Annotated in this window: 44 protein-coding genes, 1 tRNA gene and 2 pseudogenes (1 of these 47 running past the window's edge); 12 read left to right on the top strand and 35 right to left on the bottom strand. The window is 65.8% G+C overall.

Going from position 1 to position 57,671, the window contains the following annotated elements; genetic code table 11:
* The 23 genes from ASD82_RS07245 to uvrB all read right to left on the bottom strand — a co-directional run.
* Positions 1–2,083 carry the beginning of a bifunctional serine/threonine-protein kinase/formylglycine-generating enzyme family protein gene (locus ASD82_RS07245; RefSeq protein ID WP_056717163.1) on the bottom strand. The gene continues 2,348 nt to the left of window position 1, outside the view, so only the first 2,083 of its 4,431 coding nucleotides appear in the window; its start codon is at positions 2,081–2,083; its stop codon lies off the left edge, out of view.
* 16 nt (positions 2,084–2,099) lie between these two features.
* A complete protein-coding gene (locus ASD82_RS07240; protein ID WP_056717162.1) occupies positions 2,100–2,819 on the bottom strand; it encodes a PP2C family serine/threonine-protein phosphatase in 720 nt (239 codons plus the stop codon).
* The gene (gene tagF / locus ASD82_RS07235; protein ID WP_056717161.1) at positions 2,816–4,468 is read right to left on the bottom strand and encodes a type VI secretion system-associated protein TagF; all 1,653 of its coding nucleotides are present in this window, start codon (positions 4,466–4,468) and stop codon (positions 2,816–2,818) included. The genes ASD82_RS07240 and tagF overlap by 4 nt, the downstream gene beginning before the upstream one ends.
* 4 nt (positions 4,469–4,472) lie before the next feature.
* Positions 4,473–8,006 (bottom strand): type VI secretion system membrane subunit TssM, encoded by a 3,534-nt coding sequence (gene tssM / locus ASD82_RS07230; RefSeq protein ID WP_056717160.1) that lies wholly within the window; start codon positions 8,004–8,006, stop codon positions 4,473–4,475.
* Positions 8,007–8,011: 5 nt separating this feature from the next.
* A complete protein-coding gene (gene icmH / locus ASD82_RS07225; RefSeq protein WP_235580660.1) occupies positions 8,012–9,217 on the bottom strand; it encodes a type IVB secretion system protein IcmH/DotU in 1,206 nt (401 codons plus the stop codon).
* Between the two features lie 160 nt (positions 9,218–9,377).
* Positions 9,378–10,715, bottom strand: a complete 1,338-nt coding sequence (gene tssK / locus ASD82_RS07220; protein WP_056717159.1) for a type VI secretion system baseplate subunit TssK — start codon at positions 10,713–10,715, stop codon at positions 9,378–9,380.
* Positions 10,716–10,840: 125 nt separating this feature from the next.
* Entirely contained in the window at positions 10,841–12,229 is a 1,389-nt protein-coding gene (gene tagH / locus ASD82_RS07215; protein WP_056717158.1) for a type VI secretion system-associated FHA domain protein TagH, read from the bottom strand.
* A 392-nt stretch (positions 12,230–12,621) separates the two neighbouring features.
* Positions 12,622–13,161, bottom strand: coding sequence for a hypothetical protein (locus tag ASD82_RS07210; RefSeq protein WP_056717173.1), 540 nt, complete (start codon positions 13,159–13,161; stop codon positions 12,622–12,624).
* Between the two features lie 16 nt (positions 13,162–13,177).
* Positions 13,178–15,154 (bottom strand): type VI secretion system tip protein TssI/VgrG, encoded by a 1,977-nt coding sequence (gene tssI, locus ASD82_RS07205; protein ID WP_235577852.1) that lies wholly within the window; start codon positions 15,152–15,154, stop codon positions 13,178–13,180.
* Between the two features lie 149 nt (positions 15,155–15,303).
* A complete protein-coding gene (locus ASD82_RS07200) occupies positions 15,304–16,749 on the bottom strand; it encodes a tetratricopeptide repeat protein (protein WP_235577853.1) in 1,446 nt (481 codons plus the stop codon).
* A gap of 53 nt (positions 16,750–16,802) precedes the next feature.
* On the bottom strand, positions 16,803–17,090 hold the full coding sequence (locus ASD82_RS07195) for a PAAR domain-containing protein (protein ID WP_056717155.1): 288 nt from the start codon (positions 17,088–17,090) through the stop codon (positions 16,803–16,805).
* Positions 17,091–17,419: 329 nt separating this feature from the next.
* The gene (locus ASD82_RS07190; protein ID WP_056717154.1) at positions 17,420–18,529 is read right to left on the bottom strand and encodes a hypothetical protein; all 1,110 of its coding nucleotides are present in this window, start codon (positions 18,527–18,529) and stop codon (positions 17,420–17,422) included.
* A 116-nt stretch (positions 18,530–18,645) separates the two neighbouring features.
* Positions 18,646–19,938, bottom strand: a complete 1,293-nt coding sequence (locus tag ASD82_RS07185) for a hypothetical protein (protein ID WP_157599213.1) — start codon at positions 19,936–19,938, stop codon at positions 18,646–18,648.
* Between the two features lie 286 nt (positions 19,939–20,224).
* On the bottom strand, positions 20,225–22,969 hold the full coding sequence (gene tssH / locus ASD82_RS07180) for a type VI secretion system ATPase TssH (RefSeq protein ID WP_056717172.1): 2,745 nt from the start codon (positions 22,967–22,969) through the stop codon (positions 20,225–20,227).
* Between the two features lie 118 nt (positions 22,970–23,087).
* Complete coding sequence (gene tssG, locus ASD82_RS07175) at positions 23,088–24,110, bottom strand: type VI secretion system baseplate subunit TssG (protein WP_056717152.1); 1,023 nt, start codon at positions 24,108–24,110, stop codon at positions 23,088–23,090.
* Positions 24,074–25,957 (bottom strand): type VI secretion system baseplate subunit TssF, encoded by a 1,884-nt coding sequence (gene tssF / locus ASD82_RS07170; RefSeq protein WP_056717171.1) that lies wholly within the window; start codon positions 25,955–25,957, stop codon positions 24,074–24,076. Before tssF ends, tssG begins: the two co-directional genes overlap by 37 nt.
* Positions 25,958–25,963: 6 nt before the next feature.
* Positions 25,964–26,467, bottom strand: coding sequence for a type VI secretion system baseplate subunit TssE (gene tssE / locus ASD82_RS07165; protein ID WP_056717151.1), 504 nt, complete (start codon positions 26,465–26,467; stop codon positions 25,964–25,966).
* A gap of 16 nt (positions 26,468–26,483) precedes the next feature.
* Positions 26,484–27,275: a type VI secretion system accessory protein TagJ gene (locus ASD82_RS07160; RefSeq protein ID WP_056717150.1), complete on the bottom strand. Its 792-nt coding sequence runs from the start codon at positions 27,273–27,275 to the stop codon at positions 26,484–26,486.
* 206 nt (positions 27,276–27,481) lie between these two features.
* Positions 27,482–27,970, bottom strand: coding sequence for a type VI secretion system tube protein Hcp (locus ASD82_RS07155; RefSeq protein ID WP_040673222.1), 489 nt, complete (start codon positions 27,968–27,970; stop codon positions 27,482–27,484).
* A 127-nt stretch (positions 27,971–28,097) separates the two neighbouring features.
* On the bottom strand, positions 28,098–29,591 hold the full coding sequence (tssC, locus tag ASD82_RS07150) for a type VI secretion system contractile sheath large subunit (protein WP_007807833.1): 1,494 nt from the start codon (positions 29,589–29,591) through the stop codon (positions 28,098–28,100).
* Positions 29,592–29,597: 6 nt separating this feature from the next.
* Complete coding sequence (gene tssB, locus ASD82_RS07145; protein WP_056717149.1) at positions 29,598–30,119, bottom strand: type VI secretion system contractile sheath small subunit; 522 nt, start codon at positions 30,117–30,119, stop codon at positions 29,598–29,600.
* A gap of 1,067 nt (positions 30,120–31,186) precedes the next feature.
* A tRNA-Val gene (locus tag ASD82_RS07140) sits at positions 31,187–31,261 on the bottom strand.
* Positions 31,262–31,350: 89 nt separating this feature from the next.
* Complete coding sequence (uvrB, locus tag ASD82_RS07135) at positions 31,351–33,375, bottom strand: excinuclease ABC subunit UvrB (protein ID WP_056717148.1); 2,025 nt, start codon at positions 33,373–33,375, stop codon at positions 31,351–31,353.
* Positions 33,376–33,527: 152 nt separating this feature from the next.
* Here uvrB and ASD82_RS07130 point away from each other — a divergent pair, with 152 nt between their 5' ends.
* From ASD82_RS07130 to ASD82_RS07090, 9 genes and pseudogenes are all read left to right on the top strand, one after another.
* Positions 33,528–34,088, top strand: coding sequence for a GspH/FimT family pseudopilin (locus tag ASD82_RS07130; protein ID WP_082585271.1), 561 nt, complete (start codon positions 33,528–33,530; stop codon positions 34,086–34,088).
* A gap of 193 nt (positions 34,089–34,281) precedes the next feature.
* A complete protein-coding gene (locus ASD82_RS07125) occupies positions 34,282–34,719 on the top strand; it encodes a universal stress protein (RefSeq protein ID WP_056717146.1) in 438 nt (145 codons plus the stop codon).
* Positions 34,720–34,878: 159 nt separating this feature from the next.
* Positions 34,879–35,640, top strand: a complete 762-nt coding sequence (locus tag ASD82_RS07120) for a cyclic nucleotide-binding domain-containing protein (RefSeq protein ID WP_056717145.1) — start codon at positions 34,879–34,881, stop codon at positions 35,638–35,640.
* A gap of 217 nt (positions 35,641–35,857) precedes the next feature.
* Positions 35,858–38,140 carry a nitric-oxide reductase large subunit gene (locus ASD82_RS07115; protein WP_056717144.1) on the top strand — a complete coding sequence of 761 codons (2,283 nt, stop codon included), beginning with the start codon at positions 35,858–35,860 and terminating at the stop codon, positions 38,138–38,140.
* Positions 38,141–38,205: 65 nt separating this feature from the next.
* Complete coding sequence (locus ASD82_RS07110) at positions 38,206–38,610, top strand: SirB2 family protein (protein ID WP_056717143.1); 405 nt, start codon at positions 38,206–38,208, stop codon at positions 38,608–38,610.
* Positions 38,607–40,559, top strand: coding sequence for a pyridoxal-dependent decarboxylase (locus tag ASD82_RS07105; RefSeq protein ID WP_056717170.1), 1,953 nt, complete (start codon positions 38,607–38,609; stop codon positions 40,557–40,559). The genes ASD82_RS07110 and ASD82_RS07105 overlap by 4 nt, the downstream gene beginning before the upstream one ends.
* 14 nt (positions 40,560–40,573) lie before the next feature.
* Entirely contained in the window at positions 40,574–41,680 is a 1,107-nt protein-coding gene (locus ASD82_RS07100) for a PLP-dependent cysteine synthase family protein (protein ID WP_056717142.1), read from the top strand.
* A complete protein-coding gene (locus tag ASD82_RS07095; protein WP_056717141.1) occupies positions 41,677–42,483 on the top strand; it encodes a prephenate dehydrogenase/arogenate dehydrogenase family protein in 807 nt (268 codons plus the stop codon). The genes ASD82_RS07100 and ASD82_RS07095 overlap by 4 nt, the downstream gene beginning before the upstream one ends.
* Positions 42,480–43,928, top strand: a pseudogene (locus ASD82_RS07090) (UbiD family decarboxylase); the annotation flags it as partial. The gene ASD82_RS07095 and the pseudogene ASD82_RS07090, both read left to right, overlap by 4 nt.
* A gap of 37 nt (positions 43,929–43,965) precedes the next feature.
* Here ASD82_RS07090 and ASD82_RS07085 read toward each other — a convergent pair.
* Positions 43,966–44,460 carry a hypothetical protein gene (locus ASD82_RS07085; RefSeq protein ID WP_056717140.1) on the bottom strand — a complete coding sequence of 165 codons (495 nt, stop codon included), beginning with the start codon at positions 44,458–44,460 and terminating at the stop codon, positions 43,966–43,968.
* A 122-nt stretch (positions 44,461–44,582) separates the two neighbouring features.
* Complete coding sequence (locus ASD82_RS07080; RefSeq protein ID WP_056717139.1) at positions 44,583–45,140, bottom strand: cytochrome b; 558 nt, start codon at positions 45,138–45,140, stop codon at positions 44,583–44,585.
* 183 nt (positions 45,141–45,323) lie between these two features.
* Here ASD82_RS07080 and ASD82_RS07075 point away from each other — a divergent pair, with 183 nt between their 5' ends.
* From ASD82_RS07075 to ASD82_RS17685, 3 genes are all read left to right on the top strand, one after another.
* The gene (locus ASD82_RS07075; RefSeq protein WP_235580658.1) at positions 45,324–46,388 is read left to right on the top strand and encodes a peptidase U32 family protein; all 1,065 of its coding nucleotides are present in this window, start codon (positions 45,324–45,326) and stop codon (positions 46,386–46,388) included.
* A 4-nt stretch (positions 46,389–46,392) separates the two neighbouring features.
* Positions 46,393–47,280, top strand: a complete 888-nt coding sequence (locus ASD82_RS07070) for a U32 family peptidase (RefSeq protein ID WP_082585270.1) — start codon at positions 46,393–46,395, stop codon at positions 47,278–47,280.
* A 584-nt stretch (positions 47,281–47,864) separates the two neighbouring features.
* Positions 47,865–48,203 (top strand): hypothetical protein, encoded by a 339-nt coding sequence (locus tag ASD82_RS17685; RefSeq protein WP_157599212.1) that lies wholly within the window; start codon positions 47,865–47,867, stop codon positions 48,201–48,203.
* Between the two features lie 228 nt (positions 48,204–48,431).
* Here the strand turns inward: ASD82_RS17685 and ASD82_RS07065 are convergent, their stop codons facing one another.
* The 10 genes and pseudogenes from ASD82_RS07065 to ASD82_RS07020 all read right to left on the bottom strand — a co-directional run.
* Entirely contained in the window at positions 48,432–49,091 is a 660-nt protein-coding gene (locus ASD82_RS07065; protein WP_056717138.1) for a hemolysin III family protein, read from the bottom strand.
* 62 nt (positions 49,092–49,153) lie between these two features.
* Entirely contained in the window at positions 49,154–50,362 is a 1,209-nt protein-coding gene (fabB, locus tag ASD82_RS07060; protein ID WP_056717137.1) for a beta-ketoacyl-ACP synthase I, read from the bottom strand.
* Position 50,363: 1 nt separating this feature from the next.
* On the bottom strand, positions 50,364–50,879 hold the full coding sequence (gene fabA, locus ASD82_RS07055; protein WP_007807788.1) for a 3-hydroxyacyl-[acyl-carrier-protein] dehydratase FabA: 516 nt from the start codon (positions 50,877–50,879) through the stop codon (positions 50,364–50,366).
* 121 nt (positions 50,880–51,000) lie between these two features.
* Positions 51,001–52,446, bottom strand: coding sequence for an FAD-binding protein (locus tag ASD82_RS07050; protein ID WP_056717136.1), 1,446 nt, complete (start codon positions 52,444–52,446; stop codon positions 51,001–51,003).
* Positions 52,443–53,468: a quinolinate synthase NadA gene (nadA, locus tag ASD82_RS07045; RefSeq protein ID WP_056717167.1), complete on the bottom strand. Its 1,026-nt coding sequence runs from the start codon at positions 53,466–53,468 to the stop codon at positions 52,443–52,445. The genes ASD82_RS07050 and nadA overlap by 4 nt, the downstream gene beginning before the upstream one ends.
* Before the next feature lie 31 nt (positions 53,469–53,499).
* A complete protein-coding gene (locus tag ASD82_RS07040) occupies positions 53,500–54,384 on the bottom strand; it encodes a chorismate mutase (RefSeq protein WP_235580657.1) in 885 nt (294 codons plus the stop codon).
* Complete coding sequence (locus tag ASD82_RS07035; protein ID WP_056717134.1) at positions 54,381–55,619, bottom strand: hypothetical protein; 1,239 nt, start codon at positions 55,617–55,619, stop codon at positions 54,381–54,383. Before ASD82_RS07035 ends, ASD82_RS07040 begins: the two co-directional genes overlap by 4 nt.
* Positions 55,600–55,881, bottom strand: a complete 282-nt coding sequence (locus ASD82_RS07030; protein ID WP_056717133.1) for a DUF2249 domain-containing protein — start codon at positions 55,879–55,881, stop codon at positions 55,600–55,602. Before ASD82_RS07030 ends, ASD82_RS07035 begins: the two co-directional genes overlap by 20 nt.
* A 75-nt stretch (positions 55,882–55,956) precedes the next feature.
* Complete coding sequence (locus tag ASD82_RS07025; protein ID WP_056717132.1) at positions 55,957–57,216, bottom strand: alginate export family protein; 1,260 nt, start codon at positions 57,214–57,216, stop codon at positions 55,957–55,959.
* A 208-nt stretch (positions 57,217–57,424) separates the two neighbouring features.
* Positions 57,425–57,671: pseudogene (locus ASD82_RS07020) on the bottom strand (cytochrome c); the annotation flags it as partial.

Below are 57,671 nucleotides of genomic sequence, written 5' to 3'. Positions count from 1 at the left end.
TCGCCGAATCGGGGAACAGGCTGCTTGCCAGCTTGAGTTCGACGGTTGCCTCGTCGACACGCCCTGCGTCGATCGACTTGCCGATGGCGGTGTCGTACTTCAACTCCAGTTCGGCGTTCTTCAGCAGGGCACTGTTCGGATCGATCGCGCGGATGCGGGTCAGCGTGGTGACGACGTTGTCCGGCTGGTTCTCGAAAATCGCGTCGGCGCTGATCTGGTCGGTCAGTTTGGTATCGAGCGAGTTGAGCAGGTCGTTGCGCTGCTTCTCCACCTCGGTGCGCTTGATATCCAGCGCTGGCGAGTAAAGCTTGAGGTCGTCGCGCAGCTTGAACACCTTCTGGGTGCCGGCATAGTCGTAACGGTCCCTGGCCGGATTCCAGTAGGCGTCGATGCGGCCGAGCAGGTAGCTCTGGATCAATTCGCCCTGATCGATGATCGTACGCTTGCGGTCGTCGTCGTTCAGGGTGTCGAGGGCCTGCAGGGCCTGGCCTTCATCCGCGTAGTGGTCGGCACGCGTCATGGTGAAACGGGCGATCACCTCGGCCAGATGATGATTGCGCTGGTAGGTCGTCCATGCCCAGGCGCCGCCGGCAATGATCAGAATGGCCGGCACGCCGTACAGCAGGTACGGCAGTGCGCGTTCGCGCGCGCCCACGTCGCGCAGGCCTTCGATCAGCTCGTTGGCGCTCTTCAGGCGCTGCGCCTTGGTGAAGGCCACGCTGGCGCAGAGCGTCTTGTACTGATGCTTGGTCAGCCCCTTCACCGGTGGCGGCTTGCGGCCTTCCTTCATCGCCACTTCGGCGCTGGCCTTGTCGTACGGATGCTTGCCGGTGAGCAGTTCGAACGTCACGCAACCCAGTGCGTAGACGTCATCGCCGGGCACCGGGTCTTCACCCCGGATCATCTCCAGGCTGGCGTAGGCCGGGGTAAGCGCGCCCAGCGTACCGGCGTCGAACACGGTCTGTTCGCCGACGGCATCGCCCATGTGCTTGCCGGCGCGGGCAATGCCGAAGTCGAATACCTTCGGCACGCCTTCGCGGGTGACCATGACGTTGGCCGGCTTGAAGTCCGAATGGACCACGCCGGCCGAGTGGGCGCGCGTGAGCGCCCGCGCCATGCCTTCGATCAGCGGCCGGGCTTGCGCCAGCGGCATGCCGTTGTAGGCCTTCTCGCGAATCAGCTGCTTGAGATCGGAGCCGTCGACGTACTCCATCGTCATGAAGACGATGGTGCGGTCCTTGTCGAAGTCGTAGACGCGCACGATGTTGTCGTGCGCCAGCTGTTGCGAGCGGCGCGACTCGCGCTGCAACGAGATCAGCGAGTCGGGATGGCGGCGAAATTCGTCGTTCAGGATCTTGACGGCGACGTAGGGGTCACGGTCACGGGCTTCCACCTTGCGCTCGTCGCGGGCCTTGAACACCACGCCCATGCCGCCGCGGCCGATCTCCTTCTCGAGGTAGAAACGTCCCTTCAGCAGCGAACCGACGGTGACGAAGTCGGACGCATCGCCTTCGGCGATGTGGTTCCAGCTGGAGCTGCTCATGCTGGAACTGGTGCCGGTCATCCCCTGCCGGGTGCCCTGCGTGCCGGTCGCGCCGACAGTCTGCCCTTCGGTCGGTTCCCGTGGCGCGGCCGAGGCCGGTTTCACCATGGTGGCTTCGTCGTCTGCCGCCGGCGACTGGACCGGACGCGAGGTGGGCTTGACCACGGTGACATCATCCAGCGGCGGGGCTGGCGGACGGGAAGCGAGCTGCACCCGGGTCGCGTCATCACTGCCGGCTCCGGTCGGCGGAGCCGCCGGAGCGACCGGCGCAGGACGCTGCGTGGCGGGCTTTACCTGGGTAACGTCTTCGTCATGCGACGCGTCTGCCGGGGAAGCCTGTACGGACGCCAGCTTGGCCAACAGGGCCTTGGCCACCATCGAATCGAGCGCACCGGCATCACGCTGCTGTTCGAGCCACTCCTGTTCAGCATGGTATTGCGCCTCGGACACGGCTCCGCGCGCACCGAGTGCGTCGAACAGGGCGGCGAGCTTGAGCTTGTCGGCCTGGTAGGCGGAAACCAGTTCGGCTATGGAATTCATGAGTGGGAGGTTTTCTTCATTCTTGGATGCGAACGACGACGGCCGAGATGTTGTCCCGTCCGGCGCGGCTCATCGCCAGGTCGAACAGGCTGGCGACGAGATCCTGCGGTTGTGGGTGGCGACGGCATTCGTCGTCGAGTTCGGCATCGGACATTTCCTTGTTGATGCCGTCAGAGCAAAGCACGAAGCCCATGCCGGGCCGATTGCCCGCGACAACCCAGTCGACGAACAAGTGTTCCTCCGCACCCACCGCACGCGTGAGGACGCCCGAGCCCGCCTGAGCCGGCGCCGCCGGGGCGCCAAAATGGGTGACATCATCATCGCCGCCATGCACGTGATCGCGGGTGATCTGACGCAGCTGGCCATCCTCGAAACAGTAGACGCGGCTGTCTCCCACCCATCCGCACAGCATGTAGTCGCCGTCATGCACCAGCACCACGACGGTGGATCCGATCAGGTCAACCCCTCGCGTGGCGGCGGTCTGCAACAGTTCGGCATTGACCTGGGAGAGCGTGTCCTCGATCGCTTCGATGAAGTCCAGGGCGCTGCCGGAACGGGGCAAGGCACCGAGGCGCTCGACGATCATCGAGCTGGCGTAGTCGCCTGCCGAATGGCCGCCCAGTCCGTCGGCGACAACCCACAGGCCGACTTCGTCGCGCACGAGAATGGAGTCTTCGTTGTGCTTGCGCACCTTTCCGGTCACCGTGCGTCCGGCCGAAACATAGCGGGTCATCATGCACCAACCTCGATGATCGTCAGCGGCCACCTTGCCGCATCCACGCCCAGTCCCGCGGCATTCGCCAGCCGCAGGCGTGCTTCGTCGACGGGCAGCGCGAGATGGCTGGCCACGACGTCCGGTGACAGGTGCAACAAGGACTCGCCCGCCATCAGCAACAGGCGATCACCCGCGACGAGCTCGCAGCGAACCTCTCCGCACAGTGGCTGCTCCGACGCGCCCAGCCCGGGAGCACCGGGCACCACGCTGCTGAACAACAGGTCGTCGAACTCACCGTCGTCCGCGCCACCGGGCAGGGGATCGTCGGCTTGCGCGAACAGGGGCTGCGCGCGTCCATGGCGCCAGTGCCAGGCGCCCGCGGCGCCAATCCGCAGCAAGCCGGCCTGACCCGCGACGACGTGGGCGGCGATCACCGCGCAGTCCTCCAGCACCGGGTCGATCAGGTCCTCGCTGGCCCGACGCAACGGCGGATTGAGCATCAGCAACTGCCTGCGCAGCGAATGCATGCCGCCGATCAGGTCGCTGCACGACATCGTGCGGATGATTCCGGACACCTCGCCGACCGCACGCTGGCGAGGATCGGCCATGCCGACCTCGGCCGACAGCACGGTCAGCCCGCAGTCCGTTCGTTCCACCACGGTGACGGCCGCGACGATGTCCCTCTCCCCGGCTGACGTTGCCTGAGCCACCGGGGCAACCAACGGAACTGGCGGGACCGGCGGTGCCAAGCTCGCCACTTCGGACGTCCCGACGAGATCGGCCAGCAGATCCGGATCATCAGGCAGCCATGCACCGGAAGGTGTCGATGGTGGTGGCGGCGGCATGGCCGACACCGGGGCGGCCGGCGCTGCCGCCATGAGGTCGTCGAGCAGGCTGTCCGCGCGTTCCGGCATCGGTACCGCGCGCGGCGCCGATCGTTCGAAAGCCATCGGCGATTGCCACGCCGCGGTGCCGTGTTGCGCATCCAGGAAGGTCACGTAGGCGGATGCCGCCGGCAATCCGCGGGTGGCCAGCACACATGCCGGAACACGTTCGCTACCTGCCGTCCACCACAAGCACCACGGACCCGGGACGGCGGCCAGACGCTCCCACGCTTCGCCCAGGAACGGCTCCGGCGAGGAGGCCCCGCCGAGGGGCAGGCGCCAGTGTGTCGCGCGATTCCAGTCGACGTCGCGCAGCGACGTAGAGGCCGGCGACGACGCCCTCGCCAGCGGGTCACCCAAGGCAGCCACCTGCTCGTCGAACGCCTCCACGCTGATGCGGGCGTCGCACTGCGCCGTGGCGTGCACCTGCTCGGCCGCGTCGGACCAGGCTTTCGCCTCGGTCAGCGCGCGGGTGCCGGATGCGATGTCCGCGCCGAGCGGGGCGGCGATGACCATCGGGAAGCAGCGCCCCACCCGGTCCACGCCAGGCCCCATGATCCCGAACCAGGCGGAATCACCGCACACTCCCGGGGCGAAAAGAAAGCGCCACACCGGACTGGCGTGGTAAGCGTCATGCCAGCCGCCGCCCAGTTCGGCACGGCTGGCCGCCACCGCCTCTTCGAAATGCCTGTCCCAGACATCGACGAAAGCCGATGGCAGCCGGCGCTGCACGAAGTCTCCCGCGCAAGGCAGCTTTCCGAAAAAGCCCGCGACGGAAGTCGGCATGCGTCTAGCCCCCGCACCGGAAACTGGACAGCGCGTTGCTCAGGAAGGGGTTTTTCAGATTGTTGGCCTGGACCGTCACCTTGGCGACATGGCCACCGAAGTTGAAACTGGCCACGAAACGCAGATCGGACTGCTTCTGCAGGTTCGCCGCCTGCAGCGCCCGGAAGAACGCCCAGTCGCCGCGATAGTCGAAGGTGGTCAGCAGGGTCCCCGCGGTGTCGTAGGCGGAGATCGAGACATGACCCGGCGTGGGTCCCGGCCACTTCATGGTGGCCATGGTCGAGCCACCGGACTGGTATTCGTATTTCTGGCCATCGACCTCGATCACCAGCTTGCCGATGCCGGCGTCGAGCACCGGCGCGAGCAGCGTGAAGTCGACCTCGGGCATGTTGCCGCTGCGGAAGAACATCTGCTTGATCCGGTCGGCACCCTGCAGCTGCGCCAGCATGCCGGCCGAACCGCTGATCGCGCCCGGGCCGGTCTTCCACTGCCAGTTGCGGCCGCTGGCATCGATCAGCTTGCCCACGGTCTGGTTGTAGAAACCGTCGAAGCGCCCGCCATAGCCGAACATCTCGCCGAAGTTCTGCAGCGGGATATCGTTGTTGCTGGACGGCGAGAACGGGTAGCGCCCGCGGGTGTAGTCGGCGCAGTCCTTGGCCACCATCTGCTGGTACTGATCGTCGAGAGCGCCCTTGGTGCCGCTGGCCACCAGCGCCTGGCTCTTGCCGGTCAGCGCCGCAAACCAGCCCGAAGCGGGTGCCGGCAGCTGGCCGGCCGCCTGCTGCGCCATCAGCAGTTGCGGATTGGGCTGGCCCGCGGCCGAGCTGAAATCGCCCATGGTCAGCAAGGTCTTGCTGAGATCGTCGAGCACCTTGAGCGTCTGATCGATCGGCGCGGCGCCCGGGCCACCTTCGCTCAACTTGTTGATCTGCTCGAAGTGGTCGCTGATCACCTGCCCCGGCTTGGCGGCTGCCGCATCGTCACCCGGCGCGGCGGTCCCGGCGCCGGCCTGGGCGAGCGCGCGCGCCAGGGCGGACTGGGTCGCCTTCTTCTGGGCCAGCTTCTTGGCCACGTCCTCGGCCTTGTCCTTCGCATCGGCGGGCGGTGCGCGCATCAGGTCGTGGGTGTTGTCGCTCACCACCTTCAGCAGCAGCTTCATCGGCGAGTTGGGGCCGGCCAGCTTGGCCGCGATGGTGCTGGCATCCTGGATGTTGCCGATCGGCTGCAGCTCCAGATCCGCCAGGATGTCATCCCAGGCCTTGATGTAGTCCTGCTCGTAGAGTGCCAGCACATGCTGGGCGAGCCGGGCCTTCTGCAACGAATCGATCTTGGTGGCGCCGAATACCCAGTCATCGGCGGCGAACTGCGTGACCGCCTGATCGATGCCCTTGTCGACTTCATCCTTGAATACCGGTTGCGTGAACAGCGCCGGCAACGGTTCCGAAAGCGGCGCACCGCTCTTGCGCCGGTAGACGTTGCCGAGCAGCCCCAGCTCCTTGTCCAGTCGCAGCGGCGGATACGCACCGCTGTCCGCATTCAACTTGATGTTGCCGTAGATCAGCGTGGCCAGATCCGCGGTGCGCAGCGTGTTGCGCGCCTGTTCCACCAGGCTGGCATCCAGGTTCAGCGCGCGCAGCCGCCCTTCGTGTCCGACCAGCGCATCGAAATGCTTGGTCAGCGCCTTCTGCAGCACGGGATCGGACGGGAACAGTCGCCGCCATTCGATCGCCGCCAGCGCCACGATCTGGTCGTGATCCAGATGCTCGGGCTGGCCCAGCATCAGGTAGCCCTTGAGGTAGTAGTAGAGCATCTGCGGATCGCCCGCATTCGCGGCCAGACCGGCCCGGAACTGCGAGGCCACGCCAGGCAGCAGCAGCGCGTTCAGCTCGCGATAGTACGCGTCACGCACTTCGTCGCCGACCGCATTGCCCTGATACAGGCCGAAACGCATCGACAGCGGCACGTCGCCCTTGTGCTGCTCGGCGACATCCACCGCACTGGACAGCGCCTCCAGCCGCTCCAGCACCATCGCGAAATAGGCCTGCTGGTTCGGTGCCAGCGACGCGTCGCTCTGCGCCGGATACTTCTGCAATGCCGCCTGCACCTGGCCCAGGTAGGCGCCGTTGCGCCGGTAGCTGCTGGCCAGGCCGAGGATCAGCAGGCCGCAGGCCAGCAGCACGCCCATGTACGCGGCCGCCTGCAGCAGGGTCTTCTGGCGCTCCAGCTTCGGATTGGTGCCGGCAAAGCCGGATTCCTTGAACAGCACGTCCCGAAGCAGGCGCTCGACGAAGAAGGTGCGGCTCTGGGCGCCAGGCACGTGCAGGCGCGAGGCGTCCAGCCCGAAGGTGCGTGCCACCGCGCCCATCATGCGGTCGATCGGCGTGCCTTCCTGCGTGCCCGAAGTGAAGTAGGCACCACGCAGCAGCAACGGCGCGTCGTACTGATGGCCGGTGAACACGCCTTCGACGAACTGCCGCGTGATGTCGCGCAGAGCGCCGAGCTGCTGCGGGAACGACAGGATGGCCGCGCGCCGGGTGCGATCGCGTTCGCCGTGGAGCCGATCGAGGATGCGCGTGTTGAGCCGATCCAGCAGCAGGTTGAATTCTTCGAGGAACTGCTTCGCCGCGCTGCCGTCCATGGTCTTGTCGACCGCGAACGACATGCCCCAGACCTGGCTGCGCAACTCGGGATTGAGGTCGTCGAAGAACTCGGTGAAGCCGGCGACCAGGTCGCACTTGGTGAACACCAGATAGGCCGGCACGCCGATGCGCAGGTGCTTGGCCAGTTCGTCCAGGCGCTGGCGAACCGCCTGGATGTGCTGCTGGCGGCCATTCGCATCCAGGGTCAGCAGGTCGGACAGGCTCATCGCCACGATCACGCCGTTGATCGGGCGGCGCTTGCGGTACTTGCGCAACAGGTTGAGGAACTCGGTCCAGGCCGAAGCATCGGCGCCGCGGTCGGAGTCCTGGGTGGTATAGCGACCGGCGGTGTCGAGGAATACCGCCTCGTCGGTGAACCACCAGTCGCAGTTGCGCGTACCGCCGACGCCGCGGATCGCTTCCTTGCCGAACTTGTTCGACAGCGGAAAGTTGAGGCCCGAGTTCTGCAGCAGCGTGCTCTTGCCGGACCCCGGCGGCCCGATCACCACATACCAGGGCAACGCGTAGAGATTGGTTCCGCCGCTGCGATTCTTGCGCAGGGTTTCTACCGCCTCCTGGAAGCGGTTCTGCAATTGCGCCCGCTCGTTGGCGGAGCGGTCGTCACGCTCGCCGCCGGCCTGGGCGGTGCCCTGATCGCTCAGGTCGCTGGCCATCTGCTTGGCCTTGCCGCGCACCCGCATCTGTTGCAGCTGCAACCAGACCGCCCAGATCACCACGATCACGATGATCACCAGCAAGCGGACCACCGGGCTGGCCAGCGGCTGTGACTCGCCGAAGCCGAGGTAGGGGCCGCCGAACCAGATCAGCAACGACAGCAACAGCAAGCCGACGAGGGTGATGAACAGGCGGGATTTGAACAACGCAAGAAGCTTGCCCACGATGTTCAGTCCTCCGGGCTGTAGAGAATTTCGACGCGCCGATTGCGCGCACGATTGGCCGGCAGGTCGGGCGGCAATGCGATCGGTTGCGAGGAACCCGCGCCGCTGGATTCCAGCCGCCCGCTGTTGTCGATACCCTCGCCGAGTATCTGCAGCACCGACCTTGCGCGTTCGGCGGACAACGCGTAGTTGTCCTTGAAACGCAGCGAGTGCACCGGCTGGTCATCGGTGTGGCCCACCACCACGACCCGCCCGGGAACCTGGTTCAGCGCGGCGGTGATCGCATGCAGCATCGGAACCTGCTTGTCGGCCACCTCGGTGCCGCCGGAGGCGAACATGGCGGCGGCATTGAGGCGGACCAGCGCCGAACCGTCCGGCTTCTCGTCCACCGTCAGGGCGCCAGCCTGCTCCTCCGGCGCCAGCAGCTGCTTCAGGCTCTTGCGCTCGACCTTAGGCTGGGCCTGGCGACGCTGCGCGTCGTCCGGCGGCACCGCGGTTTTCAGGCCGATCTGCACTACCTGCGCGCTGACCGGTGACGACAATTCGTTCAACCGCGTGAAGAAATACAGGAAGGCGCCCAGCAGCAGGCAGGCGCCTGCGGCCAGGATCACCCAAAGCGGAACGTGGCGCACCAGCGGATTACGCCGATCCTCGATGCCCTTCCAGTGCGGCGCCAGTTCCTCTGCCGCGGGCGGGCGCTGTGCCTTGATCCGGCGGTACAGCTCTTCCTGGATGTCGGCCAGCTTGGCGCGACCATCGGCTTCGATCTGGTAGCGCCCGCCGAAGCCGAGCGCCAGGCAGATGTACATCAGTTCGATCAGGTCGATGTGTTTCGAGAAATCGGCACACAGCCGGTCGAGGATGATGAAGAATTTCTCGCCACCGTACGACTCGCCATGGAAGACCACCAGCAGCGTCTTCGCCGCCCAACCGCTCTGCTGCCCCCACGGCGTGTTCATCACCGATTCGTCCAGCGTCGAGCACAGCACGTAGCGCGCCGCGGTGATGGTCTGGGCGACGATGCCGGCGGCCTGCGCGTTGCTTTCGAACTGACGGACCTGGGCAATCACCTGCTCGCGCAGATGAGCCGCATCGGGTTGTGACACGCTGTTGCGCAACTGTACGGCCAGCAGCAGCAGCGGGCTGGCGGCCTGCACCAGGGCGTTGAGACCGCCGCCCAGAAAGTCGCTGATCGCGGCCGGAGGGGCCATCTCGGCGCGCGACACCGGGCCGCGTGCAGCTGCCGCGGGTGCGACGGGCGCTGCAGTCGGTGGCGGGGCGGGCATGGGCGCCGGCGGTGCTCCGCGCGGACGGACCACCGTCGCATCGCGCATGGGATCGTCGTCATGGGGACCGTTGCTGTTCATGCGCTCAACCTCTGATCGCCCACAGTTGCAAGTCGAGACCGGCGAACTCGCCACCGAAGTGGAAGGCGATGCCGCCCGACGTCTTCAAGGCCCGCCACATCGGCGAATTCTTGTCGAACTCGAAATACAGGTAGCCGGAGTTGTAGGGAATCTGGCGCGGCGCGACCGGCATCGGCGCCACCGGGATGCCGGGGAGCTGCAGGTTCACCAGGTCGCGGATCTTTTCCACCGGACCGATCTTCGACTGCGCGGGCAACTGCCGGCGCAGGTCTTCGGACTTCATGTCCGCCTTGGCCGCCAGCACGAACGCGGCGCTGTCGACCAGGCTGAGATCGGGCACCACGGCCACCCACACGCCGAACTTGCGCTGCTGCAGCGGAATCGGAATCGCCGTCTGCTCCATCACCGCGCTCAGGCTGCTGCGCAGGGCCTGGATCAGCGGCTCGAAACTCTCGTACAGCGCCTCGTGCCGATACGGCGGAAATGCCGGCGGCCGCTTGCCCGGCGCGGTGAACGTGCACAACTCGCCGGCCATCTCGGTCAGCACCCGGTAGAAGTCCTCCGGGTGCAGGATCGGCGCGGCGGCAAGATGGGCGATCAGTGGCTGGTAGCGGTTGACCACCTGCAGCAACAGGAAGTCGGCGATCTCGGCGGCGCCGCCGCGGTCGGTCACCGCCACGCGGCTGGCCAGCGCCTCGCCACGCTGGTGCAGCAGGCCAAGCAGCTCGGTGAGGAAGGTGGTGAGCTTCGGTGCGGCATGACAGCTCAGCGCCGTCGGCATGAACGCCTCTTCGAGGATCACCCGCCGGTCGGAACGACACTCCACGATCCGCGCCACGGGAATCTGGGCCAGGCCCTCCAGCGGTTGCGATTGCGGCAACAGCCGGCTGTTGAGACCGCCCACCTCCAACGCCGTCATCCCGTCGACGCTGCCCGAGGCGTCACGCACCTCGGTTTCGCGTACGCGGAAACGGAACAGCTTTTCGGCAGGTGCCTCGGGGCGCCCGCTGTCCGGTTGTGCCGGCGAGCGCAACGGCAAGGTCAGGAACACCGTCTGGTCGCGCCAGTTGCCATCGACCTCCAGCGCCAACGGCAGCGGGTCGTCCGCGGGCATGCAGAACGGCGTGCCATCGGGGAACACGCCGCGGGCGCGCTTGATCCCGAGCTTGCCGATCGCCAGCAGATCGGTCTCCAGTTCCAGTTCCGAAAAGCCCCAGGTGTAAGGGCGCAGACTGCCGGCGCGCAGTTCCACGAAGCGCTCGAGATAGCGTTCCTGCTGCTGCAGATGCTGGGGCCGAAGGAAGAGTCCCTCGCTCCAGACGACCTTGTTCATATCCGTCATGCGTCGCACCTGCCCCTGTGAGTCCCCGACAGCATTGCCGGGTGTGTCGGTGCCGGCCATCAGCGTGCCGGCACGTCCCCTGAATCCGTCCTTCGATCTGCGACCTGCAATGCCCCCCGGCGCCGCTAGTGATGTGCCTTCTGCATTCTCCGCGCCGACTTCAGGCGTGACAACTGTTCTTCATAAGCCCGTGCGAACTCGTCGCCGAACAGGCGCCGGAAGCATTCGTCGGGATCACGCGAGAGACCTTCGAAGTGTTCGCGGTACTTTTCCCAGTACTTGCCCTTGCCGGCGAATGCCGACCGCTTCGCGCCATCGGTTTCCTGTTCGAAGCGGTCCGGGTTGAAATGCACCAGCAGGGATTCGAACGCGGCGCGGACGCCGGCGAGCATGGCCATCTGGTGGCAACGAATGTCGTCGAAGGCATCCTCGAAGGCCGCTGTCCCCGACATGAAGGCGCCGTTCGAGGGCGCCATGATCTTGGCCAGCGCATCCTCCGGATTGGGCGCGAACTTCAGCGGGTTGTTTTCGGAACGCTGGATGATCGTGACCGGCAGGCGGAACGTGTTCTTGATCTCCGCCCTCGCGCGCAGCACGTCCATCACGCCATCGACGACGACCCGGAAGATCTGGTCGACATCCGTGGGCAAGGCCGTCGAAGCCGCCGGAGGCGGCATGTACGCGGCCACCGGCGGCGCATGGGTCGGCGGCGCGACCACCGGAGGCGGCGCCACGGCTGCGGGTGGCGGCATGACCGGCGCCGGCGCCGGACTTGGCGGCGACGAAAAGTCGCCCATGGTCAGGTCCCAGTTCTCCGGCAGCGCGTTCGCGGTGGACTGCCGTTGCTCGGTCGTCATCGGCGGATGGAAGAAATCTTCCGTGCTGGACGAGTGGTTCCAGCTCGAACTGGCATTGCCGGTGGTGGCGCCGGAAAGCAGTCCGGAGGTGCTCTCCGAAGAGCCCAGAAAACTCAACGGATCAAGCTCGCCGCCCGACGCGGGTGACACGGCGCCGGGAATCAGGTCGGCGTCGAGCGGAATGCCGCCGCCCATCGCCGGCGGATATGCAGGCGCCTGGGGAGCGATATCGAGCAAGCCGAAATCCAGCGGGTCGAGCGCCCCCGCAGGGATGGACCCCGCCGGAATGGATGGCGCCGAAGGCGGCGGGGACAAATCAGGCAACGCGGTCGAGCTGCCCGCGTCCTGCAGGCGCACTTCGACCTCGAAGGTATCGATCAGCAGGCGATCGCCGTTCTTCAACGCCGAGGGATCGCCCTTGATCAGCGGCGCATCATTGAGCAGCATGCCGTTGGTGCTGCGATCCTCGATGAAATACATGCCGTTGAGGAAGCGGATCATCGCGTGGACACGCGACACGCCAGATGCACTGAGCACCCAATCGCAATCCTCGGAACGTCCGATGCTTCCACCCGCCCCCTCGAACGCCTTGCTGCTTCGGCTGCCGAACTGGGCAGCCTGACGGCCAGCGACTGCAAGGATCAGGCTCTGCGACATCGGCACGCGTATTTCCCCAGCAACTGTCAGATCGGCACGGCGGTGACGAACGCATCATCACGGCTCATGCAGTGAACCAGGTTTCGAACCCACATGAAGACCAGCGACTGATCGCGGCAAGGCCGTGAACCGGGTTCACAACCATATTTGGCACTGGGACTTCCACATCCACGACCGAGCATCCTGCCCCTCCAACCTTCCATTCCCGCCCCGAGCCGAGCACTACCGTAGTGCCCGAAACTGCGAACCACCTACCGGGAAACCGACGCGCGACCGGCCACTACAGCCGGCAACTCACAAAAAATCTGCCGTCCACAATCGTATCGCCCCACGCCACGCCGGGCAAGGTCATGTCGGCTCGACCCCCTTTCCTTGGCTCGCCCCGCGGCAACTCAGGTGGCGCCGGCGACCCCGTTCAACAGGTTCATCGCCGGCTCGATGAAGGCGGCACGACGGCTTTCGAATTTCTCGTTCACCAAGGCAGCCAGCATGTTGATCGCCGCCACGACGGCGCAGGCCGTGAGATGGTCGGCCGGGGGCACCGGGGTTTCCTGCGAAGCCGGCGCCAGACTGCCGCCCGACCAGCCCGCCGCCGCCGCCACCCAGGCGCCAGCCGACTTGTAACCACCCGCGTTGGCGAACTCGAAGGCGGCGCGCCGATTGCTTTCGTTCGGCTCGCGCACCCACTTCTCGGCCAGCGAGGCACCGGCCTTGTCTTCCGGGTCCAGTACCTGGTCGCGTGCGCATTGGCACAGCCAGGCCACGGCGTATCGCTTGGGCAGCATCCGGGCCAGCAGTTTCAACGCATCCTGCACCTGCCCGGCCGCCACCAGCGCCTGCACGGCGGCCTGCGCGGTCATGTCGGGGGTGAGCAGCGCACTGGCCGGCTCGGACAATTCCATCTGGACGGATGCTTGCATGACAGATGACATCGACGTGCTCTCCAACCTAGCCAATCATGATGATGCCGCCGGATATCTGCGTCATCGCCTCGCCCTTGAGCATCAGCATCGGGCCCTTGACCGTCGTCATGGCGCCGCCGGCCACTTCGACCTGCGCGTCGGAATGGGCCTTCAGCGATACGCCTGCACCGAGGTCCATGTTGACGCCAGCCTTGGCGGCGATCTTCATGCTGCCGTCGATCGTGATGTTGACGCCCTTGATCGTGATCGAGCCATCGCTTTTCATGACGATGCTCGAAGCACCCGTGACCAGCTCGATCTCCGTGCCCGCATCGAGCTTGAACTTCTGGCCGATCGTGGTGGTGCCGTTCTGCTTGACGTCCAGCTTGTCGTCCTTGCCCACCGTCGCCGTGCGAATGCCGGTGATGTCCTCGGTCTGGTCGTTCTTGATGGTGATCTTCTCGTCGTGGTCGATCTGCACGAAATGATCGTTCTCCACTTCCTCGCGCATGTCCTTCTGCGCGTGCAGGAACAGCTCCTCGCTGCCCTTCTTGTCCTCGAAGCGGATTTCGTTGAAGTCGTCCGCGCCACCGCCTTCATGGCTGCGGCTCTTGACGCCGCTCTGGGTCTTGTTGTCGGGCAGCGCGTAAGGCGGCAGGTTGTCGGCGTTGTAGACGCTGCCGATCACCAGCGGGCGATCCGGGTCGCCTTCGAGGAAGCTGACCACCACTTCCTGCCCGACCCGGGGAATGTGCACGGCGCCCCAGTTCTTGCCGGCCCAGGACGATGCCACCCTGACCGGGCAGGAAATGTGGGCATTCTTCTTGTCCGACTTGTTCCAGTGGAACGTCACCTGGATGCGGCCGTACTTGTCCACCGAGATGTCTTCGGCCTTGTCGCTTCCCGACACCACGGCGGTCTGCAGGCCGACGACCATCGGCTTGATCGCCGTCTGCATGGTGCGGAACGGCTGGCGGCTGCTGATCACCGAGAAGTTGCAGAAGAACAGCTCGCCATCCGACCCACCGGAGGTGCGCGCGGCGTTCTCGATGTGCACGGTCGATCCGGTGACCAGGTACTCCTGGTTCAGTTCGGCGCGGGGGAACTTGGTCAGCTTGAACAGCGCGCCAGTCAACAGTCCCGGCGCGTTGGTCGAGCCCGAGCACAGCGACTGCGCCACGTTGATCGATTCGAGACGTACCTGGGCGTAGTGCTTGCCCGCGTCGCTGGTCTCGTGATCGCCGGGGAAGTCGAACGACTCCAGTCCGTTGACGGCGTGGTTTTCGTCGGCGTTGCTGATCGTTTCCTCCCCCAGCAGCGAAGTTTTCGGCTTCATCGGGTCGTAATCGGTCAGCGAATACTTGGTCGTCTGCACCGATCGGGCCGATGAAAAGTCGGTGATCGAGACCTCCAGCGCCGCGCGGCTTCCGCCGGCCTGCGGACGATACGGAAGTTGTGCGTACCCGCTGGTGGTGGCATGCGCCCCCAGCGAGTCGGCGAGCACCATGGTGTGCACGCCATCGGTGTGCTGAAAGAAGTAGTAGATGCCTTCCTGCTCCATCAGCCGACTGATGAAGTTGAAGTAATCCTCGCGGTACTGCACGCAATAGTCGCGGGCCGGATAGTTGCCGCTCAGGCTCAGCTTCACGTCGCCATAGCCGAATTCGGCCAACACCGCCTTGACGATGTCGGGCACCGATTGCTTGAGGTAGATGCGGCAATCGACCTTGTGCATCAGCAGCCAGGCCTTCGGCACCAGCGTCACCGCGTACTCGGCAAATCGCTCTTCCTTGAAGCTTTCGAACCCGGTCTGCGAAATTTCCGAGACCATGCCGCTGAAATAGCGCTTGTAACCCTCGGACTCGAAGGTGACCGTCATCGAGCTGCCGAGCAGAGGCAGCAGCTTCACTTCGCTGTCCGTGCTGATCAGCTTCAACTGGTAGGAAAACAGCCTCCCCAGCTGCTCGCCACCAGACAGACTGGCAGGCAGCAGCTTGTCACCGAGGTCTGACTTCAGTGTCATCCGATTCGTCATTTCCCATCTCCCCCAGCGAGCACGCGATTGCGTTCTTGCGAATCCCCAATGTTTATCATATTCCCGTCCAGCCCGGGAGAGGCGAATATCCCGTCAGCGCCCGTCCTGCGGCGCACAGTCTGGCAGGCCCTTTGCTTTCAGTTGCCGCGACGAGCCAGAACCACCCAGCCGGACACGGGCCGGCCAAGCTCCTTGCGCAGCGGGTGCGCCGCCATCTGCACTTCGCCGAACCCCGCTGCCTCCAGCGCCTGCAGCACGTGACGCCGGCTGTGCTGATAGCGGCCACTGGGATGCAACTCGACGCGATCGTCGTCACCCTCCAGCACTTCGAGCGTGAAGGCCAGTACCCCGCCGGGCCGCAGCGATGCATGGGTGCCCTGCACGACTTCATGCAGATCACCGAAATAGATCAGGGTGTCCGCCGACAGCACGAGATCCCAGCACCCGCTGCCGCTGCCCAGGAACTGGCCCAGTTCGGCGACCTCCAGCGCGTCATAGCCGCCGCGGCTGCGCGCCTTGTCGATCATCTTGCCGGACAGGTCGACACCATGAAGCCGCCGCGCGTACGGGCGAACCAGCGGCGCGCACAACCCGGTGCCACAACCGGCATCGAGCACATCCAGGCGGGCGGCGGGCGGGCCCAGCATGCCGACCAGGTGCTCCATCAATACCTGCGGCGCACGATAGTCGAGGCGGTCCAGCAGCTGCTCGTCGAAACTGTCCGCAAACCCGTCGAAGATCTCCCGTACGTAGGCGTCATCCGCGCGGGCAGGCATCGTGCCGCCACCACAGGACGCCAGCATGTGGCGCGGCACGGGATGGTTCGGCTCGCGCGACAACCAGTCGCGGTAGACGTCAACCGCCTCCTCGCACCGGCCCAGCACGTACAGCGACACCCCCAGCTCCTGCAAGGCACGTGTATCGGTCTGGTCGCAGTGCCAGGCCTCCCGAAAACAGTCCACGGCGTCGGCCAGGTCCTCGATCACGTCCAGATGACTGCTCTTGAACAAGCCCATCAGCATGTGGGCGCGGCCAAGACGGGGTGCCTGTTGCAGCAACTCTTCATAGAACCGGAGGGCTTCCGTGGGCCGCCGCTGGGCCTCCAGTACGATGGCAAGATTGCCCAGCGCATCGAGATGATGAGGGACGCAAGCCAGCGCCCGGCGGTAGCAGGCTTCTGCTTCGGCGAGATGTCCCGACTCCTTCTGGATGTTGCCGAGGTTGTTGTGGGCTTCCGCGTGACCAGGCACCGCGCGCAGCGCCATCCTGATCAATCGGGTGCCGTCATCGCTGTCGCCGCGCTGGTGACGCAGGACTCCCAGGAAATGCAAGGCGTCGGGTTGGCCCGCCTTCATCTGCAGGGCATGTCGATAGCCGGCCTCGGCTTCGTCGAGACGGCCTGCCTGATGCGCTTCGATTGCCTGCCGCATCGTCTTCATCACGCGATGCGACAGATCCGGGCCGCGGCGACCGCTTCCGACCCGACCAGCGGATGACCGGCTCACCCGCCGAGCTCCGGCATCCCAGGCAAATGCCTGGCGCCCGGCTCGCGGGATGGCGATCCGCCCTCTGGCGCCCGCCAACGATCAAGGCCGGTGATCACTGCAGCACGCGGCGTCTCCATGACTTTCCCCGGTCAGTTGATGATCACCGTGAAACAACCGAGCACGATGGTTCCGCCATGCGCCATCATGTCACCCATGCGGGCCGCCGGCATGTTGGCGATGAGCACCTTGAACGAGCCCATGGCGATCATGTCGGGTGGCCCGGCGCAGACGGCCATGTCGGTCACCCGAGCAGCGGGCAATCCCCCAATGAGCACCGTGGGCGCACCCGGGCCGGAAATGGGACCGCCCACGTGTGGCACCGGTCCGGTAAACATCGGGCAGACATGCATGTCGGTAAGTCGCGCTGCTGGAGGCATGAGCTTCCCTCTCCCTCAATGATTGGATGAATTATGCGCCGTACCGGGCGTCCTTAGTCGTTTGACAGTAATTCCTTCGCCACCGACAACTTGCTCCTGGTACCGAATTTCAGTCCGGTGCCGCCGAACATGTTGGCGACTAGCCGCTGGCGGGCACGCGCCAGCTCACCCATGGCTCTGAACTCGCCCATGCTCAATGGCTTCGATGGCATGTCCCATGGCCCCAAGATGGAAGGCAAACCCTCGCGGTTCTGCTTTCCGATATCCCTGCGCGTCCGATGAGGAATCAAGCTGACTCACCCAGACGCGGAAAGCGCCCCTGAATTGATTTACACGTTGAACTGGACGGAATTGCCCGGCTTGTCGATACCGTTGTTCAACTGAATGATGTCGGCCCGACTCAGCCGATTCAGATCGTAGATCGTCTGTCCTTTGTTCTCGTCGGCAAAATCGACCATGATGAAATTCGGCAGGTATATCTGGAAATTCGTGGCGTGCGAATCCAGGGGAAAGGCCTCCGGAACGCTGTTGCTCATGTAGTTGTAGCCACCTTCCGTCCACAACTGCTTCAGTTGCTGCTTTCCATTCGTGGTCCAGGCTTTCTTGTCCCTGCCCTTGATGCTTCGCACCATGCCGGTCTGCGTCCAATACATCATCCGGAGCACGTCACGCGAGTAATGCGCCGTATTGGCGTCGCCAAGAATGCGCCTCTGCTTGTCGATGTTCTGGAGGAACTTCCCCTTCACCGGAGAGCTGAATGCATAGTCCAGAGGCTGCACGATATCCGTTCCACCCTTCCCGTAATAGACGAGGCCGTTGATATGGTCGGGCATCACGCCATGGGGATAGAGGCTGACAACTTGTGCCGCACCGTCCGCAATCGTCGCGCCCGCCTGGCTCAATTTGGAAAAGCCGTCAGGCATGAACCCGCAGACCACCTTGCCGCCCATTTCGTCGAGGGTATGGTTGGCCAGATTGCCCGGCTTCTTGTAGAGCCGGGTTTTCAACTTGCTCTGGCAAGCTTCGAGGATCAACTCGTAGTTGGCCGACTTGTCGAACTTGAGTATCAGGAATTCGTCCTGGTACTTCTCGACGAAGCGGAACGCGCCATCGAGGATGTCGTCCAGGTCCATGCCCCAATCGCCGAGCACCATGCGCGTGACCTCGATGTTCCGGGTGGTTCCGCCCACGTTTTTCGACTTCAACTCCGGCGTGTTCTTGCCGTGGAACGCGGAAAGCTTGGCGCCGCCGTGGCCGGTTCGCTGACCCGAAATGCGGATATCGAAAATGCGCACGCCGCACTTGGCCTGGTGATAGATCGACTTGCTCTGGGTACGGGCACGGATGCCGCCCGAATTGATCGCGGCGTCGTGGCTGCCGGCCATCACGATCTCGTTGACCTTTTTCTGCCCGCCGAGCGAGTGGTATTCAATGGCCATTTCGACATCCTTCAATGGGGTGGGAGCGCACGCATCGCGGGCACTCGGGCATCAATGAAAAGCAGAAAAATCTCCATACCTGTCTGGTCCGGAGCACAGCGAACCCACCCCGCGCTTCATGCGTGCAAGGGGAAAGTTGCCGGCCAGACACTGACGCGGCGATCCGCATAGCGGCCACCACCAACCTCGACGGTGTACGTGGGATCGTCCGTCAGCAATCCTTTGCTCATCAGCGAATCACGCAGGAACGCGCTGCTTCCGACGGCCTGGAACAAGCGGCTGTCGACCTTGGACAGCAGCAGGTTGCCGTTGCCGACATCCTCGAAGATCGTTTGATAGGCACCGGGATAGGCGGCCGCGAAACAGGCCCGGTGATGTTCGTTGATCCAGTAGCTTTCCTTGCCGCCGCGGGTGTAAAGATCCATCCTGGAATGCTTGGCGGCGGAACGCCGTCGCAATCCACCGCCAACGATGCGGTTCTTCATCCCGCTGGTCTGGTAGCTCTTGTGTTCGGAAAGCCCCATGACCAGGCGGGCGTACCCCTCGCACATGTCGGCTGCCGAGCAAAGGAAGTTGTAGGGAACGCCATCGATCGAGGTACCGAGGCTGCGCAGGAATCCGCAGGCCAGGTTCCGCGTGATATACGCGGCGTAGGCAGGCTCGTTCGGGATCACCTGGGCATTGTGCACACCCGGCATCGGCAGCATCACCGCCGTGGTGCGGCCCGGATCGACGACAGTCAGGCGACTCCAGTCCTGCGGCTTGAATGACTTGCGCATCTCGTGCATCGCAATGATCGCGATGTAACGTGCCACGTTGGGGGTCAGTCGTGTGGTGTCCTCGATGGTCTTGCCGGCACTCAACCCGGCGACCGGGTCGACCCCGAAAATATTGCACTCCAGCTCGTTGCCGAACACCTCGTTCAGGGCCGCCGCGATGCGGATGCACGTCACCGCGCCACGGCTCCAGCCCGCCAGGTTCACCCGATCGATGGCTTGGCCATGCTCGAAGATCATGTCCTGGATGATGTTGACCGTACGGATCACGTTCTCGTCCCAGCCGAGTCCGCTGAGATTCCCCAGCGCGTTGCCGACCTTGTTCGAGCGCGTCAGTTTCGACGTGGAGGTCTTGCCACCCAACGCCTTGCTGAACGACGAGCCGCCACCACCCGACCCCGAAATGCGATTGCCCGTGATCGGGTTGACCTGCTGCGGAAGCGCGATGCCCCCAACCATTCCCGAGCCGGGCCCCTCGTTGATCAGATAGCTGCCCGGAGTAACCAGCGACCCTGCCAGCCTCGCCTCCGAGCCGTCCGTATGGTTATGAAACCAGGCCACCAGCTCATTGCTTTCCGTCGCCTTTACCCGGTTGAACCCGGTACCGTGGCAGTACACCGTGAACGTAGTCATATCGATTCCTGGTTATCGCTGGCCGCCCCTAAGGTGCGTACCCGCGGCACATGGGCAACGTCATGCCCACCAATGGAACTTCAACTTCGCATCCCTTCGCCTGAGGTCCGCAGCAAGCCCGCGCCAGATCAAGCCGGGCGCGGTGACGGTCATCCTCCGAGTTTCCGGGCTCACGCAACTGCCCTGATGTGAAGGGGAGCGCGCGCTGCGAAGACGTCCGGTCGACTTGCAGCGATTTCGCGCTTCGTCCTTTGAGGAAGGCAATCACCTGCCGTTTGCCCGACGGTCACCCGAAAGCGTACGAAAACTCTCCGTCCGTCACCCCCACCTGCACCTTCGCCACGTCCTCCCCGGCAATCATCCTGGTGAGGAACGCGCGCGAGATGTCCGGCAGCATCGAGTTGGTCAGGATGGCGTCGATCATGCGCCCGCCCGATTCGGTCTCGGTGCAGCGTTCGACCACCAGCTTCACCACGTCTTCGCTGTATTCGAACGGGATCTTGTAGCGGGCCTCGACGCGCTTCTTGATGCGGTTGATCTGCAGCTTGACGATCTTGCCCAGCATCTCGGGACTGAGCGGGTAGTACGGAATCGTCACCAGACGGCCCAACAGCGCGGGCGGGAAGATCTTCAGCAGCGGCTCGCGCAATGCCTTGGCCATGCCCTCGTGGTCGGGCATCAGTTCCGGGTCCTTGCACAGGCCGGCGATCATCTCGGTGCCGGCGTTGGTGGTGAGCAGGATCAGGGTGTTCTTGAAGTCGATCGAGCGGCCTTCACCGTCTTCCATCACGCCCTTGTCGAAGACCTGGAAGAAGATCTCGTGGACGTCGGGGTGGGCCTTCTCGACTTCGTCCAGCAGCACCACCGAATACGGCTTGCGCCGCACCGCCTCGGTAAGCACGCCGCCTTCGCCGTAGCCGACATAGCCGGGGGGCGCGCCCTTGAGGGTCGAGACGGTGTGCGCTTCCTGGAATTCACTCATGTTGATGGTGATGATGTTCTGCTCGCCGCCGTACAGTGCCTCGGCCAGGGCGAGCGCGGTCTCGGTCTTGCCGACGCCGGAGGTGCCGGCCAGCATGAACACGCCGATCGGCTTGTTCGGATCGACCAGGCCGGCACGCGAGGTCTGGATGCGCTTGGCGATCATCTCCATCGCGTGATCCTGGCCGATCACGCGGGCACCCATCAGGCTGGCCAGGTTCATCACGGTCTCGAGTTCGCTCTTGACCATGCGACCGACCGGGATGCCGGTCCAGTCCGACACCACCGAACCCACAGCCTGCTGATCGACCGAGGCCAGGATCAGCGGATGTTCGCCCTGCAGTTCGGCCAGTTGGACCTGCAAGTCCTGCAGTTCCTTCAGCGCGGTCGCGCGATCGTCACCGGCAAGGGCCGCTTCGCCAGCGGGCGCTTCCTTGGCGTCAGCAACCTGGTTGGCCGACTCTTCCAGCGCGCTGCCGGTGCCTTCGACCGGCGCGGAAGAACCACGCAACTTCGAACGGATGTCGAGGATCCTGTCGACCAGATCCTTCTCCTTGACCCAGTTCGCCTCCAGCGTTTCCAGCCGCGCCTTCTGCGTCGCCAGCTTTTCGTTGGCGCTGTCCTCGCGGGCGGTCACGTTCACGCCGACGTTCTTCTCGCGGGCGATGATGCCAAGCTCGGTTTCCAGCGCCTGGATGCGCTTGCGGGTGTCGTCTACCTCGGCTGGCACCGCATGCTGGCTGATCGCCACACGGGCGCACGCAGTGTCGAGCAGGCTGACCGACTTGTCCGGCAACTGGCGCGCAGGTATGTAGCGGTGTGACAGTTTCACCGCGGCTTCCAGCGCCTCGTCGAGGATCTGCACCTTGTGGTGCTTCTCCATCACGCTGGCGACGCCGCGCATCATCAGGATCGCCTTTTCCTCGCTGGGTTCGTCGATCTGCACGGTCTGGAAGCGACGGGTCAGTGCCGGATCCTTCTCGATGTGCTTCTTGTACTCGGCCCAGGTGGTGGCACCGATCGTGCGCAGGTTGCCGCGTGCCAGCGCGGGCTTGAGCAGGTTCGCCGCATCACCGGTGCCGGCCGCGCCGCCGGCGCCGACCAGGGTGTGCGCCTCGTCGATGAACAGGATGATCGGCCTGGTCGAGGACTGAACTTCCTCGATGACCTGCTTCAGGCGATTCTCGAACTCGCCCTTCATGCTGGCGCCGGCCTGCAGCAGGCCCACGTCGAGCACGCGCAGTTGCACGTCCTTCAGCGGCGGCGGCACGTCGCCGATGGCGATGCGCATGGCGAAGCCTTCGATCACCGCGGTCTTGCCCACGCCGGCCTCGCCGACCAGCATCGGGTTGTTCTGCCGGCGGCGCATCAGGATGTCGACCAGCTGGCGGATCTCGTCGTCGCGACCGACGATCGGGTCCATCTTGCCGTCGCGCGCCTGTGCGGTGAGGTCGATGGTGAACTGCGCCAGCGCTTCCTGTTTGCCCATCTGCGCCGGCGACATCGCACCGCTGGCTTCGCCCGGCGCCGAGCCCCCGCCCATCTTGAAACCGTCGTTGGCGCTCAAGCCGTCTTCGGGTGAACCGCCGACCACCTCGGCGAATTTCTCGACCAGGGCCTCGGGCTTGATCTTGTCGAATTCGGCCGAGATGTTCACCAGGGCATTGCGCAGGTTGCGCGTGCGCATGCAGCCGACGATCAGGTAGCCGGTGCGTACCTGGGCTTCGCCGAACATCAGGGTGGCGAATACCCAGGCGCGCTCGACTGCTTCCTCGACGTTGCTCGACAGGTCAGAGATGGACGACGAACCACGCGGCAGTCGATCCAGCGCATCGGTGATGTCACGCGCCAGGTTCGACGGGTTGAGGTTGAACTGCTTGACGATGCGATGCAGGTCCGAATCCTGCAGTTGCAGGATCTGGTGAATCCAGTGCACCAGTTCCACGTAGGGATTGCCGCGCAGTTTGCAGAACACGGTAGCGCTTTCGATGCCGCGAAAAGCAAGCTTGTTGAGCTTTCCGAACAGGGCGCCGCGACTGATTTCGGCCATGATCATCGTTCCTTTGCAGTAGTTGTCGTTCAGCGGACTTCTTGCGATGTCGAACTGGTATCTGCCCGCGCCGTTCGGGCGGCGCGATCGTGTAATGAACTGTCTTCGCCCTGCCTGGTCAGCCCACCGGCTTCAGGACAACCTGGTCGGCGTCATCGTCCCGGTGCACCTGCCCCATCCACGTCGTCAGCCCCATGCGGCCACCCTGTCCCAACCGGGTTGCGGGCACCTCGTCCCTTTTCAGGACCAGTTGCACGTCCCAGGCCTTTTCTTCGCCGACATAGGTCTTCACCGCGGCCACGAGCTGCTTCAGCGCCTCGCCCCCCGGCAGGAAATTGTTGAACTCGGCCCGGCTCAGCGGCCCCAACCGCAGGCGGAATCGCTGCTGACTGCCCCATACGTACTGGCCGGTTACCGTGGTCAGTCCCAGCGCCGCCACCTCGCCCGAGGCACCAAGGCGCAGGTAGGATTCCGATGGCAGACGCATCCACTCGGCGACAAACTCGACAATCCCCACCGGGATGCGGAAGAAGCGTTCGAGCAGGCCTTTCAGCCCTTCGGCATTGCGTGCCTGCTGCAGTAACCGCCCGGCGAAGAAGCGCTTGAACTGGTCCGGCAGCGCATCGCGCCCCTCGAGATTGGGCGTGGCCAGGCCGACCAGGGCGCCCATGTACAGGCGGAACCGGTCTTCATCCGGCCGATCCAGATGCACGGTGGGCTGCGAGTCGGCCCAGGTGCGGTAGAACAGGCTCATCATCCGGTGATGGAAGATGTCCGCGAAGGCGGAGAATGTGCGATCCCGCGAGTTCAGCTCGCGGTCCATGGCGTATTCGGTGAGATGCAGCGGTAATGGTGCATTCGGGCCGAACAGGCCGAAGAAGAGGCCATGCATGCGCGCCGGTCGGCCACCACCACCCGGCTGGTAGCGATCGACCGTCCTGGGTGCGAACGCCAGCGACGGCGTCTGGCACAGGCGCACGAAATCCTCGGCGGCCTTGGCCGAATGCCCCAGCCTGGGCCGCTCGGGATGGGCACACTCAAGCCGCCGGATCGCCTCGAAAAACTCGAAGTCCTCCGGACGATCGCGCAGCGCGTTCTCCAGCGCTACAACGTCTGCCGTGTTCCGAGCCGAGCCGGCCATCGAGCGACCTCATTGCGTTCCAAAGTACGCAGGACTGTTTCAGTGAAGGAATTGATGGACACGTAGCGCGCAAAGAACTGCTGCATCACCGCGCCAAGAAGGAAGGCGCCGGTGCCTTCGAAGGCACCGTCGTCACAGGTAAGCGTGATCTCCAGGCCACGACCGAAAGTGATCGGTCCCTGCACCGGAATACGCCGCACGATGGGCTGCGAGCTCACCGCCTTCACGCCCTCAACCTGCCGCAGCGCACTGGAGTCGAACTCGTCGCAATAGAGCGTCAGCATCTCGCGCAAGGCCGAGGCGCCTTCGCCGGCGTTGTTCTCCAACAGCGATACGTAATTCAGTTGCAGATGGCTGAGCAGCCGCCACGCTGTCTCGCCCGTGGCCACCGGCGCACGTGGCTTGGTGGGACCGGCAACACAACGGATGGATTCGACAGGCGCACCGGTCTCCAGGGTGAAGTCGGTCTTGGACTTGCCCACCGGCATCTGCAGCGGCAGGTCGCGGTTGGTGCACATCAGCTGCATGCCGATCTGGCGCAGCTCGGTCGAGTACGGCGCCTCGCTGGAGTCAACCAGCGCGATGAACATCTCGTTGCCGATGTAGCTGGAACGCGCACCCTGCCGCTTCTGTCGCGAGGACACCAGCCGCGGCTCGCGGCGTATCGTGTAGTAGGCCGAATGTTGGCTGTGCCAGGTGCGTTCGTCGCAACCATAGAAGGGCAGGAACCGCTGCTCCGGTTCCTGTCGGTCACCGAAACCCTCGACGTTGCCGATGCTGTGGATCTCGAAATCCATCGGCCGCGTGCGATCGGCCAGGATGTGGTACTCGGCCTTACCCTGCTGCAGGTGGATGCGATCGGCCCGGCGGGGAAACAGGTTGATGGCGGGCGTGCAGAACAGACGGAAGTTGTTGAGGTCGATGGCGTTGTGCAGGCTCGCCACGCTGCGGTCGAACAGCACGACGATCTCGAACTCGTTGCCCCTGGAGCGGCTCAGCAACGACTTCAGCCCGGTGAATTCGGCGAACAGGAAGCGCTCGGGACAGGCAAAGTATTCCTGCAACAGCCGGTAGCCGCTGAAGGACCGGCCACTGTACGGAATGAGCGCCTCGTCATCGTCGAAACCACGCCGATGAATGGCACTGGCGTCATGTGTCTGGCTGATCTCGCCACTGGCCCCCATGGCCCGCACCATGTAACAGACCGCATTGCCCAGCAGTTGTTCGTAAAGACGCTTGGGCAACTCGTCCGCGCCGGCGATGAACACCGGCAACTTGTCCAGTGCCAGCATGTTGGCCTGGGCGCCCGCCGTGACGCGAAGCTTGAGCCGAAGGCCGGCACGCACCGTCTTGCCTGCGGGCAAGGCCACGCCCGCCGCGGCGATGGCCGCAGGTGTCTCGAAATACTTCGCCTCGATCAGTTCCAGCGGCCACAGGGTGACATCGTGCGCAGTGCGATACTCGCACGTCGTGCGGTCATCCTTGCCGGCAAGACTGCGCAGCGCCGTGTGCCGGGCCACCGTATGACCGGCGAGCAGGCCGCTCTCTTTCAGATCCGGTTGCATCTGGACCACGGCCATGGACGGCACGGGCGCCAGGTAATGCGGGTAGATCATTTCCAGCAGGTGCTGGGTGAACACCGGGTATTGCGCATCCAGCTTGAGCTGCACGCGCGCGGCGAGGAAGGCGAAACCCTCGAGCAGACGCTCGACATAAGGGTCGGCGCACTCGAAGCCTTCCAGGCCAAGACGCCCGGCGATCTTCGGGTATTCGCGCGCAAACTCGCCGCCCATCTCGCGGACGTGTTGCAATTCCCGGTTGTAGTACCGCAGCAGTCGTGGGTCCATGGTCAATCAGCCGAAGCCTTCCGATACCTTGAAGTTGCCTGTTTCCAGATCGACTTCGGTCTTCAGGTAGAGATTCAGCGGGATCGGCTGCGCCCACATTTCCGAGTCGATATTGAAGACCAGTGCCTGTCGATCCATGCGCTTGGACATGGCCGTGGCCGTGACCCGAAGCGTGTTGGCCGTGAGCCGGGGCTCAAAGGCGAGAATCGCATCCCTGACCTGGCGCTGCAGCACATCCGGATTGATTCCGGACAAGGCCATGCCGGTCAGGTCCGGGATGCCGAAATTGAGTACCGAGCGCGCCACCTCGGGATATTCGGACAGGTCGTTGTCGGCATCCATGCTCACGCAGTTCAGCAGCCACGACATGTCCCGCGTGACACAGTCACGCAGCCGCGTGGCCGAAATGACCCGCTTCTCGCGGCTCTCTTCCAGCTTGCCCGGTTCGTCGTCGGTAAGGCGATCGAGCAGCGATGGCTGAAGTCGTTCCTGGGTGGTCAATTCAGCCATGGCGATGCATCCCGGCTCAGGCGGCGTCGAACGCGATCAATCGCGCGTCGAAGAGCGAATACTCTGCCGCATCGGTGGCCAGCATGCGCTGGCCCAGGCCCACATGCAGTCCTTCACCTTGCTCGGTCCAGTCGGTACGGCGGCCGAGCACGAGGTCATGATCCCCAGTGAGTTCGCTGCCCGCATAACGCCCCGGAATGAAACCGATCGCTTTCCCGCCATTGCTCCAGGTGACCTGGGTCGGCACCCAGATCTTGTCGCGCAAATCGCTTGGTGCCTCGAACTTCAGCTCGCTCAGGCGCGAGAACGGCACCCAGGAGTAACCACCGTTGACGATGATCTCCAGACAGGGGCCGATGCGCGGGTCCGCGTCGGCGATCCACTCGAACGCATTTCCGTCGATATTTCCGGCTACTGCCGGCGCCTGCTCGAAAGCCTGTTCACGCAGGGCGGCGGCCTGCTCATGCTGTCCTTCGGCGTCCAACTTGAGTGCCTGGAGCAGCAGCGCCAGCCATTGTTCCGGTTCTCCGATGATCACCGGCATGCGCTTGCCGGCAAAGACCTCGGCGCGCACGAGCTCGCCGCGCAATGCTTCGGAATACGCGCCCACCATCATGGCGTTGAGCGGATCAAGCTCGCCGCAGACGTTCAACTGGTTCTGTGCCCGCTCCCATTGTCCGAGCAGGGCCAGCAACTGGAATAAAAAAACCCGGCGCTTGGCGTCTGCCGGGTTGTTGCGTACTTCTGCAGTGAGCAATTGCAGTGCCTCGTCAGGCCGACCATCTTTGAGCTTGCTCTCGGGCGTCATGTCATTCTCGGAAGCGTATCTGTGGACATGTCCACAGACAGGCCCGTTGTCCATGCTTGGCCCCGGAGCCACTCGCGCACGAGATCCGCAAGACCACGCACGGCCTGGTTCTGGACCAGACCTGCGCGTGCACCGAGCGGACGATCAGAGCGGAAGCTCCGGGGTTCAACCCCGGCTGTGTTGCAAGCCGGGGAGCATCGCGTGATTTAAGCGACTTCTTCGACGCTGTACGCGACCGTACCGGCTTCGCTGACCTTGCCCTTGTCGTCCTGGGTGGAATAGGCGACTTCGAACTTGGCAAACGCCAGCGAGATGTTCTCGGTCAGCATGTCCTCACCACCCGAGCCACCGGTGCTGTAGCTGGTGACCATCACGCTGGTGAGCGTGACTTTCAGGTAGTCATCCTGCGTGCCGCCGGCCTTGGACACATAAAGGATGGCCGAATCGGAATGGGCGCCGGTGGTCAGGGCCTTCATGAACTGCGTCGAGCTCTTGTCCACATACTTCGTGATGCTGATGTCCTGGACGTTGGCCTTGCCGGCGCCGCCGCCGCTGCCATGGCCGAACGAGCCACTCTGCGACATGCCCCACGACCAGGCCAGGAGCTGAATCTTGCCAGCGTGCTTCTTGTGCTTCGACTCACCGGTAAAGGTGACCGAACCGCCCTTCAACTCCAGATGCATGTCTAATGCCATGAGAATTCTCCTTGTCAGTTTTGGTCAATTGAACCGGATTGGCCTTCTACTCTTCACCAACGATCCGGCGATGTTGCGTGCAACCACTTGCGCCATGAAGCCATGAAACGAACATCTGGCAGGAGCGTCAGCTCTTTGCCGCAGACGGCAGGCGGGAAACCAGCCGCAAGGACACCGTCAAACCTTCCAGCTGGTAATGCGGCTTGAGGAAGAACTTCGAAGTGTAGAAACCCGGTGCGCCCTCCACTTCTTCCACGATGACTTCCGCCGCGGACAGAGGCTTGCGCGCCTTGGTTTCCTCGCTGGAGTTCGCCGGATCACCGTCGACGTACTGGCCGATCCAGGACCCCAGCCACCGCTCCATCGCATCACGATCCTTGAACGAACCGATCTTGTCCCGGACGATGCACTTCAGGTAATGCGCGAAGCGGCAGCAGGCGAACATGTACGGCAGACGTGCGCCGAGGGCCGCGTTCGCGGTCGCGTCCGGATCGTCGTACTCGTCCGGTTTGGCCAGCGACTGCGCGCTGATGAACGCCGCCATGTCCGAGTTCTTCCGGTGGACCAGCGGCATCATGCCCATCTTGTCCAGTTCGGCCGAACGGCGGTCGGTGATGGCGATTTCGGTCGGGCACTTCATGTCCACGCCGCCGTCGTCGGTGGGGAACGTGTGCGCCGGCAGGCCTTCCACCGCACCACCGGACTCGATGCCGCGGATGCGCGAGCACCAGCCATATTCCTTGAACGAACGGTTGATGTTCACCGCCATCGAGTAGGCCGCGTTCTGCCAGGTGTACTTGGAAGAGTCGGCGCCACTGGTGTCCTCTTCGAAATTGAACTCCTCGACCGGATCGGTCTTGGAGCCATACGGGAGGCGCGCGAGCGTGCGCGGCATGGTCAGACCGATGTACTTGGCGTCGTCCGACTCGCGCAGCGAACGCCACGCGGCGTAGTCCGGGGTGGAAAACACCTTGGCCAAATCACGCGGATTGGCCAGTTCGTTCCAGCTGTCCATCCCCATCAGCGTGGATGCCGCCGCGGAAATGAACGGCGCATGCGCCGCCGCCGCGACCTGCGCGATACCGCTCAGCAGCTCGACGTCGGGCGGGCTGTGGTCGAAATAGTAGTCACCCACCAGGCAGCCGTAGGGTTCACCACCGAGCTGGCCGTATTCTTCCTCGTACATCTTCTTGAAGATCGGGCTCTGGTCCCAAGCCGTGCCCTTGTAGCGCTTCAGGGTCTTGGCCAGGTCCTTCTTGGAGATGTTCAACACGCGGATCTTCAGCTGCTGATCCGTTTCGGTGTTGTTGACCAGGTGATGCAGGCCGCGCCACGCGCTCTCCAGCTTCTGGAAATCGGCGTGGTGCATGATCAGGTTGATCTGCTCGCTGAGCTTGCGATCGATCTCGGCGATGTAGGCGTTGATGGTCTGCGCAACGTCGTCCGAGACGATGTCGGAACGGCTCAGCACCTGTTCGGCCAGGGTACGGACGGCCGATTCCACTTCTTCCTTGGCGCGGTCGCTCTTGGGCTTGAATTCCTTGTTAAGCAGCGCAGCAAAATCGCCGGCGTCCAGAGTCTCTGTGGCGCCACCCTGTTCGGCTAGTTTCTCGGTTGCCATGCGTGCTTACTCCCCGTCTTTGTTGTTGTCGTCGGACGGCTTCGGCGCTGAAGCCAGCGACTGCAGCAGCGCCGGGTCCTTCAATGCCTGGGCGATCAGGTTCTCTGCGCCGGCCTTGCCGTCCATGTAGGTGTCGAGGTTGGCAAGCTGGGTACGCGCCTCAAGCAGCTTGGCCACGGCGCCCACCTTGCGGGCCACCGCCGCCGGCGAAAAGTCATCCATGCTCTCGAATGTGATGTCGACCGAGAGATTGCCTTCGCCGGTCAGGGTGTTGGGAACGGCAAACGTCACCCTGGGCTTCATCGACTGCAACCGGTTGTCGAAGTTGTCGACATCGATCTCCAGCGCCTTGCGGTCCTCGATCGAGGGCAGCTCGCCAGCGTTCGCACCGGAGAGATCCGACATCACGCCCATCACGAACGGAACCTGGACCTTCTTCTGCGCGCCGTAGACCTCGACGTCGTATTCGATCTGCACGCGCGGCGCACGGTTGCGCGCGATGAACTTCTGACTGCTTTGCTTGGCCATGCCTTGTCTCCCGGTAAATGCTCTTGCAGTTCGAACGGAACGATCAATTCGGTGCGGTACCTGTGTGCGCGTGCCGCAAAAAAACCTACGTCGGTGGGCCGACGTTCCCGCAGCGCGAAATGACCGCGATGGAGAACTGCCGGGATTTGCATTGATGCCCTTCATTGCTGCTGCCCGACATCCCGAAAGCTGCAAGCGCACATGCGCTGCACAGCCGGACCCGTTCAATCAGCCGGACGTTGCATCAATTGGAATTGCGCAATTTCGAAATACTGCGAACTGCAGGTTCCGGCGCCCATGGGCACACGGCGGGGATCCCGGCACAGTCTCCGGATCAGACCCAATACCACCAGATGGTTCGCAAGCGTGATCGTCCACCCCCTTCATTCCATGCGTCGGACAGGCTCGACGAGGCTCCTTGCTTGCCTCGCCCTGATCTTTCCACCTCATGGCCAAGCCCGTCTCATCCGGACGAACGCACCAGCTGCCGAATTGCAGCAATGAAGTGTCTTGCAACCCCCGTATCAACCATCGTCACCGAAATGCTGCACTTGCCAGCACAGTCCGTGATACCCGGAGGCCCCTGAATCTGATATCTGCGAAACGGCAGGTTTCTGCGCTTCGCTTCAATCCTGAACCAACTTGGTTCGCCCGATAACGTACATCTGCAATCGCCTGTCTGCAAGCTGAATTTGAAGCTGTCGACGGTAATGACAACAAACTAACAACCAGCCGGCGCCCGATGACAGCCGCGACACGACAATTGCTGCTGCATCATGTGATTGAGAAGCATCGCCGGACGCGAGTTCCTGTAGGTTTTTGCCCCGTCCTGGTGATCATGCACACGGGAAAGGAGCCGGCCAGCCCGGCCGAAAACGGCGGCGCCGCTGGTAAGCCGATTCACTGAATCTCCCATTGCAGGAAAATCGATGCATCAGCTAAACGGAGTCCAGTTCGACATCGGGATGCGCCCGCCTGCCATGCCGGGAACGTCAGGATGCCGATTCCGATGACCGAAAACAGAAGCGGCGCGAACCCTGGGGATCGCGCCGCTTCTGGATTTCAATTGGTGGGCGGTACAAGGATCGAACTTGTGACCCCTACCATGTCAAGGTAGTGCTCTACCGCTGAGCTAACCGCCCGTATCGCGCCTGACCTGCCACGCGAGCCGCGCAGTATACGGGAGCCGAAGGCGATCGACAATATCCCGCCGGCAACGGGTTTTCCGGGCTCAACGCAGCGATTGCTCGCGCAATTGATGGATCTGGTCGCGCAGACGGGCGGCATCCTCGAATTCCAGGTTCTGCGCGTGTTTGTACATCTGCGTCTCCAGCTTTTTCAGCAGTGCCGAAGCCTGCTGCGAACTCATGCCTGCGTAATCGGCAGCCTGCTCGGCCACGGCGGCCTGACTGCGGGACGATGACTTGCCGCCACGGCGGTTGCCAGCATCGCTGCGCGCCCCTTCCATGATGTCGGCGATGCGGCGCACCACGGTCTTTGGCGTTATCCCGTGCGCTTCGTTGTAAGCCAGCTGCTTTTCGCGACGGCGGGCGGTTTCGTCCATCGCGGCCTGCATCGAGCGGGTGACGTTGTCGGCATACAGGATCGCCTTGCCGCGCACGTTGCGCGCGGCGCGGCCGATGGTCTGGATCAGCGAGCCGGTGGAACGCAGAAAGCCCTCCTTGTCCGCGTCGAGCACCGCCACCAGCGACACCTCGGGCATGTCCAGGCCTTCGCGCAGCAGGTTGATGCCGACCAGCACGTCGAACTCGCCCAGGCGCAAATCGCGGATGATTTCGCTGCGCTCGACCGTCTCGATGTCCGAGTGCAGGTAGCGCACCTTCACGTCGTGTTCGGACAGGTATTCGGTGAGGTTCTCGGCCATGCGCTTGGTCAGCGTGGTGACCAGCACGCGGTCGCCCATCGCGATGCGCTTGTGCGCCTCGCTGAGCAGGTCGTCGACCTGGGTGCGCACCGGGCGCACCTCCACTTCCGGATCGACCAGGCCGGTGGGACGCACCACCAGCTCGGTCACCGCGTCGCCGGACTTCTGCAGTTCGTAGTCGCGCGGCGTGGCGGAGACGTAGATCGCCCGCGGCACGCGCTCCTCCCATTCCTCGAAGCGCAGCGGCCGGTTGTCCATCGCCGAGGGCAGCCGGAAGCCGAACTCGACCAGGGTTTCCTTGCGCGAGCGGTCGCCCTTGTACATCGCGCCCAACTGCGGCACGGTAACGTGGGACTCGTCGACCACCAGCAGGCCGTCGGCCGGCAGGTAGTCGAACAGCGTAGGTGGCGGTTCCCCCGGCGCGCGCCTGGTCAGGTGGCGCGAGTAGTTCTCGATGCCCTGGCAGTAACCGACCTCGGCCATCATCTCCAGGTCGAAGCGGGTGCGCTGCTCCAGCCGCTGCGCCTCGACCAGCTTGTTTTCCCTGTACAGATATTCCAGCCGCTCCTTCAGCTCGACCTTGATCGTCTCGATCGCGTTCAGCACGCTCTCGCGGGTGCTGGCGTAGTGCGTGCGGGGGTAGACGGTGTAGCGCTGCACCTTGCGGATGGTTTCTCCGGTGAGCGGGTCGAACAGCGCCATCTTCTCCACTTCGCCGTCAAACAGCTCGATGCGCAGCGCCTCGGTTTCCGATTCGGCCGGGAACACGTCGATGATCTCGCCGCGCACGCGATAGGTGCCGCGGCGCAGCTCCATTTCGTTGCGGGTGTACTGCAGCTCGGTCAGCTGGTGGATCAGCTTGCGCTGGTCGATGCGCTCGCCGGTGGCCAGGATCAGGCGCAGGCTGAGGTAGTCCTCCGGATTGCCCAGGCCGTAGATCGCCGACACCGTGGCCACGATGATCGAATCGCGCCGCGACAGCAGTGCCTTGGTCGCCGACAGCCGCATCTGCTCGATGTGCTCGTTGATCGAGGCATCCTTCTCGATGAAGGTGTCCGACGCCACCACGTAGGCTTCCGGCTGGTAGTAGTCGTAATAGCTGACGAAGTATTCCACCGCGTTGTGCGGAAAGAATTCCCTGAACTCGCCGTACAGCTGCGCCGCCAGCGTCTTGTTCGGCGCCATCACGATGGTCGGTCGCTGCACGCGTTCGATCACGTTGGCGATGGTGTAGGTCTTGCCCGAACCGGTCACGCCGAGCAGGGTCTGCGCGGCTAGGCCGGCCTCGAAACCCTGGGCCAGACGCGTGATGGCCTGCGGCTGGTCGCCGGCGGGCTGATAGGGAGCAACAAGTTGGAAGCGATCAGTCATCGGCTACAGATGTGGGCGCGGTGCGACATTTTAAATCGGGCCTGCTGACAGGAAGTGTCACCAGAAGCCGACGAACGGGAGGCTGCGCGGCCACTGGAGAGGAAACACCCGCGCCATAGCATGGATGTCCGGTCCACGCAGGAGGCGACGCCGTGACGATACCCGGGAACCGCAGGCCATGGCACGGGCAAACCGGCTTTACCCTGATCGAGCAGATCATGGTGCTCGCCATCATCGGCATCCTGGCCAGCGTGGCCACACCGTCCCTGCATCGCATGGTCGGCCGCAACGAACTGCGGGTTGCCCAGATGGATTTCATCAGCGCCCTGCAGCACACGCGTCAGACAGCCGTGATGAGCGGCAGGCGTTCGCTGTTCTGCCCTACCCGGGATGGCGGCAACTGCAGCGGTGAAACCCGCTGGGACGAGGGCTGGCTGGTCGGGCACGACAGCAATGGCGACGACCAGCCGGACGGGCATCCCCTGCGCGTCGGCAGCGGCCATCGCGGGAAGCTGCTGATCCAGAGCAGCAATGGCAGGCACGTCGTCCGCTTCCACCCGGACGGCACCGCCGGTGGCAGCAATATCACCCTGCTGTTCTGCCAGCCGGCGCACGCCAGCGACGCACTCACCGTCGTAGTCTCCAACGCCGGCCGGGTTCGCGGCGCACCGGCCAGTGCAGCGCAGATCGCCACCTGCGCCCGTCTGAACTGACCCTGGGCGCACCCGACGCCCACTTGATCCCGGTCAATACCTCGTCCAGCGGATGCGAACATGCTGTCTTCCGAGCCCCGAGGAGACCGCGTGGCGCGTGATCTGCCTGGCGTCCGACGAATCGAAGTTCGTGGCCGACATCGATGGCGGCCACACCTGCCGCTGACCTTCCACAACCCATGAGAAGTTCGCCATGTTCAAGCGCATCCTGCTGCCTGTCGACGGTTCCGAACTGTCCCTGCGTGCCGTCGATACCGGCATCGAGCTGGCCGCCCGGCTGGGCGCCAGCGTGTACGCCTTCCACGTGATCGCACCGTTCCCCGCCTCCATCTACTTCGCGGAAATCATCCAGGCCAACGAGCCGACCTATACCAGCGAGGCCATCGCCAACGCCGAGAAGTACCTGGCCGACGTGAGCCGGCGCGCACAGGCCGCCGGAGTTCCCTGCGAGGGCAGCCACGAGACCGACGCACGACCCTACTCGGCCATCGTCGGCGCAGCGCGCAAGCAGCAGTGTGACCTGATCGTGATGGCCTCGCACGGCTGGCGCGGTTTCGATCGCTTGTTGCTGGGCAGCGAGACACACAAGGTAATCCTCAACGGCGACGTGCCGGTGCTGGTTTGCCGCTGACTGGGCAACTGGCTGGCGGAACTGACACCGCCCCGGCTTCGGACACCTTGTCCAGCCGGTCCTGCACGGCGAGAAACCAGGCTGCCATGCTATCGTTCAAGGCGTCCGCCACCACCGGCGCGCTCGCCCGGGCCGCTCCCGGTATCGCCCGAGAAGTTGATGGAAACAGCCGCCGCCGTGCTCGACCTGAACCAGCTGCGCCGCAGTTGTTCGTCCTGTGCCTTGAGTGAACTGTGCCTGCCCGCCGGGATTGGCGGCGACGACCTCGAAAAGCTCGACATGACGATCCGCGACAAGCGCATGCTGGATCGGGGCGGCGCGCTGTATCGCGATGGCGATCCCTTCCACGCGCTCTACGTGGTGCGTTCGGGCTCGTTGAAGACCTTCGTGCAGGACGACACCGGCGCTGTGCAGATCCTGGGCTTCCACCTGCCCGGCGACATCGTCGGTTTCGACGCGCTGGCGACGGATCGGCACGTCAGCCAGGCAGAAGCGCTGGAGCGCAGCAGCATCTGCGAGCTGCCGTATGAGCGCCTGCAACAGGTCACCAGCGAGGTGCCGGCGCTGCATCGACAGCTGATGCGCGTGGTCAGCCGCGAGGTGGTCGAGGAACACCGGCACACGGTGGTGATGGGACGGCAGCAGGCACAGGAGCAGCTGGCGATCTTCCTGAAGAGCCTGTCCGATCGCTACCAGCGCCTGCAGCGCGACGGCAGCATGCTGACCCTGTCGATGTCGCGCTACGACATCGCCAACTACCTCGGCCTGGTGGTCGAGACGGTCAGCCGCCTGTTCTCGCGCATGGAGGAGATGGGCGTGCTCGAAGTGAACCGGAAGGCCGTACGCATCCGCCGTCCCGATTTGCTGGCCGGGCTGTGTCGCGGAAGCGTGGCCGCCGCCAAGCATCGCGAAGCCAACTAGGCCTGACCGACCGGCCGGGCCAGCCCCGGCAGCACCCGCTTCCCCTCCCTGCATGACGCCTGCGCCGCGCGATCGGCGAAGGGTTGCGGCCCATTCGCGTCCGCGGCACGGCCACCGCGACAATTCGCGCAGGCAGGCGAAGGGTTCGCTTGACCTGCATCAACAACGACGACGGTCGCCTCGACCAGCATGCGCGCATCTTTCAGGGAGATGCACCATGAGTACCACCCGAAAACTCTGGCTGGGGCTGGCGGCGTTGCTCGTCGCCTCCTTCGCCGTGCTGCTGTGGGTCGGCAAGGAGGTCCACCAGCAGGCGCCGCCGCTGCCCACCGCCGTCGTCACCGCAGACGGCCAGACGCTGTACACCAAGGGCGACATGGAAGAAGGTCGGCAGGTCTGGCAGAGCATCGGCGGCCAGCAGCTGGGCTCGATCTGGGGCCATGGCGCCTTGCTGGCGCCGGACTGGAGCGCGGACTGGCTGCATCGCGAAAGCATGGCGATGCTTGAATTGCTTTCCCGCGACGCCGGCCTGGGCCCCTACGACACGCTGACCGCGCAACAGCAGGCCCCGCTGAAGGCCCGCGTGCAGGAAGAGCTGCGCACCAACACCTGGGACGCGGCCAGCAACACCATCACCGTCTCGGCGTTGCGCGCCCGCGCGATGGAAGCCGTGGCGGCGCACTACATGAGCCTGCTCGGCAACGACCCGGCCACGCACAAGCTGCGCGAAGGCTACGCCATGCGCGAGAACACCGTGGCCGAGATGGAACACCGGCGCGAGGTCACCGCGTTCTTCTGGTGGACCAGCTGGGCGGCCGCCACGCAACGCCCGAACGAGCCGATGAGCTATACGCAGAACTGGCCGTACGAACCACTGGCCGGCAACACGCCGACCTCGACCAGCTTCCTGTGGTCGGTCTTCAGCATCCTGTTCATGATCTTCGGCATCGGCCTGCTCGGCTGGCATCACGCCCGCCAGGTCAGCCATGAACCGCTGCCGGTCGTTCCGGCGCGCGACCCGCTGACCGAGTTCAAGGCCACGCCGTCGATGAAGGCCACCGGCAAGTATTTCTGGACCGTGCTGGGCCTGTTCCTCGCGCAGATCCTGCTGGGTGCCACCACCGCGCATTACCAGGTGGAAGGCCAGGAAGCCTACGGCTTCGCGCTGGCCAACTACCTGCCGTACAGCCTCACCCGTACCTGGCATACCGAACTGGCCGTGCTGTGGATCGCCACCGCATGGCTGGCCACCGGCCTGTACATCGCGCCGCTGATCTCCGGCCACGAGCCGAAATTCCAGCGGCTCGGGGTGAACTTCCTGTGGGTCTGCCTGCTGGTCATCGTGGTCGGTTCGTTCGCCGGTCAGTGGTTCGCGGTTATGGACAAGATGGGCCTGAAGTACAACTTCTGGTTTGGCCACCAGGGCTGGGAATACACCGACATCGGCCGCTTCTGGCAGATCTTCCTGTTCATCGGCCTGATGCTGTGGCTGTTCCTGGTCGGCCGCGCCCTGTGGCCGGCGATGAACCGCAACAAGGAAGGCGCCTCGATCGTGGGCCTGCTGTTCCTGTCCACGGTGGCGATCGGCCTGCTCTACGGCGCCGGCCTGATGTGGGGCGAGCACACCCATATCGCGATGGTCGAATACTGGCGCTGGTGGGTGGTGCACCTGTGGGTGGAAGGCTTCTTCGAAGTGTTCGCCACCGCGGTGATCAGCTACCTGTTCGTGCGGCTGGGCCTGCTGCGGGTGACCACGGCCACCACCAACGTGCTGTTCGCCACCATCGTGTTCATGGCCGGCGGCGTGCTGGGCACCCTGCATCACCTGTACTTCAGCGGCACCACCACGGCGGTGATCGCGCTGGGCGCCAGCTTCTCGGCACTGGAAGTGGTGCCGCTGGCCCTGATCGGCATGGAAGCGTATGACACATGGAAGAAGCAGCACGAGGCACCGTGGATGGCGCGCTACCGCTGGCCGATCATGTTCTTCGTGGCGGTGAGCTTCTGGAACCTGGTCGGTGCCGGCCTGCTCGGCTTCCTGGTCAACACACCGATCGCGCTGTACTACATGCAGGGCCTGAACCTCACCGCCACGCATGGTCACACCGCCCTGTTCGGCGTGTACGGCATGCTCGGCCTGGGCCTGATGCTGTTCTGCCTGCGCGGCATCAAGCCGGACGCCGAGTGGCGCGAAGGCTGGCTGAAGAGCTCGTTCTGGCTGCTCAACATCGGCCTGTCGCTGATGGCTGCGCTGACCCTGCTGCCGCTGGGCATCCTGCAGCTGAAGGCGGTGCTGGAGCACGGCTACTGGTTCGCCCGCTCCGCCGAGTTCATGGATCGCCCGCTGATCCACATGCTGGTGTGGATGCGCGTGCCGGGCGACACCCTGTTCGCCATCGGCGCGCTGCTGATCTCGGTGTTCGTGGCCGCGCTGTGGCTGTTCCCGAAACGACGGACGGCAACGGCGACCTCGCCACGAGCGATTCGCAACAACGCGTGACTTGCATCAGGGCGCGCCACACGGCGCGCCCTGATGCTTTACCCGTTCCCCGGCAGCGATCCCCGATGCTCGAGTTCTATCCCCAAATCAAATGGCTCCACATCGCCTGCGTGCTGGCCAGCGGTTCGCTGTTCGCGCTGCGCGGCCTGCTGACCCAGTTCGGCTACGCCGGCGCCGCCCAGTGGGAGCCCGTGCGCTGGCTGAGCTACGCGATCGACACCAGCCTGCTCACCGCCGCGCTGATGCTGGTCAGCATCCTGCCCGGCGCGCTGTTCGCCAACGGCTGGCTCACCACCAAGCTGGTGCTGCTGGTGGTCTACGTGGTGCTGGCCACGCTGGCACTGAAGCGCGCCCGCGGACGCCGTGCGCGGCTGGCCTTCTTCATCGCCGCACTGGCCAGCTACGTCTACATGCTCGGCGTGGCGCGCATGCACCACCCGCTGGGCTGGCTGCATGGATGGATCGCATGAGCGCACAACCGTTCAACCACGGCGAGCCGCGTGACCACACGCTGGACGCCTGCTTCCTCGGCCCCTACGGCGAGAACGACGCGCTGCTGGAAAAGATGCTGGTCGAGTTCCTGCGCGACCACGTCTACTGGCGGCGCAACTTCCACCCGGAAGATCCGCCGGCGATCGCCACCGCCGCCGCGCATCATCCCGATTACCTTGCCTTCGAATCGCGCATGCGCCGCGAGCTGCACCAGCTGTCGGCGTCGCTGAAGAAGTCGGTGCCGTTCCACAGCCCACGCTACATCGGCCACATGGCCTCGGACCTGCTGCTGCCGGGCCTGGCCGCGCAGATGCTGACCCTGCCCTACAACCCCAACAACGTCAGCGAGGATGCCGCGCCGGTCACCGTCGACATGGAGGTGCAGGTCGGCCTGCAGCTGGCGCGCATGCTCGGCTATCCGCACGATCCGGCGCGGGACGCCTGTGCGTTCGGCCACCTCACCTCCGGCGGCACCCTGGCCAACTACCAGGCATTGCGCCTGGCGCTGGCGCTGAAAGCCTTTCCGGTGGCGCTGCGCACTGCGCAGGTGCCCGGGCTGGCGCTGCCGGAGGATGACTGGAGCGCGTTCAACCTCGCGCAGGCGGACGGCATCGCGCTGCTGACCGACTGGCAGGCCTGGCTTGCGGCGCAACCCGCAGCCGAGCGCAGTTGCTGGCTGCATCGGGTCGAACGCGAGCGGATCGAGCAGCGCGGCCTGGTCGACTTCTTCGCCGCCTATCCCGCGCTGAAGCTGCCGCGGGTGCTGGCGCCGGTGACCGCCCACTACTCGTGGAGCAAGGGCGTGAAGCTGCTCGGCCTGGGGCGCGACCAGCTGGAACTGCTGCCCACCGAAGGCATGCGACTGGACCCGGCCGCCCTGCGCGACACGCTGGAGCGCTGTGCCCGCCAGCAACAACCCGTGCTGATGTGCGTGGCGGTGCTGGGCGGCACCGAGTACGGCACCATCGATCCGATCGACCAGGTGCTGGCCGCCCGCGATGCATCGCGCCAGCGGGGGCTGGATTTCGCCGTGCACGTCGACGCTGCCTGGGGCGGCTACCTGGCCACCCTGTTCCGCAACGAGGACGGCTCGCTGCGTCCGCGCGACGAAGTCGCCGCCGACTACGTGCAGTTCCCCACGCCCGCCGTGCATGCCGCGTTCGCCGCGCTGGGCGCCACCGACTCGGTCACCGTCGATCCGCACAAGCTCGGCTACCTGCCCTACGGCAGCGGCGCCTTCATCTGCCGCGACCACCGGGCGATGACGCTGCTGGCCGAGCGCGCCGACTATGTCTTCCACGGCGGCACGCCGAAGGACTATCTCGCCCGCTACCGCAGCCTGGGCCAGTTCATTCCGGAAGGCTCCAAGTCCGGCGCGGCGGCGGCGGCCGTCTATGTCACCCACAAGGTGTTGCCGCTGGATCATGCCCACTTCGGCCGCCTGCCCTGCGCCACCGTGCGTGCCGCCGAAACCTTCCACGCCCGCGCGCAGCGCTTCGCGCTGGAACTGGCCGACTGCGTCCACGCGCTGGTGCCGTTCGCGCCGGACAGCAACCTGGTCTGCCTGGCGCTCAACCCGCGCGGCAACCGCTCGATCACCGCCGCCAACGCCTTCGTGCGCGAACTGCACGACACCTTGCGCTGCGATCCGCAGCAGCCGCTGCAGACCAAGGAGTTCTTCGGCTCGGTGACCACGCTGCGCCCGGACATGCTGGGCCACGCGCAGACCACGCGCATCTTCCAGGCGCTGGGCCTGGATGCGAGCTCGCTCGATCCGGACGAGGACCGGCTGATGATCCTGCGCCACACGCTGATGAATCCGTACCTGATCGATCACGAGAACGGCATCAGCTACATCGACCGCTATTTCGAATTTCTCGGCCGCCGCATGCGCGCGATGCACCGGGCCGCGAGCCACGCGCCATGAATCCGGAGTCTCCGATGGACAGCGTCCTGCACCTGGTCAACCTGCAACAGGACCACGATCGCCGCTGGGTGCACGATGCCCTGACCAAGCTGGCGCAGGAGGCCGCGCGCTCCGCCGACACCCATCTGCTGAAGCTGAATTTCCCCGGCTTCCACGGCATCGACTTCTACTTCAAGGACGAGGCCGCCCACCCCAGCGGCAGCCTGAAGCACCGGCTGGCCCGCTCGCTGTTCCTGTACGCGCTGTGCAACGGCCGGCTGCGTGGCGGCCAGGCGGTGGTGGACGCATCTTCGGGCAGCACGGCGATTTCGGAAGCCTGGTTCGCGCGCCTGCTCGGCCTGTCATTCACCGCGGTGATGCCGGCCTGCACCGCGCCGGGCAAGATCCGCGACGTGCAAGCGCTGGGCGGCACCTGCGACCTGGTCGACGATCCGGCCCAGGTGCACGCGCGCGCCGCGGAACATGCCGCGCGTGGCGCCTGCCATCTCGATCAGTTCGGCCTGGCCGAGCGCGCCACCGACTGGCGCGGCAACAACAACATCGCCGAGTCGATCATCGGCCAGCTCGCGCTCGAGGCCGAGCCGGAACCCGCGTGGATCGTCTGCGGCGCCGGCACCGGCGGTACCTCGGCCACCATCGGCCGCTACCTGCGCTATCGCCGGCTGCACACCAGACTGTGCGTGGCCGAGCCCAGCGGCAGCGGGTACGTGCACGGCTGGCGCAATCGCGACACGAAGGCGGTGGCCAGCCAGCCCACCCTGATCGAAGGCATCGGCCGACCACGCGTGGAACCGGGCTTCATCTTCGACGTGGTCGACCGCGTCAACGAAATTCCCGACGCCGCGTCGATCGCCGCCGCCTGGTTGCTGGAAGACCTGCTCGGCCATCGCTACGGCGGCTCGTCCGGCACCAACCTGGTCGCCTGCCTGCAGCTGGCCGCGTCGATGCGCGCGCGCGGACAGCGCGGCAGCATCGTCAGCCTGCTGTGCGACCGCGGCGAGCGCTACGCGCAGACCCTGTTCGACCGCGACTGGCTGGCCGCGCGCGCGATCGACCTCGCGCCGTGGGATGCCGCGCTGCGCCACAGCCTGGCCAGCGGCCGCGCGCCCGCGCTGACATGAGCACCGCCGAATCGCCGGCTCCGGGCATGCACTTTGCGCTGCTGGGCCATGGCTGTTTCGGCGCGGCGTTTGCGCAGCTGTTGCTGCAGGCGGGGCATCACGTGCGCGTGTTCGATCCGCACGCGCGGGTTCCCGCCGCGCTGGCCGCGTCATCCTTGCGTGTCGCGCTCGATGGCGCGCAGTGGATCGTGCTGGCGATGCCGGTGCCGCAACTGCGCAACGCCCTGCTCGCGTTGCAACCGCTGCTGCACGCCGGCCAGATCGTGTTCGACGTGGGCAGCGTGAAGATGCATCCCTGCGCGGCGATGGACGAGTTGCTGGGCGACGCGATTCCCCACGTCGGCAGCCATCCACTGTTCGGCCCGCTCAGCCTGGCCCGCGACGAGCGCCCGCGGCGCACGGTGATCTGCGCCTCCGCCCGGCATCCGCAGGCCGCCGCTCGCGCAGGCGAGTTGTTCGCCGCGCTCGGCTGCGAAGTCATCGAACAGGACCCGGAGCGCCACGACCGCGCGATGGCGCGCACCCACGTGCTGGCCTTCTTCATCGCCAAGGCGCTGATCGACATCGGCGTGGACGACGGCATGCCGATCGCGCCGCCTTCGTTCCAGGGCATGAAACACATGTTGGCCGCGGTGCGCGGCGACGCCGGCCACCTGTTCGGCGCGATCCAGCGCGAAAACCCGTTTGCCGCCGAGGCCCGCGCCGAGCTGCTGGCCGAACTGCAACGCGTGCATCAACACCTGCTGGCCGCGACGGATGACGACGAGCTGGCCATTGCGACCTCGGGCGAACCGTCCGCATGAGTTTCCACGACCTGCGCAGCTTCCTGCAGCGGCTGGAACGCGAGCAGCAATTGCAGCGCGTCAGCGCGCCCGTCGACACGCATCTGGAGTCCACCGCGCTGAGCCTGCGCGCGCTGCGCGAGGCGGGCCCCGCGTTGCTGATGGAACATCCCGGCGATAGCCGCCACGCGTTGCTCGGCAACCTGTTCGGCCATCGTCGCCGCATCGAGCTGGCGCTGGCCGGGCGGCCGCTGGCCTCGCTGCGCGAATTGGGCCAGCTGCTTGCCGCGATCAAGGAACCGCGCTGGCCATCCAGCCTGCGCCAGGCGCTGGCCACCTGGCCGGAGCTGGCGCAGCTGGCCCACGTCGCACCGCAACGGATGCGCGAGGCGGCGTTCGAACACGAAACCCTGCGCGGCGACGAGATCGACCTGGCCCGCCTGCCGATCCAGCACTGCTGGCCGGACGACGCCGGCAAGCTGATCACCTTCGGCCTGGTGGTGACCCGCGGCACCGGCAAGCCGCGGCAGAACGTGGCGATCTACCGCCAGCAGGTGATCGGGCCGAACCGGGTGATCATGCGCTGGCTGCCGCATCGCGGCGGCGCGCTGGACTACGCCGACTGGCGCGCCGCGCACCCGCAGCAACCATTCCCGCTACTGGTCGCCATCGGCGCCGATCCGGCGACCATGCTGGCGGCCGTCGCGCCGGTGCCGGACAGCTTGTCCGAATACGAATTCGCCGGCCTGCTGCGCGGCCAGCGCACCCGCGTGTGGCACAGCGAGCTGACCGGGCTGGATGCGCCGGCCGGTGCGGAGATCCTGCTGGAAGGCTTCATCCACCCTGACGACAGCGCGCTGGAAGGTCCGTTCGGCGACCACACCGGCTACTACAACGCGCAGGACCATTTCCCCGTCTTCACCATCGAACGCCTGCGCCTGCGCCGCGACGCGATCTACCACGGCAGCTACATGGGCCGCGCGCCGCACGACGAGCCGTCGGTGCTGTCGATGGCGCTGAACGACATCTTCGTGCCGATCCTGCAGAAGGTGTTTCCCGAGATCGTCGACTTCTTCCTGCCGCCCGAAGCGTGCTCGTACCGCATCGCCGTGGTCAGCATCCGCAAGCAGTACGCCGGCCATGCGCGGCGCATCATGATGGCGGTGTGGTCGTACCTGCGCCAGTTCACCTACACCAAGTTCGTGATCGTCACCGACGACGACATCGATGTGCGCGACTGGTCGGCGGTGATCTGGGCGGTGTCCACCCGGGTCGATCCCGCGCGCGACACCATGCTGGTGGAGAACACCCCGATCGACTACCTGGACTTCGCCAGCCCGGTGGCCGGCGTGGGCTCCAAGCTCGGCATCGACGCCACCCGCAAATGGCCGTCCGAAACCACGCGTACCTGGAGTCGTCCGATCGTGCCGGATGCCGCGGTGGAGCGGCGCGTGGATGCCCTGTGGCAATCACTGCAGGCATCCCGCGACCACCAGGAATGCTTCACGGCTCGTCGTGCATCTCGTGCATGGCCGGCGCCGGCTGGTCCCAGCCCGGATCATTGAAGTAGTGCGGATAGTGCGCGATCGCCTCGCGCATCGCGGCCACCGCCTTGACGTTGCCCGGGTTGGCCTGCAGGGCCTGCGCCGCACCGAGCAGCGGTGCCAGGATGCCGTGCAGGGCCGCGTCCGGTTCGGCGGCCAGCTTGCAGTTGGCGAACATGAAGCCCACCGCATCCTCCACTTCGGCCGCGCGGTCGACCGCCATCGGCGCACTCATGTGGCCCATCTCGTAGTGACGCAGCTGGTCCACCGCGACGTGCACGCGACGCATGCCCTCGCGCAGGGACGCGTCCGGCTCCCAGCGCTGCGCGGGCACGCTCACCGTGGCGGCGTGGTGGCTGGCGTGATCCGCATGCGATTGCGGTGGCGCGGCCTGCACCGAAACGGCCAGGCCCAGGCCGCAGGCCAGGGCGACAAGAGTGGGGACGGATGTCATGGGAAGCGCTCCAGCAGGCGGCGTGCATGCCGCGGATGGAAGGATGCTAGCGCGGGCCCGCCGCTGCGCGACTGACCCACGTCAACCGCGCGACCGTCATCGCTGCGGCCGGCTGCCGCAGCTCAGTTGCCGTTGCCGCGGCGCGGCAGCATCCGGCGCAAGGTGTCGTCATGCATGAAGTAGTGGTGATACAGCGCCGCGGCTGCGTGCAGGCCCACCAGGTAATAGCCGATCGTGCCGATGGTGCCGTGCAGGCCCTCCAGCCGCTCGCCGAGCAGGTCGTCCGGCGCGATCAGCGGCGGCAGCTCCAGGCCGAAGAACGGGATCACCTTGCCGCCCGCACTCAGGGTCAGCCAGCCCAGCGCCGGCATCACGATCAGGAACGCATACAGCAGCAAGTGCATGATCCCGGCCAGGTGGTGCTGCCAGGCCGGAAGGCTCGCATCACGGCGCGGCGACGGCGTCATCAGGCGAATGGCCAGGCGCAGGAAGACCAGCGCGAACACGCCGAGCCCCAGCATGAAATGCCAGGTCTTCAGGCCGGCACGCAGGCTGCTGCCGCGCGGCGCCAGTTCGTGCAGCTCGATGCAGGCGTACACGGCGACCAGCAGCGCCAGCATCAGCCAGTGCATGCCGATCGACAGCGGGTGGTAACGGTCAGTGGTGTTCATCGGATTCATGGGGAGTTTCGCCGTCGGCAATCGGAACAGATGGTCGGGCATCGACACGAGTCGTGCAAAGCCGGGCACAGCATGGACCGCACCGGCGCGCCCGGGATTGACCTCGGTCAACTTCCCTTCCGGTGACTTCGGCGCATCCGCCGAATTTTCCCGCATCCGCACGGAACCACTCCGACCTGACCCATGTCAACGCAGCTCGCCGGATCAGCCGCCACGATGCGCCGCGAACTTCCTGGCTTCGAGGTGCACATGCAACTGGTCTGTCCTGCCGGCAACCTGCCGGCGCTGCAAGCGGCGATCGACGCCGGCGCCGATGCGGTCTACGCGGGCTTCCGCGACCAGACCAATGCCCGCGCCTTCCCCGGCCTGAATTTCAGCGACGCGGAGCTGCTCGACGGCATCGCCTACGCGCACCAGCGCAAGCGCAAGGTCTACCTGGCATTGAACACCTACCCCGACAGCGCGCGCCTGGCGACGTGGTACCGCGCCGTGGACAAGGCCGCCGAGTTCGGCTGCGACGCGATCATCGCGGCGGAGATGGCGGTGCTCGATTACGCCACGCGCACCTACCCGGCGATAGCGCGGCACCTGTCGGTGCAGGGTTCGGCCACCACCGCGCCGGCGCTGCGCTACGCCCACGAGCGCTTCGGCATCAGTCGCGCGGTGCTGCCGCGGGTGCTGTCGATCCAGCAGGTCGAGCGATTGTGCGAAGGCTCGCCGGTGCCCATCGAAGTGTTCGCGTTCGGCAGCCTGTGCATCATGGTCGAAGGTCGCTGCCAGCTTTCAAGCTACGTCACCGGCGCCTCGCCGAATCGCCACGGCGTGTGCTCGCCGGCCAGCTTCGTGCGCTGGGAGGAACACGGCGACGGTCGCCGCAGCGTGCGCCTGAACCAGGTGCTGATGGACAAGTTCGAGCCCGCCGAACCGGCCGGCTATCCCACCGTGTGCAAGGGACGCTTCGAGGTCGGCGGCGAGACCTTCCATGCGCTGGAGGAGCCGACCAGCCTCAACACGCTGGAGCTGCTGCCCCGCCTGGCCAAAGCAGGCGTGGCCGCGTTGAAGATCGAAGGCCGCCAGCGCGGCGTCGCCTACGTCGCCTCGGTCACCCGCACCTGGCGCGACGCGCTGGATCGCTACCGCAGCGCACCCGACGCGTGGCAGCTGCGGCCGGGCTGGCAGTCGTCGCTGTCGAAACACGCCGAGGGCCACCAGACCACGCTTGGCCCCTACCACCGTTCCTGGCATTGAAACGATGAGCACGATGAAACTGAGCCTCGGCCCGCTGCAGTATTTCTGGCCCCGCGAACAGACCCTGGCGTTCTACCGCGAGGCGGTGGAGTGGCCGCTGGACATCATCTACCTGGGCGAGACGGTGTGCAGCAAGCGCCGCGAACTGGGCACGCGCGACTGGATCGCGCTGGCCGCCGAACTGACCCGCAGCGGCAAGCAGGTCGTGCTGTCGTCGCTGGCGCTGATCGAGGCCGAATCCGAGCTAGGCGTGCTGCAACGGCTGGTCGACCACGGCGACTGCTGGATCGAGGCGAACGATCTTTCCGCCGTGCAGCTGTGCCGCGAACGCGGCGTGCCCTTCGTGGCCGGCCCCACCCTCAACGTCTACAACCACCACGCCCTGGCGATGCTGATGGCCGACGGCCTGCGCCGCTGGGTGCCGGGCGTCGAGCAGGGCCACCAGCTGCTGCGCGAATTGCGCGAGGCGATGCAGGCCGAAGAGCGGCCCATGCCCGAGCTGGAGGTGATCGCCTTCGGCCGCCTGCCGCTGGCCTTCTCCGCCCGCTGCTTCACCGCCCGCGCGCTGGACGTGGCCAAGGACCAGTGCGGCTTCCGCTGCATCGACTACCCCGACGGCATGCCATTGGCCACCCGCGAAGGCCGCCCCTTCCTGCGCATCAACGGCATCCAGATCCAGGGCGAGGAAATCACCGACCTCGGCCCCGAACTGCCCGCCTTGCGCGAACTGGGCGTCGACGTGCTGCGCCTGTATCCCCAGGTCGACGGCATGGCCGAAGTGATGGCGCACTTCGACCTGGCCCGCCACTCCCCGGTAGCACCGCCGCGGATCGGCGCACGCAACGGCTACTGGCACGGCGAGCCGGGCATGCGGCCGGTGGCTGAGGCATAAGCCCAGCGAGCCCGTCAACACCCGGTGTATGGCGGAACCTGCACCAGCGTCGAATACATCAGCAAGGACTGGTTCACCGGAGTGCCTGGCGAAAATCCCGTCGCCCCGCGTCATGCGAGCAGCTATGCGAGCCGCGACCAGGCCGTCTCACCATTGCTCACCCGCCACCAACGGTTAGCCCAGCGCAGTCACCCGTCGTCGGGCCGTCCAAGTGCCCTTCATCAGGGAGCGAAAGGGTGCCATCATCATAAATCACGAACTTTAACGTGGCGGGATTGGATTGCGGGGCTAAGTTACAACAGCGACGTCAAGTTGTTAGGCATCACAGGAGATCACGATGAGTTTGTGCCCGCACTGCAAAGAAGAGTTCACCTACGTCAAGCGGGTAAGTGTCGTTGTCTTTGGCGATGACAACCATACCCACGCCGTCTCATACAATTGCCCGCACTGCGAGACATCACTGTCGGTAACCAGCGACCATCTTGAGGTTAAAAGAGACATAGTTACTACAGTCATCTCGGCCATCAAGAGTGACAGTGCTAGTAGCGCCGTCTAACTTCCATTTGCCGCAGTGAAATTTACATATGATCCAACTTAAGCAAGAAATGATTGTTCTGCGTCGCCTATTCGAGCCGTGGAACACGGCTCCCCACGGCACCGCGATCTGGGAGCCAGATGCAACTGATCCAAATGCAGAGTTCAAGCGCGATCTCATTGCCAAGGCTTTCGTGTTAATTGCCGCAGGCGATTGCGCGTTAGCTGGAAATAATTTTAGTGCCCCCAACTTCGGCGAATTGGGCTTTTCCTTAATCCAAGATGCCCTAGCCGCCGATCCCGAAGAGCGGAACTTCATCGAGCTGGCTGTCGTCTGTGAGAGAGTCCGTCATTCTCTCACGCGGGTTTGCTACCTAACAGTTCAGTAGTAAGAGACTTCCCGTCAATACCAGCCGCATGACGCTTTTGCCCTGAGCTTCGGGCCACTGCCGGTCATCGCGTCGCCCTGTTTGCTGCGTGCCGTGTGTCAGCGCCGCACCGACGACGCCCCCGACCTGGCTGCCCTGCATCGTGCACAGATTGCTGCCACGCCGGAAGGCGGAGGCGCATGTGGGAAGTGCAGAGGCGGCCAGTGCAGGCCGCACGCAGCACCACGCTCAAAACGTATAACGCAGCACCGTGAAGTAGTGGCAGCCGGTGCCGGTGAGCACGAACAGGTGCCAGACGAAGTGGCTGTAGCGCAGGCGTTCGTGCAGCAGGAAGAACACCACGCCCAGCGTATAGGCCAGGCCGCCGGCCAGCAGCCAGGCCAGGCCGCCCGGCGCCATGTTCAGCCATAGCGGACGGATCGCGATCAGCGCCGCCCAGCCCATCGCGACGTACAGCGCGGTGGACAGCCGATGGAAACGCGCGCCCACGGCGAGCTTGAAGATCGCGCCCAGCAGGGCCAGGCCCCAGATCACGCCCAGCATCGACCAGCCCCAACCGCCACGCAGCACGCCCAGCGCGATCGGCGTGTAGGTGCCCGCGATCAGCAGGTAGATCGCCGCGTAGTCGAAGCGCTGCAGCAGTTCCTTGATCCGCAGGTGCGGGATCGCGTGGTACAGCGTGGACGCGAGGTACAGCAGGATCGCGCTGGCCCCGAACACCGTCGACGCCACCACCGCGGTGGTGCTGCCGCTGCGCAGCGCGGCGATGACCAGGATCGGCAGGCCGGCCACGGCGAGCAGCAGGCCGAGGCCGTGGCTGATGCTGTTGGCGATTTCCTCGCCGAGGGTGGAATCACGCGAGAGTGCGGGCGCGGCCGGGGAAGACATGCGGGGAAAAACTCGGGGAGGGTTGTGCGGCTGCCGAAGTGACAGCCGCGGGTCGTGCAGGCTCAGACCTTGGCGAACACCAGGGTGCCGTTGGTGCCGCCGAAGCCGAAGCTGTTGGACATCACCGTGGACAGTGGCGCCGAACGGCTTTCGCGCACGATCGGGAAGCTTGCGGCCGCCGGATCGAGGTCGCTGATGTGGGCGGAGCCAGCCATGAAGCCGCCGTTGAGCATCAGCAGGCTGTAGATCGCCTCGTGCACACTGGCGGCACCCAGCGAGTGGCCGGTCAGCGCCTTGGTCGAGGACAGCGGCGGCACCGCGTCACCGAACGCCTCGCGCACCGCGTTCAACTCCACGATGTCGCCCAACGGCGTGGCGGTGCCGTGGGTGTTGAGGTAGTCGATCGGCGCCTTGACGTTGGCCAGCGCCATCTTCATGCAGCGCACCGCACCCTCGCCCGACGGCGCGACCATCTCGGCGCCATCGGAGGTGACGCCGTAGCCCACCAGTTCGGCATGGATGCGCGCGCCACGCGCCCTGGCGTGTTCGTATTCCTCCAGCACCAGCATGCCGCCGCCGCTGGCGATGACGAAACCGTCGCGGCTGGTATCGTAGGGGCGCGAGGCACTGACCGGCGTGTCGTTGTGATGGCTGGACAGCGCGCCCATCGCGTCGAACTGCGAGGTCATGCCCCAGTGCTCTTCCTCGCCGCCACCGGCGAACATCACGTCCTGCGCGCCGTGGCGGATCAGGTCGGCGGCCGCGCCGATGCAGTGCGCCGAGGTGGCGCAGGCGGCGGAGATCGAATAGCTCAGGCCCTGGATGCCGAAGGTCGTGGCCAGCGTGGCCGACACCGTCGAGCACATCGTGCGCGGCACCATGTACGGACCGATCTTGCGCACGCCCTTGTTGCGCAGCAGATCACCGGTTTCGATCTGCCAGCGCGGCGAGCCGCCGCCCGAACCGGCGATCGCGCCAATGCGCGGATCGCGCACCTGGTCCGCGTCCAGTCCGGCATCTTCCATCGCCGAGCGCATCGACACATAGGCATACGCCGCGGCGTCGCCCATGAAGCGCTTCAGCTTGCGATCAATCACCGCTTCGAGGTCGATGTTCGGCACGCCGGCCACGTGGCTGCGCAAGCCCAGCTCGGCGTACTCGGGCATCGCGCGGATGCCGCTGCAGCCATCGCGCAAGGCGCTGGTCACGGTTTCCAGATCATTGCCCAGGCAGGACACGATGCCCATGCCCGTCACTACGACGCGGCGCATCTCAAAAACCCTCGGTGGACTGGAACAGGCCCACGCGCATGTCGCTGGCCTCGTAGATCAGGCGGTCGTCGACGAAGGTCTTGCCGTCGGCGATCACCAGCCGCAGCTTGCCGCGCATCACGCGGCGGATGTCGATCTCGTAGCGCACCAGCTTGGCCGTCGGCATCACCTGGCCGGAAAACTTCACGTTGCCCACGCCCAGCGCGCGGCCACGACCGGGTTCGCCCAGCCACGGCAGGAAGAAGCCGCTGAGCTGCCACATCGCGTCCAGGCCCAGGCAGCCTGGCATCACCGGGTCGCCGATGAAGTGGCAACCGAAAAACCACAGGTCCGGATGGATGTCCATTTCGGCATGGATCAGGCCCTTGCCGTAGGCACCGCCTTCCTCGGAAATCCGCGTGATGCGATCGAACATCAGCATCGGCGGCGAAGGCAGACGGGCATTGTCGTCACCGAACAACTCGCCGCGGCCGCAGGCGCGCAGCTGTTCGTAGTCGAAGGAGGAAGGACGTGTCATGAAATACTCGCGGGGTGAGGAACGCCCAGTGTGCCAGCTGAGCGCCTTCCTGTCTTGACGCGCATCAACGCGATGCCGTACGCGTGCGCACTGAAATGCCGTCGTGGTAGCGGGCAGCGTGTCAGGACGGACAGCCACGGTCTTCCCGCCAGTGCGCGCCCAGCGAGCGCGTGCGCAGGCGCATCGCGCGTAACAGCGCCTTGCCCAGTTGCGCCTGCCAACCGGCCTCGGCCAGCACCGCGCAGGCGTGCCACGCATCGCGCAGCGAACGGGCTTCACGGATCGGGCCGCCCGCATGCCACAGCAGCTCGCGTAGCACGGCCAGCTCGGCCGGCGGCAGGCCCGGGCCGCGCTCGACCACGCGCGTCGGCCCCGCCACCACGGCTTCCGCCGCATGGCTCAGCCCTTCGCCCAGGCGGCGGCCGCAGACCACGCCTTCCAGCAGCGAATTGCTGGCCAGCCGGTTGGCGCCGTGCACGCCGTTGCAGGCCACCTCGCCCACCGCGTACAGGCCCGGCACGCTGCTGCGCCCGTCCGCGTCGGTGGCCAGCCCGCCCATGTGGAAATGCGCCACCGGCGTCACCGGCAGGGTGACCCTGCGGGGATCGAAGCCATGCGCCAGGCAGGCCGCCAGCACGGTGGGGAAACGCCGCTCCCAGTCGCCATCGACACCGGTCGCATCGAGGCGGACACGTCCTCCGGCCGCCTGCACCGCGGCCACGCGCCGGGACACCACGTCACGTGGCGCCAGGTCGCCCAGCGGATGCACGCCGGCCATCAGCGCGTTGCCGGCGGCGTCGAGCAGGCGGGCACCGGCACCACGCAAGGCCTCGGTGATCAGTGGCAGGCGATGACCCGCCACCTCCAGCGCGGTGGGATGAAACTGCACGAATTCCAGATCGCGCGCCGCGGCGCCGGCGGCCAGCCCCAGCGCCAGCCCCGCGCCATCGGCGCCTGCCGGGTTGCTGCTGCGGGCATACAACGCACCGATCCCGCCGGTGGCCAGCACCACGGCCGACGCCTCCACCTGCTCATGCCGGCCGCGCTCGTCGCAGGTGCGCACGCCGACCACGCGGCCTTCGCGCATCAGCAAGGCATCGACATCGACGCCGCCGCGCCATTGCACATGCGCGGCCGCCTGCGCCCGTGCGCGCAAGGCCTGCACCAGGGCCGCGCCGCTGGCATCGCCGCCGGCATGCACGATGCGGGCGGCGCCGTGGCCACCTTCGCGACCCAGCTGCAGACCACCCTGCGCATGGCGATCGAACGTCACGCCCTGCGCCTGCAGCCAGGCAATCGCCGCAGGCGCCTCGGCGGTCAGCCACTGCACCATCGCCTCGTCGTTGTGCTGCGCCCCGGCCACCAGCGTGTCGTGCGCGTGGGCGGCGGGGCTGTCGCGCGGATCGAGCGCTGCGGCGATGCCGCCCTGGGCCAGCGCGCTGGCGCTGCCGCAGCCGTCATGGGCGCGACACAGCAGGCGCACTGGCGCGGGCGCCGCGGCCAGCGCCGTCGCCAGCCCGGCGACGCCGCTGCCCACCACCACGATCGGCAGCCGTGCGTGCCTCACACGCGTTCGCGCCGCCCGACGGCGAGCATCCGTTCCAGCGCCGCGCGGGCCCGCTGGCTGACGTCGGCGGGAATCTCGATCGCATGGCGCAGGTCGCGCAGGCAGGCGTAGATGTTCTGCAAGGTGATCCGCTGCATGTGCGGACACAGGTTGCACGGCTTGATGAACTCGGTCTGCGGGAACTGCGACTTCAGGTTGTCGGCCATCGAGCACTCGGTGACCATCGCCACGCGCGCCGGCCTTTCGCGGGCCAGCCACTTGCCCATGGCGGTGGTGGAGCCGACGAAGTCGGCCTCGGCCAGCACCTCGGGCGAGCACTCCGGATGTGCCACCACGCGGGTGCCGAACTGCTCGCGCACGTGCCGCACTTCCTGCGCGGTGAAGCGCTCGTGCACTTCGCAGCGGCCGTGCCACAGGATGATTTCCACCTTCGTCTGTTTGGCCACGTGGCGGCCGAGGAATTCGTCGGGCAGGAAGATCACCTTCGGCGCGCCCATCGCCTCCACCACCTGCACGGCGTTGGCCGAGGTGCAGATCGCATCGGACTCCGCCTTCACCGCGGCCGAGGTATTGGCGTAGCTCACCACCGGCACACCCGGATGCTGCGCGCGCAGCGCCAGCACGTCGGCGGCGGTGATCGAGGAGGCCAGCGAGCAGCCGGCTTCGAGGTCGGGCAGCAGCACGGTCTTGTGCGGCGCCAGGATCTTCGCGGTCTCGGCCATGAAGTGCACGCCGCACAGCACGATCAGCTCGGCCTCGCAGTCGGCCGCGGCCTGGGCCAGCCCCAGCGAATCGCCGGTGATGTCGGCCACGCCGTGGAAGATCTCCGGCGACTGGTAGCTGTGCGCCATGATCACCGCGCCGCGCTGCTTCTTCAGCCGATTGATCGCGTCGATCCACGGCAGGTGCAACGGAATTTCCAGGCATGGCACCAGCGGCTCCAGCCGCTCGGCCAGCGCCGCGTAATCGTGTTCGAGTTCGTCGCGCCAGACCGGCACGGGCAGGTTTGCGAGGTCAGTCATGGTGATCGCTGCCGAGGAAAGGAACGAAGCGTCAGGCGTACTCGCCACGATGCGCCGCACGCGCCGCGCGGGCGAACCGGGCACCGCGATTGAGCGCGATGCGCAGGCCCAGCGGCACCGATTCCCACGGCAGCCGCTCCAGCAGGTTGCGCGCGGTGAGGCCAAGTTCGGTATCGCCGGTGAGGTCCAGAGCGCGCTGGAAGAACAGCGTATCGGCATCTTCCAGCCGGCCGGCCAGCAACAGCAGGTTGGTGGCGCTGCCGCGCACGCTGGCCTCGGGTTCGTCGTCGACCACCTGCAGGCGATCACCTTCCAGCGCCAGCACCCAGCGCAGGCGCAGGTCGCTGACCTCAATGGCCAGCCGACGGCCGCGCATGAACTCCAGCGAGCCGTCGCGGATCGGCGTGGCCAGCACACGCTGCATCGCCGCTTCCAGCAGGCGTTGCTGCCAGCGCAGCGGCAGGACGCGCAACAGTGGCGCCACGCGTTGCGGCGACGGCAGCGCGCGCAACAGGCGCGGCGTGATGGAAACAGGAGCTGGAGGCATGCGCATGGTGGGCGGCATCATGCGTGGATCGACGGCGTGGACGCCTTGACCCAGGTCAACGACGAGGCCTTGCCGCGCGCAGGCATCGGCGATCGCCAGGTTCACCACCCGCGCCGCGGTGTCCGCCGGCAATTGCAATCGACGCGCCAGCGCCTGCGTGCGACGACGAACCTGTTGCTCGCGCAACAGGTCACGCGACGGCACACCGCTGCGTGGCTTCAACCGGCCAGCCATGGCGGCGAGCCGCCGACGCGTGGCCAGCAACACGATCAGGCCATCGTCGACGCGATCGATCGCCGCACGTACGCGGGCAAGCACGAAACGTCCGGCGCCGGGCATCACGACCTCCTCTCCTGTCGAAACACTCATCGCGACTTCTCCAGCGAGCGCAGAAAATACCTGGCGCGACGGCCCGCGCCGAGCAGGGTCCAGCCCGTCAATGACCACACCAGCACCAGCGCGATGCCGGCCACGCGCGCCAGCGATGTGGACGGCCAGACCATCGCGGCCGGCAACGACAGCAGCAGCGGCTGGGCCAGCAGAACGCGACGCTTGTCCGCCTCGGGCAGCAGGCGCTGCACGCCGGGCAGCTGGATGCCGCGACCGCAGTGGCGATGCAGCGCGATCCAGCCGATGAAGGGCACGATCTCCAGCATCATCGCGGTCACCAGCAAGGGCAGCGCCAGGCCCAGGCCCACGCTGGCGGCGAGCATGCCGCCGGGCACGATCGGCAAGGCCAGCGCGGCGCATGCCAGCGCGATCAGCCCTGCACGCCAGCTGTCCACCAGCGGTCCCCGGCGCAAACGCGGCGCGCACCACTGCAGCCACAGGCCGGCGCCGGTGAAGATCAGCACGGGCGCGGCAACCACGCTGGCCACCGCGCTGCCTGCGCGCAGGCCGGCAACAGCCACGAGCACCGCGACCACGCCAGCCAGCCACGTCGCCTGCGCCGCTTCGGGCACGCTGCCGGTGCCCTGGAACATCGGCATCACCACGCGCGCCACGGTGGCCAGCAGCACCACGATCCAGCCCAGCACGCCCCAGCTGGCATGCACGTCGGTCCACGCCGTCAGCGGAACGGCGAGGCGCCCCGCCAGGCCCAGAGCAAGCACGGCACCGAGCACGGCGGTGGCGAGTGCGGACGCAAGCGCCACGCCGAAGCCCGCACGCAGCAGGCGCTGTCCCGCCGCCGCCAGCAGCCCGGGCACGACCATCAGCGCCAGCATGACGAAGGCAGCCGGCAGGACCATCGCCGCGGTCATCAGGCCGAAAGGCCAGCGCTGGTGCATGCCGGCCACCAGCAGCAGCACGCCGACGTTGAACAGGCCATGCAGCCACCGGCCAGATCGCTCGCCACCGCGCAGCGTCACGCCAGCGGCCGCGGGAAGAAACTGCAGGATGCTGCCGAACATCGCATTGCCCAGCACGCCGAGGGTAAAAGCGTGCACCATTGCCAGGGAGGCCGGACTCCAACGCGTCCGCAGCGCGGCATCGCCGTCGACGATCAGCAGCACGCCGGCCAGCACGCCCCACAACGGCACCGTGAGCAGGAAGCGTAGCGGCAGCGGCGCGGCCGGCGCCCGGTCAAGCCGCAGCTTCGTCATCGCCGAGCGGACAGCGGATCAGCACGCGGGCACCGCCGCCGGCAAGCAGCGTTGCGGTTGCCGGCCATCCGCGGGCCTGCAGCAGGTCGAGCAGCGGTGTGGGCAGCAAGGGCGTCAGCACCTGCACGGCCTGACCCGGACGCAACGCGTCGGCGGCGGCCAACGCGCGCATCATCGGTTGCGGCGACGGCAGGTCGCGCAGATCGAGTTCGAGCAGCGGCGCGTCAGCGACGCCGCACACGGTGGAAGGGGTGTTCTGCATGTCGCCATCAGACCGCGGATGCACTGCGGACGCGCTGACCTGGGTCAACCCGCCCGCAGCTCGCCGCCAGTCGTCTCAGCGTGCGCCGGCCAGGCCATGCTGGCCACGCCACTCCAGCTGCAACCACACCTTGGCGCTGTCGCGACCGAAGCCGTCCGCCTGGTAGTTGCCCAGCTTGACCAGGCCGCTGAGTCCGCTCGCCAGCGGGAACGCCAGCGACGCATCCCATTCGCTGCCATAACGGCCGCCACGATCGGCGCGATAGTCGTGCCACACCACGGTCCAGGCCAGCTTGCTGGCAAGGCCGGCGCGACCGAAGTTGCCGTTGACGCCCACGTAGCGATCGTCGAGCCCACCGGCCGGCGTCACGTTGAACTGGTCGTTCCAGCCATTGAACGCATGCAGCGTGGCCAGCGGCGTCTGCAGCGCATGCAGGCCGTTGCCGCCCAGGTGTTCCCAGCCCAGCTTCGCGGTGATGCCGGATTGCGTCCAGCTCGGTTCAAGCAGCCAGTAGCTGTGCGCAAAATTCAGCGGATTGTCGGCATGCTCGTATTGCCGCGCGCCCTCCACCGTCCAACCCAGTCCGTTGCCATCGCGCAAGGCCTTGCCGTTCCAGCGCAGGCCATAGGTAGCGCTGGAAGCGCTGGCGACGTCGCGGTCATCGTGCAGGTAGGCGTAACCGGTGAACTGCTGCGTACCCTGCGTCCACGCCACGTTGAGCAGATGGGTATTCAGCTTGCGCTCGCGCGCCAGCGGATTCAGCGCGTCATCGCCGGCCACCCGATGCACGCGGTCGAGCCAGTCATAACTCACCGTCATTGAGGACCACGGCTGCCATTGCAGGGCGACGGCATCGAAGGTCTGTTCGTGCTGGCGCCAGCCGCTGTTGCCGATCCAGCGCTGGTTGTCGACGAGCAGCCGCTGGCGACCCACCGTCGCGGCGAACTGGCTGCCCTGCCAGCGCACCCAGTACTGGTTGAACTCGCTGCCCTTGGGATCGGTCACCGCCGGATACCGGCTCTGTCCGTTCGCGCCGCTGTTGTAGCGATCACCGGCGCTGGCCACGCCAGCGCCTTCCAGCAGGCCGCTCCAGCCGTGACCGAATTCCGCATGCAGGCCGAGCCGCAGGCGCAAGGTGTCGGCGCTCGCGTTGCGGGTGAACGCATCGTCATCGACACCTTCATGGCGCAGGCGGGCATCCCACTCCAGTTGCAGCGAAGGCGTGGCCGACGTGGTGGCCGGCAAGGCATGGGCGGATTCGCCCGCGGCCCAGGCCGGCATGGCCACGATGGCCAGCAGGCAGGCCATGGAAAGACGGTTTCTCGTGTGCTTCATCGCGTTGCTCCCTTGTAGTTGGCGGGAGTCTCTGCCCGCGACGACGCACCCGACCTGACTTCGGTCAAGTCATGGCAAGGGATGCCACCACTGTGACAACGCGCCGCGCAGTCCACCCATGCGACAACGCCGTCCATGCGGACGGCGTTGTTCCCCGGTCGATACGGTATGGCCGTATGGACGGCCATACCGATATTTCGCTTCGGCATCAGTGTTCGGCAGGTGCGGCCGGTACGGCCGCGGCACGTGCCTTGGCTACCTCGTCCTTGCTGATCTGGCCGCCCGGGTTGCCCCAGCTGTTCAGCACGTAGGTCAGGATGTTGGCCACCTCGTCGTCGTTGAGCTGGCTCATCGGCGGCATCACCGAGTCGTACTCGTGGCCGTTCACCGTAATCTTGCCGGTCAGGCCGTGGGTGACGATGGTCATCGCCCGCTTCGGATCGGCCGCCAGGTAG

It is taken from the genome of Rhodanobacter sp. Root179 (assembly GCF_001428465.1).
Classification (GTDB): domain Bacteria; phylum Pseudomonadota; class Gammaproteobacteria; order Xanthomonadales; family Rhodanobacteraceae; genus Rhodanobacter.
The sequence above is the reverse complement of the archived record's forward strand: the minus strand, read 5'-3'. Positions and strand labels throughout refer to the sequence as shown.

Excerpts from the sequence above, each read along its gene's own strand:
- ASD82_RS07240 (WP_056717162.1), bottom strand. The coding sequence starts at position 2,819 with ATGATGACCCGCTATGTTTCGGCCGGACGCACGGTGACCGGAAAGGTG.
- tagF (WP_056717161.1), bottom strand. The coding sequence starts at position 4,468 with ATGCCGACTTCCGTCGCGGGCTTTTTCGGAAAGCTGCCTTGCGCGGGA.
- icmH (WP_235580660.1), bottom strand. The coding sequence starts at position 9,217 with ATGGCCCCTCCGGCCGCGATCAGCGACTTTCTGGGCGGCGGTCTCAAC.
- tssK (WP_056717159.1), bottom strand. The coding sequence starts at position 10,715 with ATGACGGATATGAACAAGGTCGTCTGGAGCGAGGGACTCTTCCTTCGG.
- tagH (WP_056717158.1), bottom strand. The coding sequence starts at position 12,229 with ATGTCGCAGAGCCTGATCCTTGCAGTCGCTGGCCGTCAGGCTGCCCAG.
- ASD82_RS07210 (WP_056717173.1), bottom strand. The coding sequence starts at position 13,161 with ATGTCATCTGTCATGCAAGCATCCGTCCAGATGGAATTGTCCGAGCCG.
- tssI (WP_235577852.1), bottom strand. The coding sequence starts at position 15,154 with ATGACACTGAAGTCAGACCTCGGTGACAAGCTGCTGCCTGCCAGTCTG.
- ASD82_RS07195 (WP_056717155.1), bottom strand. The coding sequence starts at position 17,090 with ATGCCTCCAGCAGCGCGACTTACCGACATGCATGTCTGCCCGATGTTT.
- ASD82_RS07190 (WP_056717154.1), bottom strand. The coding sequence starts at position 18,529 with ATGGCCATTGAATACCACTCGCTCGGCGGGCAGAAAAAGGTCAACGAG.
- ASD82_RS07185 (WP_157599213.1), bottom strand. The coding sequence starts at position 19,938 with ATGACTACGTTCACGGTGTACTGCCACGGTACCGGGTTCAACCGGGTA.
- tssH (WP_056717172.1), bottom strand. The coding sequence starts at position 22,969 with ATGGCCGAAATCAGTCGCGGCGCCCTGTTCGGAAAGCTCAACAAGCTT.
- tssG (WP_056717152.1), bottom strand. The coding sequence starts at position 24,110 with ATGGCCGGCTCGGCTCGGAACACGGCAGACGTTGTAGCGCTGGAGAAC.
- tssF (WP_056717171.1), bottom strand. The coding sequence starts at position 25,957 with ATGGACCCACGACTGCTGCGGTACTACAACCGGGAATTGCAACACGTC.
- tssE (WP_056717151.1), bottom strand. The coding sequence starts at position 26,467 with ATGGCTGAATTGACCACCCAGGAACGACTTCAGCCATCGCTGCTCGAT.
- ASD82_RS07160 (WP_056717150.1), bottom strand. The coding sequence starts at position 27,275 with ATGACGCCCGAGAGCAAGCTCAAAGATGGTCGGCCTGACGAGGCACTG.
- ASD82_RS07155 (WP_040673222.1), bottom strand. The coding sequence starts at position 27,970 with ATGGCATTAGACATGCATCTGGAGTTGAAGGGCGGTTCGGTCACCTTT.
- tssC (WP_007807833.1), bottom strand. The coding sequence starts at position 29,591 with ATGGCAACCGAGAAACTAGCCGAACAGGGTGGCGCCACAGAGACTCTG.
- tssB (WP_056717149.1), bottom strand. The coding sequence starts at position 30,119 with ATGGCCAAGCAAAGCAGTCAGAAGTTCATCGCGCGCAACCGTGCGCCG.
- uvrB (WP_056717148.1), bottom strand. The coding sequence starts at position 33,375 with ATGACTGATCGCTTCCAACTTGTTGCTCCCTATCAGCCCGCCGGCGAC.
- ASD82_RS07125 (WP_056717146.1), top strand. The coding sequence starts at position 34,282 with ATGTTCAAGCGCATCCTGCTGCCTGTCGACGGTTCCGAACTGTCCCTG.
- ASD82_RS07120 (WP_056717145.1), top strand. The coding sequence starts at position 34,879 with ATGGAAACAGCCGCCGCCGTGCTCGACCTGAACCAGCTGCGCCGCAGT.
- ASD82_RS07115 (WP_056717144.1), top strand. The coding sequence starts at position 35,858 with ATGAGTACCACCCGAAAACTCTGGCTGGGGCTGGCGGCGTTGCTCGTC.
- ASD82_RS07110 (WP_056717143.1), top strand. The coding sequence starts at position 38,206 with ATGCTCGAGTTCTATCCCCAAATCAAATGGCTCCACATCGCCTGCGTG.
- ASD82_RS07105 (WP_056717170.1), top strand. The coding sequence starts at position 38,607 with ATGAGCGCACAACCGTTCAACCACGGCGAGCCGCGTGACCACACGCTG.
- ASD82_RS07100 (WP_056717142.1), top strand. The coding sequence starts at position 40,574 with ATGGACAGCGTCCTGCACCTGGTCAACCTGCAACAGGACCACGATCGC.
- ASD82_RS07095 (WP_056717141.1), top strand. The coding sequence starts at position 41,677 with ATGAGCACCGCCGAATCGCCGGCTCCGGGCATGCACTTTGCGCTGCTG.
- ASD82_RS07085 (WP_056717140.1), bottom strand. The coding sequence starts at position 44,460 with ATGACATCCGTCCCCACTCTTGTCGCCCTGGCCTGCGGCCTGGGCCTG.
- ASD82_RS07080 (WP_056717139.1), bottom strand. The coding sequence starts at position 45,140 with ATGAATCCGATGAACACCACTGACCGTTACCACCCGCTGTCGATCGGC.
- ASD82_RS07075 (WP_235580658.1), top strand. The coding sequence starts at position 45,324 with ATGTCAACGCAGCTCGCCGGATCAGCCGCCACGATGCGCCGCGAACTT.
- ASD82_RS07070 (WP_082585270.1), top strand. The coding sequence starts at position 46,393 with ATGAGCACGATGAAACTGAGCCTCGGCCCGCTGCAGTATTTCTGGCCC.
- ASD82_RS17685 (WP_157599212.1), top strand. The coding sequence starts at position 47,865 with ATGATCCAACTTAAGCAAGAAATGATTGTTCTGCGTCGCCTATTCGAG.
- ASD82_RS07065 (WP_056717138.1), bottom strand. The coding sequence starts at position 49,091 with ATGTCTTCCCCGGCCGCGCCCGCACTCTCGCGTGATTCCACCCTCGGC.
- fabB (WP_056717137.1), bottom strand. The coding sequence starts at position 50,362 with ATGCGCCGCGTCGTAGTGACGGGCATGGGCATCGTGTCCTGCCTGGGC.
- fabA (WP_007807788.1), bottom strand. The coding sequence starts at position 50,879 with ATGACACGTCCTTCCTCCTTCGACTACGAACAGCTGCGCGCCTGCGGC.
- nadA (WP_056717167.1), bottom strand. The coding sequence starts at position 53,468 with ATGACTGACCTCGCAAACCTGCCCGTGCCGGTCTGGCGCGACGAACTC.
- ASD82_RS07040 (WP_235580657.1), bottom strand. The coding sequence starts at position 54,384 with ATGAGTGTTTCGACAGGAGAGGAGGTCGTGATGCCCGGCGCCGGACGT.
- ASD82_RS07035 (WP_056717134.1), bottom strand. The coding sequence starts at position 55,619 with ATGACGAAGCTGCGGCTTGACCGGGCGCCGGCCGCGCCGCTGCCGCTA.
- ASD82_RS07030 (WP_056717133.1), bottom strand. The coding sequence starts at position 55,881 with ATGCAGAACACCCCTTCCACCGTGTGCGGCGTCGCTGACGCGCCGCTG.
- ASD82_RS07025 (WP_056717132.1), bottom strand. The coding sequence starts at position 57,216 with ATGAAGCACACGAGAAACCGTCTTTCCATGGCCTGCCTGCTGGCCATC.